We start from the raw sequence: 55,298 nt of genomic DNA on the forward strand, positions 1-55,298 counted from the left end.
CGTGGCCGGCCGGCGGATGCTGTACGCCTTCCTCGACGCCCACCACGTGGCCTACGACCGCTGCGGCAAGCTGGTGGTGGCCACCGCGCCCGAGGAGGTGGAGCGGCTGGACGCCATCCTCGAGCAGGCGCGGACCAACGAGGTGGAGGGGATGGCGCGGCTCTCGAAGGCCGAGGCCCTGGCCCTGGAGCCCGAACTGGCCTGCGAGGCGGCGCTTCTGTCGCCGGAAAGCGGGGTGTTCGACAGCCACGGCTACATGCTGGCCCTGCAGGGCGAGATCGAGGCGGCCGGCGGAGCGGTGGCGCTCTCGACGCCGTTCGAGGCGGCGAGGCCCCTCGAGGGCGGCGGCTTCGAGGTGCGGGCCGGCGGCGCCGAGCCGACCAGGCTGACCTGTCGATACCTGGTGACCGCGCCGGGGCTCTCGGCCCAGGGCGTGGCGGCGCACATCGAGGGCTTTCCCGCCGAGGTGATCCCCGAGGCGCACTTCGGCAAGGGCATGTACTTCCGGCTGCAGGGCAAGGCGCCGTTCGCCCGCCTGATCTATCCGCCGCCGATCCCCGGCGCGCTCGGCACCCACTACCGGCGGGACCTGGGCGGCCAGGCGGTGTTCGGGCCGGACCTGACGTTCGTGGACGCGCCGGACTACACGGTGGACCCCGCGGCGGCCGAGGGCTTCTACCGCTACATCCGCAAGTTCTGGCCGGCCCTGCCCGACGGGGCGCTGAGCCCCGACTACGCCGGCGTGCGGCCCAAGCTGCACGGCCCCGGCGAGCCGCAACCGGACTTCCGCATCGACGGGCAGGACGTCCACGGCCTTCCGGGGCTGGTGACCCTGTTCGGCATCGAGAGCCCGGGCCTGACCTCCTCGCTGGCGATCGGCGAGGAGGCCGCGGCGAGGCTGGGGCTCTCGGCCGCCCCCTCCGGCTCTACCGCTTAGGCGTGACCTTCAGGACCCGGCCGTCCTCGTTGTCGGTGGCGACGTAGAGGGCGCCGTCGGGGCCGACGACGACGTCGCGGAGGCGCTCGCCCACCTCGGTCAGCAGGCGCTCCTCGCCGACCACGCGGTCGCCGTCGAGGGTGAGGCGGGCCAGGTACTTGGGCCCGAGGCCGCCGACGAACAGGCTGCCCTTCCAGGCCGGCGCGGCGTCGTGGGTGTAGAAGGCCATGCCCGAGGGGGCGATCACCGGATCCCAGTAGTAGATCGGCTGCTCGATCCCCTCCTTGCGGGTGATCCCGCCGGTGATGGCCCCGCCGCCGTACTCGATGCCGTAGGCCACGTCGGGCCAGCCGTAGTTCTTGCCGGGGCGGACGATGTTCAACTCGTCGCCGCCGCGGGTGCCGTGCTCGACCTCCCACAGCTCGCCGGTCTGCGGGTGGAGGGCGGCGGCCTGGATGTTGCGGTGGCCCGAGGAGTAGATCTCGGGCCGCACGCCCTCGCGGCCGACGAAGGGATTGTCCTTCGGGACCGAGCCGTCGGCGTTGATCCGCACGACCTTGCCGATGGTGGTGTCGAGGCGCTGGGCGTTCGGGCGGCTCTCGTTGATCTGCCGGTCGCCGGTGGTGACGTAGAGCGTCCCGTCGCGGGCGAACACCAGGCGCGAGCCGAAGTGGCCGCGCGAGGCGATGGACGGGGTCTGCCGCCAGATCACCTCGGTCCCTTCGAGGCGGGGCGGCTGGCCGGCGGCGGTCACGAGCCGGCCGCGGGCGACGGCGGTGTTGTTGCGGCCGTCGGCCTGGCGCTCGGAGAAGGCCATGTAGACGAGGCCGTTGCGGGCGAAGTCCGGATCGACGGCCAGGCCCAGGAGGCCCCCCTGGCCGTTCGCGTCCACCTGCGGGACCCCCGCCAGCGGATCGGACAGCCGCCCGTCGGCGAACAGGCGCAGGCGGCCCGCCTTCTCGCTGACCAGCAGGGCGCCGTCCGGCAGGAAGGCGAGGCCCCAGGGCTTCTGCAGGCCGGTGACGTAGTCGCTGACCTCGTAGGCGACATTGGCCTTCACCTCGGGCGCGCGGGTCTGGCCGGCGAAGGCCGGCTGCTGGTCCGGCGCGTTGGCGGCCTTGGTCTCGACGGGCGCGTCGCCGCCGGCCTTCGTCGCCGGCTGGGCCTGGCCGTCGGCGCCGCCGCACGCGGCCAGCAGGGCGGCCGCGGCCGCGGCCATCATCAGCGTCTTCATCCGGTCCCTCCTCATAGCTCGCCGACGAGACTCGTCAGCGCATCCTCGGGTTGCGCGCCGTCCAGGTGGATCAGGGCCCAGACGGCGAAAAACAGCAGCGGCCAGCGCTGGGCCTGGCCGCCGTCCCGCATGCGTACGGCGGCCTCCTCGCCGAGGATGCGCCGCACGGCGGGAACCTGGCCGATCCGGCCGGCGATGTCCGGGGCGCGCGGAGCGATCCAGGCGTCCACCGGCACGGTGAAGCCCTGCTTCCGCGCCCACGGCGCGGCGGCGGGGCAGGCGCGCTCCAGCCACTTGCGCAGGATCCACTTGCCGTAGCCGCCGCGCACCTTGAGCCGGTCGGGCAGGCCGAAGGCGAAGGCGGCGACCTCTGGGTCCAGGAACGGCGTGCGCCCCTCCAACCCGTGGGCCATCAGGCAGCGGTCAAGCTTGAGTAGCAGGTCGCCCGGCAGCCAGGTGGCGATGTCTGCCCACTGGGCCTGCTGCAGGGGCGTGAGGCCCGGCGGCGCCTTGGCCGCCCGGCGCCAGGCGGCCAGCGAGGCGGGATCGGCGCCGCGCGGCTCGGCCGGCCGTCCGCCCAGCCAGGCGGGGCGCAGCGCGCGGCGATAGCGGCCGTAGCCGCCGAACAGCTCGTCGCCCCCCTCGCCGGTGAGCACCACGGTCAGGGTCCCCTTGGCGGCCTCGGCGAGCCGGTAGGTCGGCAGGACGGCGTAGTCGGCGGTGGGGTCGTCCAGGGCCCAGGCGACCCTCGGCAGGATGCGCCAGAAGTCCTCCTCCCCGAACGTGGTCTCGCGCCAGTCGAGGTCCAGCGCCCGGGCGACGGCCTCGGCCTGGACGCGCTCGTCCGCCGCGCCAGGAACGTCGAAGCCGCAGGTGAAGGCGGTGACCGGCCGCGCGTTGAGCCGGGCCATCAGCGTCGCGATGGCCGCCGAATCGATCCCTCCCGAGAGGAACAGGCCGTAGGGGACGTCCGAGCGCTGATGGACCGCGACGCTGTCCTCCAGCACCGCGTCGAGCCGATCGAGGAGCGCCTTCTCCCCATGCGGGGCCGCCTCCGCCACCCGCTCTCCGGCGGGCGGTCCCCCTCCCCCGCGAACGGGGAAGGCCAGCCAGGGCCGGCGCCGTCCGCTGACGATGCGGCCGTCGCGAACCTCGAGGATCTCGCCGGGGGCCAGGCGGCGCAGGCCCTGCAGGGCGGTGCGCTCGCCCACGGTGTAGTTGAAGGCCAGCAGCTCGCGGGCGGCGGCCTCGTCGAGCCCGGGCGCCATCAGGCCGGCCTGCAGGAAGGCGCGGGGCTCGGAGGCGAAGGCCAGACCGGTCCCCCTCTCCGTGGCGTGCTCCATGATGTAGAGCGGCTTGATGCCGAAGGGATCGCGGACCAGCCAGGCGCGGCCGTCGCCGCCCACCAGGCAGAAGGCGTACATGCCCCGCAGCCGGTCGAAGGCGGCCTCGCCTTCGCGCGCGTAGAGATGCAGCAGGGGCTCGAAGTCCGAGCCGGTGGCGAGCGCCCCCTCAAGGCCGAAGTCGCGGGCGAGTTCGACGTAATTGTAGATCTCGCCGTTGCCGACGACCGTCCCGCCCGCGGCGTGCAGCGGCTGCCAGCCGCCTTCGAGGTCGATGATCGACAGCCGCGCATGGGCCAGGGCCGCGCCGGCCAGGGTCGCGCCGGGCAGGGCCTCCTCGCGCACGCCGTCGGGGCCGCGGTGGGCGAGGGCGCGGATCATCGGCCCGGCCGCGGCCGGATCGCCGCCGAGCTGGCCGGCTATACCGCACATCAGCCTTCCCCGAAGTCGGCGAAGAGGGCCTTCCAGCGGGCGACCACGGCGGCCTCCGAGAAGCTGGCGGCGACGCGCTTCTCGCCCGCGCGCGTCATGCGCGAGGCCAGGACCGGCTCGGCCAGCACCCGGCGCACGGCCTCGGCCAGGGCGTCCGGATCGTCCACGGGGACCAGCAGGCCGTCCTTGCCGTGCCGGATCAGGGCCTTGGGCCCCTGGCTCTCGGCGGCGACGACCGGCAGGCCGTGGGCCCATGCCTGGATCACCACATTGCCCAGCGGCTCGTAGCGCGAGGGGAAGACGCAGACGTCCGCCGCCCGGTAGAGCGCCGAGGCGTCGGCGCGCCAGCCGAGGAACCGGACGCGGTCCTGCACGCCGAGGGCCGTGGCCAGGCCCTGCAGCCTGGTCTCCAGGGGGCCGGCGCCGGCGATCCACAGCCAGGCGTCCGGCAGCTTGGCCAGCGCCTGCAGCGAGACGTCATGGGCCTTGGACTCGTGCAGCCGGCCCATGCCGAGCAGCAGCGGCGCGTCGGCCGGCGTGCCCAGGGCGGCGCGGTCCAGCGCCGGGACGTCGGGCGGGGCGGCGGCGAAGTTGGGGATCCAGCTCACCTTCCCGGCGGGCCAGCCCTGGGCCACGATCCAGTCGGCGATGTCCTCGGTGTTGGCCACCAGGTGGTCGAAGCCCCGGTAATACTTGAGGCTGTAGTAGCCGCCGAGCCGGCCGATCCGCGCCCAGGGCCCGCGGGGCGTATGGCGCGCGGCGCGGTTCATCCAGGCCAGCGCCACCTTCGCCCCCTGCACCTTGGCGAAGCCGGCGGCGGCGGTGCGGGTGACGATGTCGATGGGCCCGCCGAAGGGCAGGGTGCGCACCGGCACGCCGGCGGCCTTCAGGCGGGCCTCGCGGCCGGGATGGCGGCGGATGGCCGCGGCCTGCGGGACCCCCGCCCGGCCCAGCGCCTCCACCAGGTCGACGAAGTAGGTCTCGGCCCCGCCGTCGCCGGCCGTTCCCAGGAGATGGAGGACGCTCATCGCGCGCCGACCCTAGCCGTTGAACGGCCTTCGCCCAAGCGCTTGAAGCCGCCGAAACGAACCCCTATAAGCCCCACCTCGCGCGAGCGACCGTGGCTGGGTAGCTCAGCTGGTTAGAGCGGTGGATTCATAACCCACAGGTCGGCGGTTCGAGCCCGCCCCCAGCTACCACGGTCCGCCCGCCGCCTCTTCCGACAAGGCGAGGCTGCAGGGCGAGGCGCGTTTTTCACCGGAAATGGAATTTCTGCGCGGCAGGTTGACCGTGCGCAATGTCGTGGGCGGTGGAAGGCCTAGACGAGGACCCATCGGACGCCGTCGTGGCGTCCAGGGGATAGACCAATGAAAGCCTTCGCTCTCTTCGCCACCGCCGCAGCCCTGGCCCTGACCGCGGGGACGGCCACCGGGGCCTGGGCCGCCGATGCGGCCCAGCCGGCCGCCGTGGCCGACATCGTTCGCCCGGCCACCGACCTGCCGCCGCCCATCACCCGCCGCGCGCCGGCGGTGGTGAAGGTGAACCTCGTGACCCAGGAAGTGGTCGGCAAGATCGCCGACGGGGCGACGTTCAAGTACTGGACCTTCAACAGCAAGCTGCCCGGCCCGATGGTGCGGGTCCGCGTCGGGGACACGGTGGAGGTCACCCTCCACAATCCGGCGGACAGCATGAACATGCACAACGTGGACTTCCACGCGGTGACCGGCCCCGGGGGCGGGGCGGCGGCGACGCTGGCCAACCCGGGCGAGACCAAGACCTTCAGCTTCAAGGCGCTGCAGCCCGGCCTCTACATCTACCACTGCGCCGCCCCGATGGTGGCCCAGCACATCGCCAACGGCATGTACGGCGCCATCCTGGTGGAGCCCGAGGAAGGCCTGCCGAAGGTGGACCGCGAGTTCTACGTGGTGCAGGGCGAGATCTACACCGAGGAGGACCACGACGCGCAGGGCGAGCTGACCGAGAGCATCGGCAAGCTGCTGGACGAGGACGCCGAGTTCTACGTCTTCAACGGCGCCTTCAAGGCCCTGACCGGCGAGAAGCAGCTGGAGGCCAAGGTCGGCGAGACCGTCCGCATCTACTTCGGCGTCGGCGGGCCCAACAAGACCTCGAGCTTCCACGTGATCGGCGAGATCTTCGACAACGTCTACAACCTGGGCTCGCTGACCAGCCCGCCGGTGAAGGACGTGCAGACCGTCACCGTCGCCCCCGGCGGCGCCACGGTGGTGGACTTCAAGCTGGAGGTCCCCGGCAACTACGTCCTGGTCGACCACGCGCTGAGCCGGGTGGAGCGGGGCGGGGCGGGCATCCTGCACGTCACCGGCCCGGAGAACCCGGAGATCTTCAAGGCCGAGGCCAACCCCAACCAGGATCACGGCCACTAGCCGTCCGCCCATCCGCAAAAGAGGAAGGCCCGCCGTTTCCGGCGGGCCTTTTTTCATGGCTGAAGAGCGGGGCGGCGGCTCAGCCGCACTTGGAGTAGCCGCAGTCGAAGCAGGTGTCGCAGCCCTCCTTGCGCACCAGGCCGGTCCCGCCGCAGCGGGGGCAGACGGCGCGGGGCGCGGCGGCGGCCTCGGCGGTCGCGGGGGGCGCCGCCGGCGGCGCCTCGACCGGATCGCAGACCGGGCCGGCGCGGCCAAGGTGCCGCTCGAGGATCCCGCCGATCGCCGCCGGCAGAGAGGGCACGTAGCGGCCGGCGAGCCAGGCGCCGCCCTGGGGATCGAACACCGCCTTCAGCTCCTCGGCCACGAACGAGACGTCGCCGCCGCGCCGGAAGACCGCCGAGATCATGCGGGTCAGGGCCAGGGTCCAGGCGTAGTGCTCCATGTTCTTGGAGTTCACGAAGATCTCGAACGGCCGCCGCTCGTCGCCTTCCCCCTCGTCGTTGATGGTGACGTAGACGGCGTGGGCGCTGTGCGGCCAGCGCACCTTGTAGGTCGCCCCCTCCAGCGACTCGGGGCGGGGCGGCAGGGGGGCGGGCGTCGGCGCCGGCGGCTCCGGCTTGGCCGGCGCCACCGACAGGACCGAGCCGGTCACCGCGTTCGGCCGGTAGGTGGTCAGCCCCTTGCAGCCGCGCCGCCAGCCGTCGAGGTAGACGTCGGAGAACGCGTCGAAGGCGATGTCCTCGGGGCAGTTGACGGTCTTGGAGATCGAGCTGTCGACCACCTCCTGGGCGGCGGCCTGGATGCGCAGGTGGTCGGCGGGGGTGAGCGTCTGGGCGGTGACGAAGATGTCGGCCGGCGGCTCGGCCTGTCCGTGCAGGCGCTTCCACACCGCCAAGGCGTAGTCCTCCACCGCCTCCTCGCGGGAGGAGCCGTCGGGCTGGCGGACCTTGCGGGTGTAGGCGAAGGCGAACACCGGCTCGATGCCCGACGAGACGTTGCCGGCCAGCAGCGAGGTGGTGCCGGTGGGCGCGATCGAGGTGAGGCAGCCGTTGCGCAGGCCGTGGCGGGCGATCAGCTCGCGGGTCTCGGGATCGAGGCCCTTCAGGTTGGGCGTCTCGAGCATGACCGGGTCGTAGAGGGGGAAGGCGCCCTTCTCGGCCGCCAGCTCGGCCGAGGCGCGGTAGGCCTCGCGCTTGATGACCTCGAGCCAGCGGCGGGTGAGCTCGGCCGACCGCTCGCCGCCGTAGGGCACGCCGCAGAAGATCAGGGCGTCGGCGAGGCCGGTGACGCCGAGGCCGATGCGGCGCTTGGCCTTGGCCTCGGCCTCCTGGGCCGGCAGCGGATAGCGCGAAACGTCGATCACGTTGTCGAGGAACCGCACCGCGGTGCGGGTGAGGGCGGCGAGCCGGTCCTCGTCCAACTCGGCGCCCGGCTCGAACGGGGCGGGGACCAGCCGGGCCAGGTTGATCGAGCCCAGCAGGCAGGCGCCGTAGGGCGGCAGCATCTGCTCGCCGCAGGGGTTGGAGGCGGTGATGGTCTCGCAGTGGGCGAGGTTGTTCCGGGCGTTGACCCGGTCGATGAAGATCACGCCGGGCTCGGCGCAGTCGTAGGTGCCCTGCATCAGCCGCCGCCAGAGGTCGGCGGCGCGGACCGTGCGGTGGACCACGCCATCGAACACCAGGGGCCACTCGCCGTCGCGCTCCAGCGTCTCGAGGAAGGCGTCGGTGACCAGGACCGAGAGGTTGAAGTTGCGCAGCCGCGCCCCGTCGCGCTTGGCGTCGATGAAGGCCTCGATGTCGGGGTGGTCGATGCGCAGGCAGCCCATCATCGCCCCGCGCCGCTGGCCGGCCGAGAGGATGGTGCGGCACATCGAATCCCACACGTCCATGAAGCTCAGAGGGCCGGAGGCGTCGGCGCCGACGCCGCGCACCGGGGCGCCCGAGGGGCGGATGGTGGAGAAGTCCATGCCCACCCCGCCGCCCTGCTGCATGGTGACCGCGGCCTCCTGCACGTGGCGGAAGATCCCCTCCAGGTCGTCCGGGATGGCGCCCATGACGAAGCAGTTGAAGAGGGTGACCGTGCGGGCCGTGCCGGCGCCCGCCAGGATGCGGCCGGCGGGCAGGAACTGGAAGTCGCCCAGGGCGTCCTCGAACCGCTCGCGCCAGGCGCGCCGCAGCTTGGGCGATTCGGCCCGCGCGATGGCCTCGGCCACGCGGGCCCAGGTGGCCTCCACGCTGCCGTCGCCCGCGCCGTCGGGCTGGGCGAAGCGGTACTTGCCGGACCAGATCTCGGCCGCGAGCGGATTGTCGAACGCCATGTGCTGTCTCCTTGGTGGGACAGGCGAGGCTGGGCGATTCCCGCGCAGGCGAATTTGTCGGGCCGCAAAGATCGGGCGGGACTCGGCGGACTAGATGAGGGCCGAATGGAGTTCTGTCCCATGCCCGCCGCCCAGCTTCCGCGGATGGAGATGTCCCGCGCCGAGAGGCTCGAGGACGAGACCCTGATCCGCCTGATCATGCAGTACCACGACGCCCACGTCCGCGACCTGGCGTCGGCGGCCCATACTGCCGAGATCGTCGCCGCCCGCCACGGGCCCGAATCGGGTTTCCCGCCCGCCCTGCCGGACGAGCTCGCGCGGCTGCGCGAGACGCTGCAGGCGCACCAGCTGCGCGAGGAGGCGGTGCTGTTCCCGGTGATCCTGGAGGGCCGGGGCGAGACGCTGCGCTACCCGATCAAGGCGCTGGGCTCCGAGCACGACGACATGCAGGACGGGCTGGAGCGGCTGGTCCGGCTGACCGGCGACTACGCCGCCCCCGCGGGCGCCTGCGCCACCTGGCGGGCGCTGTACGACCTGCTGCGCAAGTTCGACGGCGAGTTCCGCGAGCACGTGCGGCTGGAAGAGCGGGTGCTTTTCCCGCGTTTCCAGTAAGCGGCGCTTCAGAAAAACCGCCCGAGATTGTTCTGGCGCAAAGTGGAAAGAGGGGCGGCGGTCTAACCTTCAAAAGTCAGGCGAAAGCAACGCCTAAAACAAATCGCATCGAGAAGGTAAGACAATGCTCAAGACGATCCTGGCCGCCGGCGCCGTCGCCGGCCTCGTGGCTGTCGCCGGTCAGGCCGGGGCGGCCGAGATCCAGGTGAAGATGCTGAACAAGGGTGCGCAGGGGGCGATGGTCTTCGAGCCCGCCCAGGCGACCCTGAAGCCCGGCGACACCGTCCGGTTCCTGCCCACCGACAAGGGCCACAACGTCGAGACCATCAAGGAGATGCTGCCACCCGGGGCCGAGCTGGTGAAGAGCCCGCTCAGCCAGGAGATCGTGGTCAAGTTCGCCAAGCCCGGCGTCTACGGCTTCAAGTGCACGCCCCACTGGGGCTTCGGCATGGCCTTCGTCGCCAAGGTGGGCCAGCCGGTGAACCTGGCGACCGCCGAGGCCGCGATCGCCAAGACCCCGCCGATGGCCAAGAAGCGGCTGACGGCCAGCTTCGCGGCGCTCAAGTAGAGGGGCAAGTAGAAGGGGCCCAAGAGGGGGCGCGGACGTCAGCCCGCGCCCTGCTCGGCCAGGTCCAGGAGGACGTGCAGCTTGCGCACCACGATGTGGCGGCGCGAGCTGGCGGTGATCTCCCGGTCGTCCCAGGCCGAGAGCGTGCGGCTGACGGTGTGGAGCGTCGAGCCGGCCATCTCGGCGAGCTCCTGGCGAGTGATCGGGAAGTCGATCTCGACGCCTTCGGGCGTGCGCCGGCCCGCCTGGCGGACCAGGCGCACCAGGGCGCGGGCGATCCGCTGCTCCACCTTCTCCCCGGCCAGCTCGCCGACCCGGCTCTGCAGCTCGAACAGGCGCTCGCCCGCCGAGGCGGCCGAGCGCATCGCCACCTGCGGGAAGCGGGTCATCAGCTGGCGCATGACCGCCACCGGCCAGTAGATCTCGACGCTGTCGAGCACGGCCACCGCATCGGCCGGGAAGGGCTTGTCCATCAGCGCGGCCACCGTGCCGTACATCTCGCCGGGGCCGATGAAGCGGATCACCGACTGGGCCCCGTCGGGCCGGGTCTGGACGATCTTCACCCGCCCGTGGAGCAGGGTGTGGCAGGTGGCGCCGGGATCGCCCTGGGCGAACACCATCTTGCCCTGCGGCAGCCGGCGCACGAGGCCCGCCTGGAGCACCTCTCGGCGCCCGTCGGGGTCCAGCACGTCGAACATGTCGGCCCCCTCGAGAAGGGACGGATCGAGCTCGACGGTCATCATGGCGGTTCCGCTGTCATGGATGGGCCGGGCCCGATTACCGAAGCGGAGAACGGGCGTCGACCTGGGGTAAATACTTAGGGGGCGATGCGGGTTTCCGGGGCGCGCCTCGCGAACTGCCCAGTATTTCCACGTAAATAACCACGATGACTGTGGGGCTACTGCGACGTTTTGGACTTTGGTTGCGCAAGATCAACGTCGGAGGATTTCGTCTCGGGCATGTCCGCCCCATCGGCCGACTTGGGGGCGTCCCCCGGCCTATGGGGAAAAAGCGAGATGAACACGCGAAGACTATGGTTCGTCCTCGCCATCGTCATGGCGGTGTCCTTCACCGTCCTGGGGCTGATGGGACGAGAGATCTATCGACAGGCGCCGCCGATACCCGAGCGCGTCGTCGATGCGTCCGGCGCGGTGCTGATGACCCGCGAGGACATCCAGACGGGCCAGCTGGCCTGGCAGTCCATGGGCGGCCAGCAGAACGGCTCGATCTGGGGCCACGGCGGCTATGTGGCGCCGGACTGGTCGGCCGACCAGCTGCACCGCGAGGCCACGACCCTGCTGGACATCTGGGGCCGCCGGGACCACGGCGCGCCCTATGCGGCGCTGAGCGGCGAGGCGCAGGCCTCGCTGAAGGCGCGGCTGAAGGCGGCGTTCCGCACCAACACCTACGACCCCGAGACGAAGACCATCACGGTCTCGCTCGACCGGGCCGAGGCCATGCGCCAGGTGAAGGCGCACTACGTCTCGCTCTACAGCGACAGCGCCGAGCTGGAATCGCTGCGCGAGCAGTACGCGATCAAGAACGCGGCCGTGCCCGACCTCGGGCGGCGCGAGGCGATCGCCGACTACTACTGGTGGAGCGCGTGGGCCGCCGGCACGAACCGGCCGGACGACACCGTCACCTACACCTCGAACTGGCCGCATGAAGAGCTGATCGACAACGTGCCGTCCTCGGCCAACGTCGTCTGGTCGGTGGCCAGCGTCCTGCTGCTGATCTTCGGCGTCGGCGCGCTGGTGTTCTGGCACGCCCGCACCAAGCAGGAAGACCACCTGAAGCCGCCCGCCAGCGACCCGCTGGCGAGCCTGAAGCCGACGCCCTCGATGAAGGCGACCGGCAAGTACTTCCTGACCGTGATCGGCCTCTTCCTGCTGCAGGTGGGCCTGGGCGCCGTGACCGCGCACTACGCGGTCGAGGGCCACGAGTTCTACGGGATCCAGATCTCGGACATCATCCCCTATGCGGTCACCCGCACCTGGCACACCCAGCTCGCGGTGTTCTGGATAGCGACCGCGTGGCTGGCCACCGGCCTCTACGTCGCCCCGCTGATCTCCGGCCACGAGCCGAAGTTCCAGCGCCTGGGCGTCAACGTGCTGTGGGCCGCGCTGGTGTTCGTGGTGCTGGGCTCGATGGCCGGCGAGTGGCTGGGCGTCCAGCAGGTGTTCGACCTCAACACCAACTGGTGGTTCGGCCACCAGGGGTGGGAGTACATCGACCTCGGCCGCTTCTGGCAGATCCTGCTGTTCGTGGGCCTGATGCTGTGGCTGGTGCTCGTCAGCCGCGCCCTGTGGCCGGCCCTGAAGCGGCCGTCCGAGAGCAAGCCGGTCCTGGCCGTGCTGTTCATGTCGACCATCGCCATCGGCCTCTTCTACGCCGCCAGCTTCATGTGGGGTAAGCACACCCACGTCAGCATGGTGGAGTACTGGCGCTGGTGGGTGGTCCACCTGTGGGTCGAGGGCTTCTTCGAGGTCTTCGCCACCGCCGTCATCAGCCTGCTGCTGGTCAACCTGGGCCTGGTCCGCGCCAAGACCGCGAACGTGGCGGTGCTGTTCGGCACCATCGTGTTCCTGTTCGGCGGCGTGCTGGGCACCGCCCACCACTGGTACTTCTCGGGCACCCCGGTGTCGGTGATCGCGATCGGCTCGGTGTTCTCGGCCCTGGAGGTCGTGCCGCTGGCCCTGATCGGGGCGGAAGCCTTCGAGAACTGGCGCCACACCAAGGCCGCGCCCTGGGTCTCCACCTACAAGTGGCCGATCCTGTTCTTCGTGGCCGTGGCGTTCTGGAACCTGCTGGGGGCCGGCGTCTTCGGGTTCATGATCAACCCGCCGATCAGCCTCTACTACATCCAGGGGCTCAACACGACGGCCACCCACGCCCACTCGGCCCTGTTCGGGGTCTACGGGATGCTGGGCATCGGCCTTCTGCTCTTCTGCTTCCGCGGGCTCGCCCGGCGCGAGGCCTGGAGCGACAAGCTGCTGGGCTGGACCTTCTGGCTCCTGAACGGCGGCCTGGCGATGATGGTCTTCATGTCGCTGCTGCCCGTGGGCGTGGTGCAGGCCTTCGCCAGCATCGAGCACGGCTACTGGTACGCCCGCTCGCCCGAGGTGATCCACTCGCCGCTGGTCGAGACGCTGGTGTGGATGCGGGTGCCCGGGGACATCGTCTTCAGCCTCGGCGCCTTCACCCTGGCGGCCTTCGCGGCCCGGCTGCTGATCGGCGGCCGGCGTCCGCGGCAGGCGGTGCAGGAGGAGCCCGCACCGCTGCCGATCGCGGCGGAATAGGAGACCTGGGAGGGGCCGTCCCACCCCGACAAACGGCTTCTTCCGGCGGAGGGCCGGGCGGCGACGCCCGGCCCTTCTTCTTTGGCCCTTCTTCTTTGGCCCTTCTTCTTTGGCCCTTCTTCTTTGGCCCTTCTTCTTTGGCCCTTCTTCTTTGGCCCTTCTTCTTTGGCCCTTCCTTTTTGGCCCTTCCTTTTTGGCCCTTCCTTTTTGGCCCTTCTTCTTTGGGCCGTCTTCTTTGGGCCCCTCCTCTTTGCGCCCGCACAAGGACGCCGCCCTGCGCCCGGGCGATCCTCCCGGCCTTGCAACGGAGGTCGTCATGAACCGGCGCACGGATCGGCTGGGCGAGGCCCGGGCCTTCCTGGACGCGGACCGCAGGGGTCCGGCCACGGACGTCCAGAAGGTCGAGGAGGCCAGGCGCGGCAGGCGTCCCACGCGGGACGAGCTGGCCATGCTGGACGCGGGCCTGCTGGCCCGGAACTGACTACTTCGAGGGGCGGGTCAGGACGTAGGCGAGCACCGCCGCGAGGGCCGCGCCCAGGGCGAGGCTGGCCGCAAGGCTCTGGACGCTCGCGGCGAAGGCCGCCCAGCTGCCCGTGACGCCCACCGCGGCCGCGGCCTTGGCCGGCCGGGGAATGGCCCGCCGGGTCTCCCAGTCGACGAGCACGGGCCCGAGCTTCGGATGCCGCCGCAGACGCTCGGCCCACTCGGGCGCGCCGCGGCTGAAGGCCCACAGCGCCACCAGCAGGAAGGGAACGGTGGGCAGGCCGGGCAGGGCCACGCCCGCCAGCGCCAGGGCCGTCGCCGCCCCGCCCACGCCGCGGTAGGCCCACCGGGCGACGGGGCCGGGCGGTCCGCGGGGGACGGGACGAGGCGGGCGCATCTTCAGGCTCCGAGTGGCCGATTCTTCAGCAGCATCGACGAGTAGGCCACGGCGAACCCGGCGAAGGCCAGCGACCACAGGCCGACCGACGCGATGAGGAGCGGCGCCTGGAGCGCGGGAAGGAAGCCCGCCGCCACTCTCAGCGCGGCCGCGGCCAGGACGGCCAGGTAGATCCCGACGGTCGGCGCATCGGCGGCCAGCGGACGGCCGGAGTGGCCGCGGGTGGCGCGGGTCATCACCGCCAGGGTCATGACGCCGATCGCGCCGGCGGTCAGGGCGTGGACGCCGGCGGTGCGCGGGACCTCGCTGGTCAGGACGGCGCCGCCCAGCAGGGCCAGGCCCACGGCCAGCCAGCCGTAGCCCAGGTGCAGGATCCACAGCAGCGGCTCGCGGGCGGCGAGCCAGCCGCGCCAGCGGGCGAGGCGGACGAGGTTCACGAGGCCGGCGGCCAGCAGCAGGGCGCCGGTGAGCGTCCATTCCGGCGCGAAGGCCCAGCCGGCCGCCGCCGCCGCCGTCGTCCCCAGGGCCGCGCGGTCGACGAGGCCGAAGGGGGCGGGACCGGCCTCGATCCGGCGGGTCTTCAGCCAGTTGCGCGTGAAGCTCGGGGTGATGCGGCCGCCGATCAGCGCCAGCAGCACCATGGCGGCGGCCAGGGCCAGCCGCTCGCCCACATAGGAGTAGCCGAAGGCGGCGTTCAGGTGGAAGGCGACGTTGGCCAGCGCCAGGGCGCTGACGAGGCCGGCGACCGGCAGGTTGCGCCAGTTCTTCCCGGCCAGGATCTCGCGCCAGATCACGCCCGCGAAGGCGAGCAGGAAGGCGCTGTCGATCACCGCCGCCCAGGGGCCGATGGCGAACTCCATCAGCATGGCGATCCGGCCTGCGAACCACAGCGCCGCCAGCGCGCCCAGCGGCGCGCCGATCACCGGCATGCGGCCGGTCCAGTTGGGCACGGCGGTCGTCAGGAACCCGGCGACGATGGCGGCCATGAAGCCGAAGAACATCTCGTGGACGTGCCAGTCGCGGTGGGCGGCGAGCTCCGAGCCCGAGAGGTACATCCAGACCCACAGCGGCGCGGCGAGCGCGGCCCACAGGGCGCCGAAGAAGAAGAACGGCCGGAAGCCGAAACTCAGGAGCGGCGGGCCGGCATAGGCCCTGCGTGCGGCGGCGGTGGCCATTCCACGGATCCTTTCGCTGGAAAACACCGGGCGCCTCGGCGCGGGCGCCGGGCGCGGCCCTTCCTATTAAACGCCGCGCCTGTCCGTCTCGTTGTCGGGGATCAAGCTGCGGGCGCCGGACCGGCCGGGACTCGCCGCCGCGTTGGGCGAACGGGGGTTGCTCTTCGGCGGGCTTTTTCCGTGTGCGGCCTGCATGCGATGGCGTCTTTTCGGCCACGGGACGGCAAAAACTTGCGCGGCGGGTTGCCCCAGCGGCGCCGTCGGGGGATGCGGGCGTCGCTTATCGGCGGTAAGGGATCGACATGTTGGGGAACAGGGCGGCTGTCGCGGCGTGCATCGTCGCGCTCGGAATGCTTGGCGCGTCGGCGTCGTCGGAGGCGGCGTCGTCCGGCGCCTCGGGAGCCACGCTCATCGCGGGCGCCACGGTGTTCGACGGCACGGGGGCGGCCCCGCGGACGGCGGACGTGCTGATCCGCGACGGCCGGATCGCCGAGGTCGGGCCGAAGCTGAAGCGTCCGCGCGGCGTGCGGATCGTCGAGGCGCGCGGCAAGGCGCTGCTCCCCGGCTTCATTGACGTCCACACCCACTGGACCCCGAACGGGGCGCCGGCCGCCCTGCCGCAGATCGCCACCGCCTACGTGACCTCGGGGGTCACGACCGTGGCCGACTACCACCAGGCGCCCGAGGCCTGGGCGCCGCGCCGCGCGTGGCTGTCCGAGCTGGCCGCGCCGCACGTGCGCATGACCGCGCGCATCAGCACCCCCGGCGGCCACGGCGCGGACTGGGCCGACACCAACACCACCCGCTGGATCACCACGCCCGAGTCGGCGCGCGCCGCGATCCGCGAGGTCGTTCCCTACAAGCCGGACCTCATCAAGGCGTTCATCGACGGCTGGCGCTACGGGACCTCGCCCGACAACACCAGCATGAACGAGGACGCGCTGACCGCGCTGGCGGACGAGGCGCACAAGGCCGGCGTGCCGGTGACCACCCACACCGTCACCGTTGACCGGGGCAAGGTCGCCGCCCGGGCCAAGGTGGACATCATCGCCCACAGCCTGCAGGACCGCGAGGTCGACGCCGAGGCGGTGGCGGCGATCAAGGCCAGCGGCCTGATCTATGCGCCGACCCTGGCCGTCTACGAGCCGGTGAAGCCCGGCCAGGCGCCGCCCAAGGACATGGACTCCCCGCGGGTGAAGCAGTCGTTCCGCAAGTTCGACTACGCCCTGCGCAACGTGAAGGTCCTGCACGACGCCGGCGTGCCGGTGGCGCTCGGCACCGACGCCGGGATGACGGGCACGCCGCACGGCGTCTCGACGCTGCACGAGATGGAGCTGCTGGTGAGGGCCGGCCTGACGCCCTCGGAGGCGCTGGTCGCCGGCACCGCCAACGCCGCGCGGGCTCTCGGCCTGGACGACCGCGGCGTGATCGCGCCCGGCAAGCGGGCCGACCTGGTGCTGATTGACGGCCAGCCGTGGCGCGACGTCTCGGAGACCCGGAAGACCTACGCCGTGTTCATCGACGGGCGGCAGGTGGTCGGGCCGGGGATCGCCCTGCCGGCCGGCAACGCCCGGACCGCCCTGGCGCCCGCGCCGGCCAAGGCCCTGATCGACGACTTCGAGCGCGCCGACGGCCGCACCAGCCTGGACACCCTGCGCACCGACGGAATGGACGGGGGCATGGACCGCACGGTCCAGGTCAGCCAGACCATCGACCGGCCCCAGGGCGGCAAGGCGCTGGCCCTGGCGGCGAAGATGTCGATCGAGGCGGCGCCCAACGCCAGCGTGATCCTGCCGCTGACCCGCGGCTCGGTCCGGCCTGTGGACGCCACCGGCTTCAAGGGCGTGCGCTTCGACGCGCGCGGCGACGGCGGCGTCTACCAGCTGAACATCAACACCCTGGACGGCCGCTGGCGCGCGGAGGTGGAGGCCGGCCCCGGCTGGCGGACCATCGAGGTGCCGTTCGCGGACCTGAAGCGGGCGCCCGGCCGCGGCGGTTCGGACGCGCCGTGGACGGGGGCGGACCTCCTGGAGGTCGAGCTCGGCGGCTCGCGCCCGGCGGGCGCCAAGCTGTGGCTCGAGGTCGACAACGTGAGCTTCTACTGACCGGCCGAAGGGGGGCGGTCAGCAGCGGGACAACAAAGAGAGAGAAGGGGATAGACGGATGCAGATGAAGTCATGGCGCAGCATGATGCTGGGCACGACCGTGCTGTGCGCGCTCGGCGCCGGCCCGGCGCTGGCCCAGACGGCCGACGACGCCACGGTCGAGGAACTGGTGGTCGTGGGCTCGCAGATCGAGGGCTCCAAGATCACCGCCCCGGTGCCGGTGACGGTGGTGGGCGAGGACCAGATCCGGGCCATCGGCGCGACCAGCGGCGACGACCTCTTCCGGTCGATCCCGCAGATGGGCGACGTCAACTTCAACTCGGCCTACCTGCCGAACTCGTCCAACTCGGCGCGCGGCGACGTGGGCTCGGTCAACCTGCGCAGCCTGGGCGTGGGCAACACCCTGGTGCTGCTGAACGGCCGCCGCGTGGTGGCCCACCCGACCAGCCGGGCCGACGAGAACCTGGTGCCGGTGCTGACCTACAACACCAACGCCATTCCGGTGGGCGGGCTGAAGCGGCTGGAAGTGCTGCGTGACGGCGCCGCCGCCCTCTACGGCTCGGACGCCGTGGCCGGCGTGGTCAACACCGTGCTGCAGGACGACTTCGACGGCCTGCAGATCGACGCGCAGTACGGCGAGGCCGAGGGCACCAACCTCAGCGAGACCGAGTTCAACGTGCTCGCCGGCAAGAACTGGGACCGGGGCAACCTGACCCTGTTCCTGAACTACACCGACCGTTCGTCCCTGCGCGCCTGGGACCAGGAATACACCGCCTCGTCCGACCGCCGCCCGCTGTTCGTGGGCACCCGGTTCGAGGGCGCGGGCAGCCTGGACAGCCGCATCACCCAGACGCCCTGGGGCTCGCTGCAGACCCTGGGTAACGTCGGCGTCCGCCAGAACGGGACGCTGGTCACCTCGAGCGCCGGCGCCTTCCACACCCAGCCCACCGGCTGGGACGGCTGCCGCGTCAGCCTGGGATCCTACTGCATCGACGACGCCGCCCCCGCGACCAGCGGCGCGGACCGCGACCTGCGCTACAACCAGGCCACCTACAACACCTCGGTGATCCCCGAGGTCGAGCGCTTCAACAGCTTCGTGGCGGGCAACTGGGACCTGACCGACGACATCGAGCTGTTCGGCGAGATGGGCTACTACAACGCCGTCAGCCACAGCGTTCAGGGCCCGACCACGACGCTGACGTCGCTGCCGATCACCGTGCCGGCGTCGAACTACTACAATCCCTTCGGCCCGAGCGTGTTCGCCAACGGCCAGGCCAACCCGAACCGCCTGGCGGGCATCAACGCCCCGGCGGCGGGCCTGCCGGTCGTGATCCGCAGCTACGCCTTCGTGGACGTGGGGCCGAACGAGGTCGACGTGAACCTCACCCAGACCCGCTCGCTGCTGGGCCTGCGCGGCGAGAAGCTCGGCTTCCGCTGGGAAGGCGCGTTCGTCTATTCGCGCGCCAAGGCCAAGGACGTGTCGGACGGCATCAGCGCCACCCTGCTCCAGCAGCAGCTCGCGCTCTCGACGCCGGACGCCTACAACCCGTTTAACGGCGGCGACCCGGCCAATCCGAGCATCGGCGACGCCACGCCGTCGTCGCAGGCGGCGATCGACGCTATCTCGATCCGCACGAAGCGGGTTTCCACCAGCTCGCTGGCCCTGGCCGACTTCAAGGTCTCCAAGCCCGACCTGTTCGCCCTGCCGGGCGGCGACGTGGGCTTCGCGGCCGGCGTCGAATGGCGGCGTGAGACCCAGAAGGACGACCGCGACGACCGCCTCGACGGCACCATCGTCTTCACCGACATGGTCACCGGGGCGGTGTATGGCAACGACCTGATCGGCTCGTCGCCCTCGCCCGACACCAAGGGCTCGCGCAAGGTGACCTCGGCGTTCGCCGAGCTGGCCATCCCGGTCGTCTCGCCGGACATGGAGATCCCCTTCGTCCACGCCATCGAGGTGCAGCTCGCCGGCCGCTTCGAGGACTTCTCGGACGTCGGCAGCGTGGCCAAGCCGAAGATCGCGGCGGCCTGGGACATCTTCGACGGCCTGCGGATCCGCGGCTCGTGGGCCGAGGGCTTCAAGGCCCCGAACCTGGAGCAGATCAACGCGACGCTGGTGACCCGCTCGAACACCCGCACCGACTGGGTCCGCTGCGAGGCCGACCTGCGGGCCGGCCGCATCAACGCGTTCTCGGACTGCTCGCGCTCGCAATCCACGACCGCGCGCCGCTCGGGCAACCAGGACCTGAAGCCGGAGGAGAGCGAGAACTTCGGCCTGGGCGTGGTGTTCCAGCCGCGCTTCCTGCCGCCGGAACTCGGAAACGTGACGGTGACCGCCGACTACTGGCGCATCAAGCAGAAGGGCATCGTCGGCCTGTTCGGCGAGGGCAACGCCCTGATCGCCGACTACCTGGCGCGGGTGAACGGGGGCTCGAACCCCGCCGTCGTTCGGGCCGACCCGACGGCGGACGACATCGCCGCCTTCGAGGGCACCGGGCTCGCGCCGGTGGGCTCGGTGCTGTACGTGAGCGACCAGTACCAGAACCTGCTGCCGCAGGAGGCCCGCGGCCTCGACATCGGCGTGATCTGGAACCTGCCGACCGACCGGTTCGGCGACTTCGACTTCGCGTTCAACGCCGCCCACCTGATCAAGTTCTACCGCCAGCCCTCGCCGGCCATCGCCGAGCTGCTCGAGGCGCGGGCCGCGGGCGAGATCAATGCGGGGACGACGATCACCGGCGGCGGCGACCTGATCCGTCAGGACGGCCGTCCGGAGTGGAAGTGGTCGGCCTCGGCGACCTGGCGCTACAACCAGTTCACCGTGGGCGCCTTCACCCAGTACATCGGCGATGTCGAGGACCTGGACCTGACGGACTCCACCGGCAGCAACTGGGTGATCGACTCCCAGATCACGGCGAACCTGTACGCCCAGTACGAGTTCACCGACGGCTGGACCAGCGACACTCGCCTGCGCGTGGGCGTGCGGAACCTCACCGACGAGAAGCCGCCGCTGGCCGAGTCCGGCTACTTCGCCGAGCTGTACCAGCCCTACAGCCGCTACTGGTACGTGAGCGTGCGCAAGTCCTTCTAGGACGGGCGCCGTCCCGGCCGGGTCCCGCGAGGGTCCGGCCGGGCTCGCGGACAGAAAAACGCCCCGGGGAGTGGGGTCCCCGGGGCGTTTCCTTTTGGGCCTTGGCCTTGCGGCCGCGGCTTAGCGGATCAGGCCCGCGCCGAACAGCTTGGCCACCGAGCCCAGCGCCGCGCCCGACTGGTCGCGCTCGCGGATCGAGCCGCCGAAGGTGTAGCGGACGCCGACGCGGAAGGTGTCGGACTCCAGGTCCAGGTCGTTCGAGTCGAAGCGGTCGTAGCCGACCAGCACCGACACCGGCGAGCCGGTGAACTTGTATTCGGCCTCGGCGCCCAAGTTCCAGCCGTCGAAGTCGCCGAAGCGGCTGTCGGCGGTGACGAAGCCGGCCGACGCCTGCAGCTTGAAGTCGTCGGTCACGTACTGGCGCAGCTCGCCCCGGACGGCCCACAGGTCGGCGTCGCCGAGGTCGTCCGAATTGCCGTAGCCGGCCTGGCCGTAGAGGGTGGTGGTCGGGGCCAGGTTGAACTGGCCGTCGACGCCGACGCCCCACAGGGTGACGTCATCGTTGGTCTCGACGCCCGCGAAGCCGCCCAGCAGGCCGCCCGCGACCTGGGTGTTCAGGTGGCCGGTGGCGCCGAACGCGGTGTCGCCTTCGTAGTCGGTGATCGAGCCGTCGATGGCCGCGCCCAGCGAGCCGGCGTCGAAGCGGACCGAGCCTTCGGCCTGCCAGACGTCGCCTTCGGCGTCGCCCAGGACGGTGTCGGCCTCGACGCGGGAATAGTTCGCGCCCACGTGACCGATGGTCTGGGCGTTGGCGGCCACAGCCGACCCGAGGAAGGCCACGACGGCGGCCGCGGCGAACAGGTTCTTCTTCATTGTGATCCCACTCCTAACTTGGGGAGCGGGCACCTAGTGAGCGCCGGGGGAGCGCTCAAGGCGAAGCTGGGCCGTACGACAGCCTTTGCCGCAAGCCTGTGCCATTCGTGCAACAACATGCCCCCTGGCCGCCGTCACGCCGGTGACGTGTTCCGATTTCAAGGGGTGTTACCGAAAATTCATGTTCGGAGAACGCCTCGTCAGACGGTCGCCTCGCCCCACTCGTTCCAGCCCAGGATGCGCGGGGTCTTCGGCAGGTACATGCTGTCGCTGCGCCGGACCTTGAACCCCGCCGCCGCGATGGCCGAGGTCACCGGGCGAGTGATGTGGCAGCCGCCGGCGATCCGCTTCCAGACCGGGTTCACCCGCCGCTGCCAGGCCGCGACGCCCGGGTCGGGCGCCAGGCCGTGCTCGCAGTAGAGGAGGCGGCCGCCGGGCTTCAGGACCCTGCGGGCCTCGGCCAGGGCCTGGGTCGGGGTGTGCACCGAGCAGAGCGTGAACGTGCAGACCACGCAGTCGAAGCTCCTGTCGGGGAACGGCAAGGCCTCGGCGGTCCCGTCCTGCACGTCCACCTTCAGGCGCGGATCGTGCGGGGCGGCCTGGGCGGCGGCGCGCAGCTCGGGGGCGGGATCGACGCCCGTGACGCTCTCGACCTTGCCCGGATCGTAGAAGGCGAGGTTGAGCCCCATGCCGATGCCGAGCTCCAGCACCTTGCCGCTGGCCTGCGGCACGATCTTCTCGCGCTGCTTCATCATCGGCGGCGCCGAGCAGGCGCACTGCAGGAGCTTGGGCAGGATGACCCGGTCGTAGAACGAGGCCATGGCGTCCTCCCTTGTCGTCGTCTCAGGTCAGCTTCTAGGCCAGCTTCACCGTACGGCCTGTCCGCGCCGCCTCATAGATGGCTTGCATGATCCGTCCGAGATCGGCGTCAGCGAAGCTCGTACACCTTGGGGGCGGGGCCGAGCGCGACCGGTCCGAGAGTGGTCTGACCGGCCTGGAAGTAGATGACCGCCCGCGCCACCTCGCCCGCGCCCTCGCGCGCCTCGGCGACGGCGGCGGCCGCGGCGGCCTGCTCCTGGGCGATCACGCCGGTCTCGCCCATGGCGTCCAGCGCCCGCGGCGCCTGGCGCAGGGTCACGTCGAGGCTGCCGGTGACCCGGCCGTCGGCGCCGACGCCGAGCGAGCCCGAACTGGCCCCCAGCACCGCCTCGCCGGCGGTCACCCCGGCCTCGCGCAGGTTCATCCGCCCGCCGGCCCCGGTCCAGCGGCGGACCGCGTCCGGCCAGTCGCGGCCCTGGAAGGCGGAGATCTTCGTCAGCGTGGTGTTCCAGACGATGGACACCGGCCGCTCGCCGGCGATCCGGCCCAGCAGGCCCGCGAGCCGCGCCCGCCCCTCGTCGACGCGGACGGAGACCAGCCCCTCGTCGAGCTCGTCGTTGCCGCGCAGGTGGAACTCCACGCGCTTGGCGGCCTGCAGGCCGAACGGCTGGGCGCCGGCGGCCGGCTGGAAGGCGAGGTCCACGCCCTCGAACGAGAACCTGGGCGGCGTCTCGGAGAGGTGGGTGAGGCTGGCGCGGATCACCTTGCCCGTCACCTGCACCGGACCGCCCACCGGCCGCACGAAGGTCGCGCCCTGCGGGGCGGCGATCACCCAGCTGGTGGGGGAGGAGACGCGGGCCTGGCCCTCCAGCACCGGCGCCTCCAGGCCCCAGCCGGACGGCTCGCGCACCCGCGCCTCGGTCAGGGTGATGTTGAAGCGGAAGGGATAGCCGCCGACCGAGCGCTCCTTCCAGCTGACCTGGTAGCCCGCCCGGCGCAGGGTCTCGACGCCCGCGTCCATCCGCGCCTGCGCCTCGCCGCGGGCCCAGAACCAGGCGGCGGTCCAGGCGATCGCCACGAGCCCGGCGAGGACGAACGGCAGGAAAAGGCCAAGGCGGCTCCGTTTGCGGGGCGGGGTCGGATCGGGCACAGACATTCTTCGGGTGTGAGGCTTTGCGGGTCGGGATGACGGACGAACGTTGGGTCTTCGGCTACGGGTCGCTCATGTGGCGGCCGGGGTTTCCCTTCGCGGAGCGGCAGGCGGCCACCTTACACGGCCGCCGGCGCGCCTTCTGCATCTATTCCGTCCATCACCGCGGCACCTACGAGCGGCCGGGGCTGGTGCTGGGCCTGGCCCCCGGCGGGGCGACCCGCGGCGTGGCCTACCGGGTGGCCGACGGCGACTGGCCGGAGGTCTACGCCTACCTCAAGGACCGCGAGCAGCCCACCGAGACCTACATCGAGGCGAGCCGCGCGGTGCGCCTGGCCGACGGCCGCCGGGCGGCCTCCCTGGTGTTCCTGTCCGACGTGCGCCACCCGCAGTGGGCCGGCGCCCTGTCGCTGGAGCGGCAGGCCGAGCTGATCGCCGGGGCGCGCGGACTGTCGGGCCGCAACGTCGACTACCTGCGCGACCTCGTGGAGCACCTGCGCGAGCTTGGGGTCCGCGACCAGGGCATGGAGCAGCTGCTGGGGCTGGTGGAGGCGCGGGAGCTGGCGGCGGGATAGCCGCCTCTAGAGGCTCATCAGCTCGCGGGAGCGGGTCTCGATGCGCTCTTCGAGGATGCGCATGAACTCGGCGCGCTTCAGGCCCGGGGGAATGGGCTCCAGGTACTCGAAGACGATGACGCCGGGGACGCGCTTGAAGCCGTGGGCGGGCCAGTGGACGCCGGCGTTGGTGGCCACCGGATAGACCGGCACGTCCAGCTCGCGGTAGAGCGCGGCGATCCCGGGCTTGTAGTCGGGCGGGGCGCCGGGCGCCTTGCGGGTGCCTTCCGGGAAGATGACCACCTGCTGGCCGCGGGTGAAGCGCTCCTTACCCTCGCGGATCACCTGGCGCATGGTCTTCGAAGCGCCCTCGCGGTCGATGACGATGGCGCCGGACTTGGCGGCGTACCAGCCGAACCACGGGATCCAGGCCAGCTCCTTCTTCATCACGAAGGCGGTGCGGGGCAGCCAGGTGAACTGGGCGAAGACGTCCAGCATGCACTGGTGCTTGGGCGCGACGAGCGCAGGGCCCGACGGGATGAACTCGCGTCCGCGCACCTCCACCCGGATACCGCAGATCGGCAGCATGCCGACGACGCCCCGGCCCCAGAAATGGAACAGGGCGAAGGTCCAGCGGCGCGGGCCGAGCAGGATGGGCGTGGCCAGCACCGCCACCACCGCCGTCCAGAGATAGAAGAGCGCCACATAGGCGAGGGAGCGGACCGCGGTCACGGCGTGGCCTTCTGCTGCGCCGTCTCGAGCGGCGCTTCGCGGGGCCCGAGCCCCAGCACCGCCTCGCGGCCGAGGATCGCCAGATACTTGCAATACTCGACCACCATCAAGCGGGCGGCCCTCGGCTGTCGCCACCAGTGGCTGGACTTCAGGGCCGGCGTCGGCACGGCGTAGGTCGAAAGCCGCACGCCGGTTCCGTGGAACACCGCCCGCAGCTCGAGCATGGCGCGGGGCATGTGGTAGTCGGCGGTGACGATGGTCAGGCTGCGGTAGCGCATCGCCTCGGTCCACTCGGCGGTCTCGCGGGCGTTGCCGACGGTGTCGGCGGCGGTGAACCCCAGGTCCACGCAGCAGTCGTAGAGCCGGCGCACGGCGCGGGAGAGGTTGCGGATGTCTTCGCGGCTGGCCTCGGGATTGACGCCGGAGACGAGGACCCGCCGGCCGTAGCCGTCCTCTAGGAGGCCGATGGCGGCGGCGATCCGTTCCTTGGAGCCCGCGCCGGTGAGGGCGACGATGCCGTCGGCCGGCGGCGGCAGCCGGGCGGGCGTCGACTGCTGCACCCGGTGCGCGTAGGCGAACAGCCCCGCGAACCAGATCAGCGCCAGCACCAGGAAGGCTGCGACCGACTTCATCCCCTAGAGGTCGCGGATCAGGCGCGTCGCGGTCAAGCGCGCGGCGACCGCCGCCACCCCGGCGGCGAGCAGCGGGCAGGGCAGGACGGCGAGGAGGTCGATCCAGGCGATCGGCAGGGCGGGGGTGATCCCCTCGCCGCCGCCCACGAGGCGCAGCAGGGCGCCCAGCAGGGCCGCGCCGGCCGCGCCGACCGCGCCGGCCACGGCGGCGACGCCGGCGAACCGGAGCTGGAAGAGGCGGGCGATGTAGCCGTCCTCGGCGCCGGCCAGGTGCAGCACCTCGACCACGTCGCGCCGGGCGGCGAGGCCGGCCCGCGTCGCGAAGGCGACCACCGCGCCCGCCGCGACGGCGATCAGCAGGAAGATCCCGGCGCCCGTCCAGCGGACCACTCCGGCCGCGCGGCGGATGTCGTCGAGCCAGACCGAGTGGTCGTCCACCACGGCGTCGAGGCCCTGGGCCTTCAGGGCGCCCGTGAGCTGTTCGCCCGTGGCCGGGGTCTCGCGGTCGAGGGTCACGGCCACCAGGCGCGGCACCGGCAGGTCGTCGAGGTCGCTGACGTCGCCCAGCCAGGGACGGACAAGCTCGTAGGCCTTCTCGCGTTCGAGGGCGCGGGCCTCGGCCACGCCCGGCACGCCGGCCAGGGCCTCGGCGGCGCGGGCGGCGGCGGCGTCGGGCGTCTCGCCGCCGCTGGCCCGGACGATGACGGTGGCCTCGCCGGTGAGCTGGGCGGCCCAGCCGCCGGCGGCGCGGTCGCCGGCGATGACGAACAGCGTCGTCAGGCAGGCCAGGAAGCAGAGCACGGCGATGACGAAGATCAGCGCCGGGTCGCGGGCGTCGCTGCGCGGCAGGAACGGCGCCGGACGCCAGGCGGCGACGTCGAGCGGCGGCTCGGCGGCGCGGACCTTGCGGGTCTGCGTCCTGGTCTGCGCCTGGGGCGTGCGGCTCATGCGGCGGGGCCCTGCGGCGCCAGGGCGGCCAGCCGTCCGCCCTCCAGGTGCAGCACCGGCTTGTTCGCGCGGGCCACCATGTCCTGGTCGTGGGTGGCGATGACGACCGTGGTCCCCAGGCGGTTCAGCTCGACGAACAGGCGGTAGATGCGCAGCGCCATCTCATGGTCCACGTTGCCCGACGGCTCGTCGGCCAGCAGGATCTCGGGACGGTTCACGACGGCGCGGGCGATGGCCAGCCGCTGCTTCTCGCCGCCGGCGAGGGTGGGCGGCAGGGCCCCCATGCGCTTGCCCAGCCCGACCCAGGCGAGCAGCTCGGCGACGTCGCCGCGGTACTCGGACGGCCGGTGGCCGGCGATCCGCAGCGGCAGGGCGGCGTTGTCGAACGCCGACAGGTGGTCGAGCAGCAGCAGGTCCTGGAAGACGACGCCGATCCGGCGCCGGAGCCGCGGAAGCTCGCGATGCGCCACATGGCCGGTGTCCTCGCCGAACAGGCGCACGACGCCGGCCGACGGCCGGGCGGCCAGGTAGATGAGCTTGAGCAGCGAGCTCTTGCCGGCGCCCGACGGGCCGGTGATGAAGTGGAACGAGCCGCGCGGCAGGGCGAACGACAGGCCGGACAGCACCTCGGGCCCGCGGCCATAGCGCATGGACACGTCGTCGAAGCGGACGATTTCGTCGGCGGCCTCCTGGACCGCGGCGGCGTTTGGTTTTCTGGACATGCGGGCCGAAATCGGCGACCTCGGAGTGAGGGTGCTGGAGCGTCCGATTCGGCGTCATGATACTGACCTGTCCAGAGTGCGCCACCAGCTATTTCGTGGACGAGGCGCGGGTGCCGCCGGAAGGCCGGACGGTGAAGTGCTCGTCGTGCGGCAAGCGCTGGCGCGCCTTCCGCGACATGGCCGAGGCCCACCCGGCGCCTGAACCGGCGCCCGCTTCCGACGTCGAGGATTACGAACCCGACCCGCCCGAGCAGATCGTGGCGGTGGGGCCCGACGGGCGCGAGGAGGAGATCGCCCCGCCCGCGGCCGGCGCGGCCGAGGCCCACGTTCAGGCCGCGGACGCGGCCGCCGAACCCGACGCGGAGGAGACCGTTCGCCGCCCCCGCCGCACGCCGCCCCGTCCGACGGCCAGGGCCGGGCGCGCGGGCGCGGGCGCCGCGCTCGCCTGGGCCGGCGTGGCCGCGACCGTGGCGGCGGTGACCGCCGTCGTGATGTTCCGGGCCGAGGTGGCCCGCGTCTGGCCGGCCAGCGCGGGGCTCTTCGCCGCGGTGGGGCTGCCCGCCGACCGCCTGGGCCTGGTGTTCGACGACGTGAAGTCCCAGGCCGCGCTGCAGGGCGGCCGGCCGGTGCTGTCGGTGACGGGGGCGATCCGCAACACCCGCTCTGAGACGGTGACCGCCCCCGCGCTGAAGGTCAGCCTGCTGGACCGGGCCGGCAAGCCGGTGGCCGCGCGCATCGCCCGGCCGCTCAACGCCGACATCCCGCCGGGCGCCAAGCGCTACTTCGCCATCGCCATCCCCGATCCGCCCGCGGGCTCGGCCACCCTGGACATCGCCTTCGAGGCGGAAGGCGCCGCGGCCGCCCCGTCCGCCGCCCAGCCGGTCGAGGCCGTCCTCGGACCCGAGCCCATAGAGGCGCAGCCGCTGCCGGCCGGCCATGGCTGACGCCGAGCCCGTCGTCCTGCTGTCCGAGGTGGAGATCGCCGAGCGGGTGAACGCCCTGGCGCATGCGATCGCGCCGCGCATCGACGACGAGACGGTGGCGGTCTGCCTGCTGACCGGAGGCCTCTGGTTCTGCTCGGACCTGACCCGGGCGCTGGGAAGGCTCGGCCGGTTCGTGCGCTTCGACGCCCTGTGGCTGGCCTCGTACCGCGACGAGCGGATCTCCAGCGGCCGCTGCGAGGTGCGGGCCGACCTTCAGCGGCCGATCGCCGGCCGCAAGGCGCTGGTGGTGGACGACGTGTTCGACACCGGCCTGTCGCTGTCGGAGGCGGCCCGGCTGGTGAGGGACTCCGGCGCGACCGAGGTGCTGACCGCGGTGTTCGCGCGCAAGCCCTGGCCCACGCCCCGCGCCATCGAGCCCGACTTCGTCGCCTGGGAGGCGCCGGCCCGGTTCCTGGTCGGCTACGGCATGGACGCCGCCGGCCAGATGCGGGGCCTGCCGTACATCGGGGCGATGGACTAGGGACCATGCCCGCGCTCACGATCCGCGAGGACGACCTCAGCCACGAGCAGACCCGAGCGCTGCTGGCGCTGCACCTGGCGGGGATGCACGAGACCTCGCCGCCGGAGAACGTCTTCGCCCTGGACCTGTCGGGCCTTCAGCAGCCGGGGATCACCGTCTGGAGCGCCTGGGCGGGCGAGGCGATCGCCGGGATCGGGGCGCTGAAGGCGCTGGACGACCGCACGGGCGAGATCAAGTCGATGCGGACCCATCCCGACCACCTGCGCAAGGGCGTGGGCGCGGCGATCCTGGACCACATCGTCGCCGAGGCGCGCCGGCGCGGGCTGACGCGGCTGAGCCTGGAGACCGGCCGCGGGCCCGCCTTCGAGCCGGCGCTGGGCATGTACCGGACGCGCGGCTTCGCGCCGGGCGAGGCGTTCGCCGACTACCGGCCGAACGCCTTCAGCCAGTTCATGCACCTCGACCTTTGAAAGGGGACCTGTGACGGCGCCTCACAGCCAGGGCGCGGGCCGCTCGCGCGCCAGCATGTCGTCATAGGTCGGCCGCGGGCGGACCACGGCGAACTCGGCGCCCTTCACCAGCACTTCGGGGACCAGCAGGCGCGAGTTGTACTCGCTGGCCATCGCCGCCCCGTAGGCCCCGGCGGTCATGAACGCCACGAGGTCGCCCGGCTCCAGCGGCGGCAGGGCCCGGTCGCGGGTGAAGGTGTCGCCGGTCTCGCAGACCGGGCCCACCACGTCGTAGGGACGCGCCTCGCCCTCGCGCGGCCGCACCGCCCGGATGTCGTGGTAGGCGTCGTACATGGCCGGCCGGATCAGGTCGTTCATGGCCGCGTCGAGCACCAGGAAGCGCCGCCCCTCGGGCCGCTCGTGGACGTGGGTCACGCCGGCGATCAGCACGCCGGCGTTGGCGGCGATCATCCGCCCGGGCTCGAAGGCGAGGCCGACGTCCAGACCGCCCACCGTCTCGGCGATCATGGCGGCGTAGTCGTCGGGGGACGGCGGTTCGGGCTGGTTGAAGTAGGGCACGCCGAGGCCGCCGCCGAGGTCCAGGCGCTCGACCCGCAGGCCCTCGCGCTGGAGGCGCTCGACGAGGCCGCGCATCTTGGCGAAGGCCTCGGCCATGGGCGCAAGGTCGGTGATCTGGCTGCCGATGTGGCAGGCCACGCCCACGGGGCGGACGCCGGCCAGGTTCGAGGCCTTGGCGTAGAGGCGCTCGGCCTCGGAGAACGAGACGCCGAACTTGTTCTCGGACTTGCCGGTTGAGATCTTCTCGTGCCCGCCGGCCTGCACGTCGGGGTTCACCCGGATGGCGATCTGCGCCCGCACGCCCAGGCGCTGGGCGACCCGGTCGACGAGGTCGAGCTCGGGCTCGGATTCGACGTTGATCTCGGCCACCCCGGCCTGCAGCGCGAAGGCCACCTCGGCCTCGGTCTTGCCGACGCCGGAGAAGACGATGCGCTCGGGCGGCACGCCCGCGGCGAGCGCCCGCCGCACCTCGCCCTCGGAGACGACGTCCGCCCCGGCGCCCAGGCGCGCGAGGGTGCGCAGCACGGCGACGTTGGAGTTGGCCTTCACGGCGAAGGCGATCAGCGGATCCTTCACCCCGTGCGCCACGAGGGCGTCGCGCAGCACGGTGTAGTGCCGCTCTAGCGTGGCGGACGAATAGACGTAGACCGGCGTGCCGACCGCCTGCGCAATGCGCGCCAGCGGCACGTCCTCGCAGAAGAGCTCGCCCCCGCGGAGCTCGAAATGGTTCATCGGCGCGGGTTGGCGTACGGGTCGGGCAGGGCGCCCTGGGGCGCGGTGCGGCCGGGGTTCGGCGAGGTGCCCTCGATCGGCAGGGTGCGCGGCGGCGCCGGGTCGGTCGAGCGGTCGCGCGGATCGACGGTGTCCACGGGACGGGCGGGGTCGCGCTTGCGCTGGGCGTTGTCGGCGTCGCGGGTGGTGTTGCGCTCGGCGCCGAACAGCGGGCCGGGGCGCTCCAGCTGGCCCATCTTGCCGCAGCCGGCGAGGCCGGCGGCCAGGATCAGGACGAGCGCCGCGGCGCCGGTTTGGATTTTGCGGCTCATGCCAGGAGGTCCTTCCAACGCTTGATCTGGGCCCGCACCTGGTCGGGCGCGGTTCCGCCGTAGCTGCGGCGGCTGCGCGCCGAGGCCTCGGGCGTCAGCACATCGTAGACCGAAGCCGTGATCCTGGGGTCCAGCTTCTGCAGCTCGTCCAGAGAAAGTTGCGAAAGCTCCTGGCCCAGCTCCTCGGCCCGCTTCACGGCCGCGCCGGTCACGTGGTGGGCGTCGCGGAAGGGCAGGTTCAGCTCGCGCACCAGCCAGTCGGCGAGGTCGGTGGCGGTCGAGAAGCCCGAGCCGGCCGCCCGGGCCATCGCCGCCACGTTCGGCTGCAGGTCGGCGACCATGCCGGCCATGGCGCGCAGCGACAGCTCGAGCGCGTCGAAGGCCTCGAAGGTGGGGACCTTGTCCTCCTGCATGTCCTTCGAATAGGTCAGCGGCAGCCCCTTCATCACCACCGCCAGCTGCTGGAAGCTGGCGAGCAGCCGGCCGGCCTTGGCCCGGACCAGTTCGGCGGCGTCGGGGTTCTTCTTCTGCGGCATGATCGACGAGCCGGTCGTGAAGGCGTCGGACAGCCTCACGAAGCCGAACTGCGGCGTCATCCAGATCACGATCTCCTCGGCCAGCCGCGACAGGTGGATGGCGCAGATCGAGCCGGCGGCCAGGCTCTCCAGGGCGAAGTCGCGGTCGGAGACGCTGTCCAGGGAGTTGGCCGTGGGCCGGTCGAAGCCCAGCGCGGCGGCCGTCATCTGGCGGTCGATCGGGAAGGGCGAACCGGCCAGGGCGGCGGCGCCCAGCGGGCTCTCGTTCATCCGCGCCCGGGCGTCGGCGAAGCGCGCGGCGTCGCGGCCGAACATCTCCACATAGGCCATCAGGTGGTGGCCGACGGTCACCGGCTGGGCCGGCTGCAGGTGGGTGAAGCCGGGCATGATCGCGTCGGCGTGGGCCTCGGCCTTGGCGAGCAGGGCGCCCTGCAGAGCCCTGAGCTGCCCGATCGTCCGGTCGCAGGCGTCGCGGACCCACATGCGGAAGTCGAGCGCCACCTGGTCGTTGCGCGAGCGGGCGGTGTGCAGCCGGCCGGCGGCGGGCCCGATCAGCTCGCGCAGCCGGGCCTCCACGTTCATGTGGATGTCCTCGAACTCGTCGCGGAAGGGGAAGGTCCCCTCGGCCATCTCGCGCTCGATGGCGGCCAGGCCCTCCTGGATCTGCGCCTCGTCCTCGCTTGAAATGACTCCCGCCTTGAGCAACATCGCCGCGTGCGCGCGGGACCCCGCCAGGTCCTGCGCCGCAAGGCGCTTGTCGAACCCGATGGAGACGTTGATCGCCTGCATCAATTCGGCGGGCTTGTCCGTAAACCGACCGCCCCACATGGCTTGTCCCGTGGGCGCCTGTCCCGTAGGCGTCTGGCCCGCCGGAGCGGTCCCGCCGGGCGCATCAGAGGAGTTGTCGGTCATATGAGCGAAGGTCCAGCGGCCAGCACCAAACCCAGGAGCGTCCTGACGTGGGCCCTCTGGGGCGCAGCCCTCCTGGGCGTCGCGGCGGTTCTCTACATCATCGCTCAGGCTTCCACCAAGCCGGCGGCGACGACGGCGGGCGCGCCGGCGGCCAAGACCCTGATGAGCAAGTGGACTCCGCCCGAGGCGCCGACCGCGCCGCCGGACTACGCGTTCTATGACGAGGCGGGCAAGCCGGTGCGCATCGCCGACTTCAAGGGCAAGGTCGTGGTGATGAACATCTGGGCGACTTGGTGCGCCCCCTGCAAGGTCGAGATGCCGACGCTGGCCAAGCTGCAGGCGGCCTACGCGGGCCAGCCCGTCGAGGTGGTGGCGGTCAGCATCGATTCCGCCGGCGAGGCGGCGGCGGCCAAGCTGTTCATCGCCAGCAACGACCCGCTGAAGTTCTACCACGACCGCGAGATGAAGCTGCCGTTCCGCCTGCAGCCGCCCGCCCAGGGCGCGCCGACGACGGTGATCTACGGCAAGGACGGCATGGAGATGGGCCGCGTGGCCGGAGAGGCCGACTGGGCCGGCGCCGAGGCCCGCGCCCTGGTGGACAAGGCCCTGGCCGCGGACTGAGAGCTCGGGGCGGGCCTCAGGCCGCCTCGGATTCCTTGACCCGTTCGGGCGCGACCGTACGCAGCAGGCTGACCAGCGAGCTGCGGGCCTCGGGCGCGAGCCGCTCGTAGGCCGCCAGCAGCTCGAGCGCGCCCGGCGTGCGCATGCGGGTCAGGAGGTCGAGGTCCGTGGCGGTCTCGCGGTCGGGCCCGTCGAACACGTCCATCAGGTCGGTGACGCGGCAGCGCAGGGCGCGCGCGATCTGGACCAGCCGCGAGAAGGAGATCCGGTTGGCGCCGTTCTCGTACTTCTGGATCTGCTGGAAGCTGACCCCGCACTGCTCGGCCAGCGCCTCCTGCGACATGCCGATCGTCCGCCGCCGGATGCGGACCGCGGCTCCGAGAGCAATGTCCATCGGGTCGGGCGCCTTGGTGGACGTCTCGGACATGAATTCTCCCTCCATAGCCCCGGACAACGTACAAGCGGCTCCCCCCGAACCGCGTTATCCAGACTTTCCAATAAAGGCCCTTGTTGCAGCCCTGCAAAGCTTTTTCCGAGCCGCAGGGCGGCGGATGCAACCTCGGCCGTGGCTCGGGTGTTGCACAGCCATGCCGGGGCCAGCGGACGTGTGGTGGGACGACCTGCGGCAGGAGGCCGAGCTTCCGCCGGCCCCGCCGCCTGCCCGGCGCAAGGCCCCGCTGGTGGCCGGCGCGCTGGCGGCCGTGGCGCTTTCGGGCGGGCTGGCCTGGTGGTTCGCCTCGCCCTCCGAACCGTCCTTCCAGAACCAGATCGAGGTCCGGCCGCCGCCGGCGCCCATCCGCCTCGCCGGCCCGACCGCCGACGCCGAGCAGGTGCGGCGCGCCTACGAGGAGTTCGGCCTCGTCTACGCCAACAGCGGCCCCGAGGGCCTCGCCCGCTTCGCCGAGAGCTGCGCGCAGTCGCTGCGGGGCGATCCGCGCATCCTGGACTTCTGCCTGGCCTTCGACCTGTTCACCGGCGCGGTGCGGGACGAGCCGGCGGGCAAGAGCGGCGCGCGCCGGCTGGCGATGGTGCAGGCGGCCCTGCCGGACGCCGACCCGGACGCACGCATCGCCGAGGTGCAGCGCCTGATGCGGGACGTGACGGGGATCGCGCCAGCGGCCGAGACGACGCCGGCGGCGCAGGCGGCGGGACCACCCGCGCCCGCCGCGCCTTCCGATGCGTCCGCGCCGCCGCGCCCGGCGCCCGCGCGCAAGGCCGCCTCGCCCTGCCGGGGCCTGCCCACCGCCGACCGCCTCGTCTGCCAGAGCCCGACGCTGAAGGTCCAGGACCGGCGGATGAAGGCGGCCTACGAGCGCGCGCTCGCCGCGGGCGCCGATCCGCTGGCCATCGACCGCGGCCAGGCCGAGTGGCGGGCGCAGCGCGAGGCCGCCGGCAGCCGCGCCGAACTCGCCGACCTCTACGCGCGCCGCGTGCGCGAGCTGAACGCCGCGGCCGAAGCCGCGCGGACCACGCCGCCCACCTGACCGGCCGGTTAAGCTCTTGGTGACCGAAGCACCCCCGAGTCTGCCGGGTCGGGGCAGCAGTCTTCGGGACCCATGCGAGTAATCCGTTCACATCCTCCTTTCGACCATGGCGCGGCGCTGCGCGTGCCGCCGCCGCACGACCGCAAGAGCTGGGCCGTGCTGTGGAGCTGGCTGGGCGACGAGGCCCAGGCCGTCGCCGAGGCCGCCGCCGTCCAGGTCCGCACCCCCGAGGGACCGGTCGTCGCCCACTGTGGCGACTGGATCGTCCTGTCCCATTCCGGCTCGTTCCACGTGGCCCACGCCCTGCGGGCCTGCGACGCCTGACCCGGGCGCGGGCGGGCCCTTGAACGGGCGCCCGCCGGCCCTAGATGCCCTTCCCGTCCAACAGAAAAGGGGAGGCACGATGAAGACGGTGTCCGTTACGCCCGCCGACCTCGGCTGGGCCGTCCGATCCGACGGGATCGACAACGAGATGATCTTCCGCAGCGGGGCCAGGGCCGAGGCCGCGGGCCGCCGCGTGGCCCAGGCGCTCGCCGCCGCGGGCTTTCCGGTGAAGCTGCACGTCCACGCGCGGGACGGCAGCCTGGCGGGGCGCTTCGTGTGCCCGCCGCTCTCCGGGGCGGAGCCGGAGCCGACCCCGGCTTGACCCGGGTCAAGGCGGCCGGCCGGGGAGCGGGACACGCTCGCCCGCGGAGGCCGCCATGACCGCCCTCGCCGCACGCCCGCCATGCCCCAGCGCCCGCCGGCTCCCGCGCGAGGCGCGCCTTGGCCGCTGAGCTCTCCGGCGCCGAGCTCTCCCGCCTGGTGTGGGAGGCCAAGTACCGGGCCCCCGGAGAGGCCGCGGTCGCCGACACCTGGGCCCGCATCGCCGCCGCGACCGCCGCAGTGGAGCGCGAACCGGGGCTCTGGCGAGGACGGTTTCGGGCCTTGCTGGAGGACTTCCGCTTCCTCCCCGGCGGGCGGATCCAGGCGGGGGCGGGCGATCCCGCCGCGGTGCTGTTCAACTGCTTCGTCCTGCCCGCATTCGGGCCTGGACCCGGGGCCGAGGCCGACCGGGCGCTGGACGCCCTGCGGGAGGCGGTGGCGACCCTCCGGGCGGGCGGCGGCGTCGGCTGCGACGTCTCGGGGGCGCCGCCGGCCGGCGCGGCCGCGGAGCGGGGGCCGCCGGCGCCGGGGCCCGTCGGCTACCTGCACCTGTGGGACGCCGCGTGCCGCGTGTTCCTGGCCGGCGCGACGCGTCAGGGCGCGCTGATGGGCGCGCTCCGCTGCGACCACCCGGACGTGGAGGCCTTCGCCGCGGCCAAGACCGCGCCCGGCGCGCTCAGCCGGTTCAACCTCTCTGTGGCGGTGACCGAGGCCTTCATGGCGGCGGTCGCGGCGGACGCCGACTGGCCGCTGAGGTTCCCCGTGGAGACGGGCCCCGTGGTGCGCACGGTCCGCGCCCGGGGCCTCTGGACCCGCATCCTGCGCTGCGCCTACGAGACCGGCGATCCGGGGGTGCTGTTTATCGACCGGATCAACGCGGAGAACCCGCTGGCCTGGCGCGAGCGGCTGGCGGCGACCAACCCCTGCGGCGAGGTCCCGCTGCCCGACTACGGCGCCTGCGACCTGGGCTCGCTGAACCTGACGCGCTTCGTCGCCGCGCCCTTCACGCCCGAGGCGCGCCTGGACCTGGCCGGCCTGGCAGAGGCGGCGGCGGCGGCGGTGCGCCTGCTGGACGACGTCATCGACATCTCGGCCTTCCCGCTCGCCGCCCAGGCCGACGAGGCGCGGGCCACGCGCCGGATCGGCCTCGGGATCACCGGCCTGGCCGACGCCCTGGTGATGCTGGGGCTGCGGTACGGCGAGGCGGCGTCGCTGCGGGCGGCCGGTGAAGCGATGCGCACGATCCGCGACGCGGCCTACGGCGCCTCGGCCGGGCTGGCGCGGGAGAAGGGCGCCTTCCCCGCCTGCGAGGCGGAGCGGCTGCTGGCCGGGCCGTTCGCGCGGCGCCTGCCGGAACCGCTGCGCGCGGCCATCGCGCGGCACGGGCTGCGCAATAGCCACCTGCTCGCCGTCGCGCCCGCCGGATCGATCAGCCTGCTGGCGGGCGGGATCTCGCCCGGGCTGGAGCCGATCTTCGCCGCCGTGCAGGAACGGACCCTGCGCACGAGCCCCGGGGAGACCCGCGCCGTCCGCTGGACGGCCGCCTCGGTGGCGCTGTGGCGGCGCGCGACGGGCGAGGCCGCCGGCCTTCCGCCGGCGTTCGCGGCGGCCCACGACATCCCCGCGGACGCGCACCTCGACATGCAGGCGGCGCTGCAGCCTTACGTGGACCAGGCGATCTCGAAGACCGTCAACGTCCCGGTCGAGACCCCCTTCGAGGACTTCGCGCGGATCTACGCCGGGGCGCACGCGCGGGGGCTGAAGGGCTGCACCGCCTTCCGGCCGGCGCGCGCGCAGGTGATCGCCGCGGCGCCCGGCGGGTGTCCGGGCTAGGCCTGGGCGGCGCCCTTCACGAGGTGGACGGTCGAGGCCTGGGGCCCCTTCACGCCTTCGCTCTCGGCGAAGCGGACCCGGTCGCCGACGGCGAGGTGCTCGAAGCCGCCGTTCACCAGGGCGTTGCGGTGGAAGTAGATCTCGCGGCCGTCGTCGCTCTCGAGGAAGCCGTAGCCCTCGTCGGTGAACAGCCGGGCGATCCGGCCCTGCGGCGGCTCCTCGTGAACCTTCACGTCGCCGCGCTGGCGGCGGTAGCGGTCCTGCAGCCGCCGGCGGGCGGCGGCGAAGGCGTCGCGCACCGCGACGAAGGCGTCCTCGTGTGCGTGGTCCTGGGGCGGGTTGCGGTCGATCATCACGTCGGCCTCGCCGGGCGCGGTGATCTGCAGGCGCACGGCGTAGAGGTCGCCGTGCCGGCGGCGGTGGGCCCGGCCGATCACGGCCACGCGGCACGAGGTGATCCGGTCGTGGAAGCGTTCGAGCTTCTCGGCCTCGCGCTCGATCCGGCGCTTCAGCGCCTCGCTGGGCTCAAGGCCCCCTTCGAAGGTGATCTGCAGCGGCAGTTGCATGGGGGTCAGCGCCTCACGGGTTGAAACGGGTCTCGTCGAGCCACGCGCCGAGCGTGCTGTCGGGCGCCTTGGTCAGGTCCTTGCGGATCGCGCCGGCCAGGCGCGCGCGTCCCTCCAGCCGCGCCCGCAGGGGACCGATGAGCCGGGCGGGGGCGGCGATCACCACGCCCTCCAGGCCGCGGAGGCGGCAGACCTCGGCGGCCCGGTCGGCGACCTCGCCGATGAAAGCCTCCTTGGCGGGCCGGACGTAATCCTCCCGCCCCACGGCGGCGCGGGCCGGCGTCATGCTGGAGAAGGATCGGGCGGGGGGCGAGGCGCGAAGCTCCTCGCGCAGGGTCTTCAGGCGCGCGGCGCCGTCGATCTCCTCGAAGGTGACGTAGCGCGGCGGATCGTTGCGGCGCTCCACCAGCCGCGCCCGGCCGCCATCGGTGATGAGGAAGAGCGCCTTGCCGGGGCTGACCATCTCGCGGGCCTCCATGGGACCAGGAAAGGCTAGGCCGTCGCCTCCGAAGGACATTGACCCCGATCAAGGTGGGCGCGCGGCGCTGCGCGAGCCTGTCGGCAGGAGAAGCTGATGACCCGCCACGCCGGCAACCGCGCCCCCGCTCGCGTCCCCAATCTGGCTGGGCGCCGCCCGATCGAGCTGCGCATCCGCGACATCGGCCAGCTCTTCCACAGCCTGGACCCGTTGCCCTACCGCGAGCGCGACCTGGACGAGCGGGTCGAGGCGTACGTCGTCGGCTGGGCCGGCGAGATGCCGCGCGCGCCGATGGAGATCATCGTCCACCTGCCGGCCGCCGAGGCCGAACGGGCCGAGGCGGCGCACGTCGGCGAGGCCATGCGCAACTACTTCGCCTACCGCGCCGAGATGATCGGCTGGGAGCTGCGGGACCTCTTCCGCGTCGGGCGGAGCTCGCTGGCCATCGGCCTGACGGTGCTCGTGGTGTGCGTGGCCGCCGGCCGGGCGCTAGGCGAGCTGATGGGGCCCGGCTACCTAGGGCGGGTGTTCGACGAGGGCCTGATCATCCTGGGGTGGGTGGCCAACTGGCGGCCGGTGGAGATCTTCCTCTACGACTGGCAGCCGCTGGCCAGGCGCCGGAAGCTGTACCGGGCGCTGGCGGCGGCCGAGGTCCGGCTCTCGGCGACGCCCTGACGGACCGCCTTGCGCCGGAGCCCCGCGGAGCGCAGCCTCGACCGGTCTCAAGCGGGGCGGCGGCGGGAGGTTCGGACCATGGGGTTCCGCAACCGGGTCGAGGCGGGCCAGGCGCTGTCTCGGGCTCTTCCTCAGGCGCTGGCCGGCTGTCGCGGACAGGACGTGGTGGTGCTCGCGCTGCCGCGCGGGGGCGTCCCCGTCGCCGCGGAGATCGCCCGCGCGCTGAAGGCGCCGCTGGACCTGGTGCTCGTGCGCAAGATCGGCGCGCCCTTCCAGGAGGAGCTGGCCATGGGCGCGGTGGCCGACGCGGGCGAGCCCGAGACGGTCCGCAACGAGGACGTCATCGCCGCCGTGGGCGTGGACGAGGCCGGCTTCGAGGCGGCCCGGGCGCGGGAGCTGGACGAGATGGAGCGCCGGCGGCGGCGCTACCTGAAGGACCGGCCGCGGGCCGAGGTGGTCGGCAAGGTGGCGATCGTCGTGGACGACGGGGTGGCGACGGGCGCCACGACGCGGGCGGCGCTGCGGGCCGTGCGGCGGCGGGGTCCGGCGAAGCTGATCCTGGCGACCCCGGTGGCGCCTGCCGAGCGGCTGCCCGAGCTGCGCGCCGAGGCCGACGAGGTGGTCTGCCTGGAAGACCTGCGCTGGGGCGCGATCGGCCTCTGCTACGACGACTTCCGCCAGGTGGAGGACGAGACGGTGGTGGAACTCCTCGCGGAATTCCCGCCGTCCCGGCCGCCGGCCTAGCTGGGAAGGCCTGCCGAGCCGTCGTCGGGTTCGACGGCGCCCGGCGGCAGGACGATGCGGTTGGTGACCGAGGCGACGCCCGGCAGGGTCCAGGCCAGGCGCTCGGCGGCGTCGCGGTCGAACCAGCCCGTCGCCGTGCCCGACAGCGTCAGGGCACCGTCCGCCTCCTCGATGACGATGCCGCCGGCGTCTACGTCGTGCGTCTCGAGCAGGATCCGCAGCTGGGTCCGCAGGTCGCCCACCGGCGCGGCCACATGCAGGTGGTTGCGCACGTCCAGCACCTCGGGGAGGCGCAGCAGCTCCTGCTCGATCACCGTGCGCCGCATCTCGTCCTGCACCGCGCCGGTGAGGGTCACGACGCCGCCGGCCACGCTCGCGGCCACCGGCGCGCCGTCGCTCAGCCGCTCGACGGCCTGCGCCACGGCCTCCTGAAGGGCCTTGTCGTCCATGGGATGCCTCGCAAACTGGAAGCCCCAGGCTGCGCCGCCGGGCGCTGGACGCATTGCGCCGCGTCAAACCCCCGGCCGCGGCGATACCGGAAGGTGCAGGCGTGCCTGCCGACACAGAGACCCGCGCCGACCCCGGCCTGGCCGCGAAGGTCGACTTCCTGAGCCGTCCGGCCGCCTATGCCGAGGGACCGGCGCAGGTGAGCCGGCGCGAGACCCACATGTCCTGGGTCTTCTTCCTGGACGGGACGGTCTACAAGCTGAAGAAGCCGGTCCGCTTCCCCTACCTCGACTTCTCCACCCTCGCGCGGCGCGAGGCGGCCTGCCGCGCCGAGGTCGCGCTGAACCAGCGCCTGGCGCCGGGGATCTACCGCGGCGTCGTCCCGCTGGTGCTGCGGGACGGCCGCCTGGCGCTGGGGGGCGAGGGGCCGGTGGTCGACTGGCTGGTGCGGATGGACAGGTTCGACCAGGCCCGCACGCTGGAGGCGCGGTTGCTGGCGGATGGGATCGCGGACGGCGAGGCCGACGCCCTGGCCGACGCGCTGGCCAGGTTCTACCGCACCACGCGCCGGATCCCGACGCAGCCTGCGGCCTATCTGAAGCGCATCGGGGACGCGCTGGCCTATCACCGCCGGGTGCTGCTGGAGCCCCGGCTGGGACTGCCGGCGGGACAGGTGCGCCATGTGCTGGCGGTGCAGCACCGGTTCCTGCGGGTGCGGGGCGGCCTGCTCGCCGCGCGCGCCGGGCGGGGCCGCATCCTGGACGCCCACGGCGACCTGCGGCCCGAGCACATCTGGCTGGGGCCGCCGATCAAGATCATCGACCGGCTGGAGTTCAGCGCCGAGCTGCGCGCGGTGGACCCGCTGGACGAGCTGGCCTTCCTGGACCTGGAGATGGAGCGCCTGGGCGCGGCGGCGGCGGGCGCCCGGGTCCGCCGGCGGGCGGTCGCGCGGCTGGGCGAGCGGGCGGCGCCCGAGCTGCACCTGTTCTACCGCTGCCACCGGGCCACGCTGCGCGCGCGGCTGGCCATCGCCCATCTGCTGGAGCCGAACCCGCGCACCCCCGAGAAATGGCCGCGGCAGGCGAGGGCCTACCTGGCGCTCGCGGCCCGCGACGCCCGCCAGTTGGAGCGGCGGCTCAGAACACCATCAGGTCGGTAAGCGCCTCATCGCAGGCCAGCCGCCGGATCGCCTCGGCCAGCAGCGGCGCGCTGGCGAGCGCCTCGACCTTGGCCTGCAGCGGCGATCCGGCGATGCGGGACGGCGGCGCGGCGTCGGCGACCACGATGCGCTCCACCGCCGGGTCGGCCAGGACCTCGGCGGCGCCCGGCATGAAGAGGCCGTGGGCGGCCAGCGCCACGACGCGCCGGGCGCCCGCGGCCCGGGCCGAGCGGGCGGCGCGGGCGATGGTGCCGCCGGTGCTGATCAGGTCGTCCACGACGAAGACGGCGGCGTCCCGGACGTCGCCCACCAGCAGGTCGCCGGTGACCACGCCGCCGCTGCGGTGCTTGTCGGCGAATGCCTTGCCGACCGGGCGGCCGAGGCGGGCCTCCAGCGCCTGGCGGAACAGCTCGGCGCGCTTGGCCCCGCCCGGGTCGGGCGAGAGCACGCAGACCGGGCCGTCGGCGAGGCCGGCCGCCAGATCCAGGAACAGCGGCGCGGCCGACAGCGCGATCGCCCGCCGGCGGAAGGCGTTCTCGAACGCGGCCGGGTTGTGGACCTCCAGCGCGACGACCGCATCGGTCCCCACCGCCTCGAACAGCGACGCCACATAGCGGACGGTGACGGGGTCGAACGGCTTGGTGCGCACGTCCTTGCGCGCATAGCAGAGGTAGGGCGCGACGGCGGTCACCCGCGCCGCGCCCGCGTCCTTCAGAGCGCCGATGAAGAACAGCAGGCGGCAGAGCTTGTCGTTGGCGCTCTGGTCCGGGCCGCCGTGCAGGCTCTGGATCACGTAGCAGTCGGCGCCGGCGACGGACTCCAGCGGCCGGGCCTTGTGTTCGCCGTCCTCGAATTCGCGCTCCTCGTGCGGCGTGAGGGGCCGGCCCGCGGCGCTGGCGATCGCCGCGCCGAGCTCGGCCGTGGCGTTCAGCGCGAACAGGCGCACGGTCGACGGAAGGCCGCTCATGGCCTGAGCTCTTCAGCGCGTGAGAACCGCACGTCGGCCTCGCCCAGCCGCCGCCGCGCCTCGGCCTCGGAGCCGTCCACGTCGAGGGCCCGGCAGGCGTCCTCGACGACGACCGCCTCGAACCCGGCGGCCCGGGCGTCCTCGGTCGACCAGAGGACGCAGAAATCGAAGGCGAGGCCGGCGAGGAAGACCCGCGTCACGCCGCGGTCCTTCAGGTAGCCGGCGAGGCCCGTGACGGTGCGGCGGTCGTTCTCGCGGAAGGCGGAATAGGAGTCGACGCGCGGGTCGGCGCCCTTGCGCAGGATCATGTCGGCGCGCACGGCGTCGAGGCCGGAATGGAAGGCCGCCCCGGGGGTACCCTGGACGCAGTGATCGGGCCAGAGCACCTGCAGCCCGTAGTCGAGCTGGGCGGTCTCCATTGGCCGGCGGCCGGGGTGCGCCGAGGCGAACGAGCCGTGGCCGGGCGGATGCCAGTCCTGGGTCAGCACCACGGTCGCGAAGCCGCCCATCAGGCGGTTGATCGGGGCGACCACCTCGTCTCCGCGCGGCACGGCCAGGGCACCGCCGGGACAGAAGTCGTTCTGCACGTCGATCACGATCAGGGCGTCGGTGGGGGCGATGGGGATCATGACGGCTGGACCTGCTTGGCGAGCCGGCGGTCCACTTCGGCGGCGAGGCGCGTCAGGGGCTCGGCGATCCGCACCGGATAGTCGTGGGGCTCCAGCGCCCGGAGGGGCTCGGGCAGGGCGGCGAGCTCGCGGGCGGCGCGGGCGCGGATCTCGGGCAGCGAGGGCGGCGGCCCCGTCCGCCGTCCCTGACGCATGACAGGCTGCAGCAGGGGCTCGCCCAGCGGGCGGTCGTGCAGGGTGGAGACGACGTCGCCGCGCATCCGGCCGCGCGCGTCGACGCTGCGCCAGACCTGCTTGCGGCCGGGCCAGGTGGCCTTGCCGGTCGAGAGCTTGCGGCGCGGGACGCCGGCGTATTCCTGGAGCTTGTAGGCGCAGTCGAGGCCGGGCGCGTCGGACGAGGTGGTCAGGCTGGTGCCCACCCCGAAGCCGTCGATCGGGGCCCCCGCGCGGACGAGCGCCTGCAGGTCGCCCTCGTCCAGGCCGCCGCTGGCGAAGATGGTGATGTCGGAGAGGCCGCCCGCGTCGAGGATCCCCCGGACGCTGCGCGACAGCGCCAGCAGGTCGCCGCTGTCCAGCCGCACGCCCCGGACCTTCACGCCGGCGGCGGCGAGGCGCGGGGCCAGCGCCACGACCTTCCGCGCGGCCGCTTCGGTGTCGTAGGTGTCGATCAGCAGGGTGAGGCCCTCCGGACGCGAGCGGGCGAAGGCCTCGAAGGCCGCCGTCTCGTCCTCGAACGCCTGGACGAACGAATGGGCCATGGTGCCGAAGAGGGGGATGTCCCACAGCATCCCCGCCAGCGTCGTGGCGGTGCCGGTGAAGCCGGCGAGGTAGCTGGCGCGGGCGGCGAAGAGGCCGGCCTCCGAGCCATGGGCGCGCCGCAGGCCGAAGTCCACCAGCGTGCGGCCGGGCGCGGCCAGCACCATCCGCGCCGCCTTGGAGGCGACCAGCGACTGGAAGTGCAGGATGTTGATCAGCCGGGTCTCGACCAGTTGGGCGACCGGCAGGGGCGCGACCACCCGCAGGATCGGCTCGTCGCGGAAGAACACCGCGCCTTCCGGCATGGCGTCCACGTCGCCGCTGAAGCGCAGCTCGGCGAACCAGTCCAGCACCCGGCGGCTGAAGCGGCCCGATCGCTCCAGCCAGTCGAGCTCGGCGGGCGAGGGGGCCAGGGCCTCCAGGAAGCCGAGGGCCTGCTCCAGTCCCGCGGCCATCAGGAAGCCCCGGGAGGGCGGCAGCCGGCGGACAAAGAACTCGAACACCGCCGGCTCGGTGAACCCGTGGTCGAGATAGGCCTCCAGCATGTTGAGCTGGTAGAGGTCGGTGAGCAGCGGGCTGGCGGCCGGGTCGGGCCGGACGGGCGGCGGGTCGGTCATGGGCGTCCCCTCGGACCGGCGCGGCGCGTCAGGGCGCCTCGATCTCGTTGATGACGTCGTCCACGCCGAGGATGCGCCAGGCTTCCTCCTCGGCCGCGTCGCGGGCGTCCTTCGAACGGACCTTGCCGGTCAGCCGCACGGCGTCGCCGAACACGCCGACCTTCACCTGGGTGTCGTCGAACAGGGGGTGGCCGTCGAGGGCGGCGCGCACCGCCTCCTCCAGCTCGTCGGGACCGTCCTCCTCGGGCGGCTCGACCGCCAGGCCGTCGACCACGTCGCGGACGCCCGCGACCCGCCAGGCGATGGCGCCCGCCAGGCGCTTGCGCACCAGGCTGGGGACCGCGCCGTCCAGGGTCACGACGCCGTCCTGCACGGCGACGCCCAGGCCGGCGTCCGGCGCGCCCGGCACGACCGCAAGGTCCGAGAAGCGCGGATCGAGGCGCAGCAGCTCGAGCACCCGGTCGCGGATCTCGTCGTCCGACATCGGCAGCGCCGGACGCACGTGCAGCCGGTCGATCAGCCCCGGCGCGTTCGAGGCGATGGCCGCCAGCCGCAACGTCTTCTTCTTGGCGGCGACGGTGCGGGCCTCGCCCTCCACGACGAGGACGCCGTCGGGCTCGAACGCCAGGCGGTCCAGGCGCAGGTCGGCCGGCGGGACGGCGCGGCGAAGCGTGGCGCGGGTGATCTCGATGCGCCGGGCGAGTTCAGGCGGGCTGGCGGTCTCGGTGCTGGTCAAGGCGGGCCTCCTGCGTTTCAGGCCGAACTCTGTCTCCGCACGACGAGCCATGAAACGCGCGAGACGGCGGACCGGCCTTGACGCCGATCAAGCGCCGGCGGCCGTCAGAGACTCGTCACGGACCCGTAGCTTGGCCGTTACAGGCCGCTGCTACCCGCCCCGCATTGGCCGAACGTCGGTCGAGGGGCGATCATGAAGAACAGACTTTGGGCCGGCGCTGGCGCGCTGGCGCTTGCGCAGGCCATCGCGTGGCAGGCGCATGCCGAGGAGACGGCGGCCGCGCCGTCGGCGGTCGAGGAGATCGTGGTGCTGGGCCGGGGCGAAGCCCGCCAGGTGCAGACGGTGAGCGGCGAGGAGCTGTCGCTGGAGGCGCCGGGGGCCAGTCCGCTGAAGCTGGTGGACAAGCTGCCGAACGTGAACCTGCAGGCGGCCGATCCCTTCGGCTCGTACGAGTGGGCGGCGCGGATCTCGATCCGCAGCTTCAACCAGAGCCAGCTGGGCTTCACGCTGGACGACGTGCCGCTGGGCGACATGACCTACGGCAACCACAACGGCCTGCACATCAGCCGCGCGATCGCCGGCGAGAACGTGGGCGGGGTGGAGCTGGCCCAGGGCGCGGGCGCGCTCGACACGGCCTCGGCGAACAACCTGGGCGGCTCGCTGAAGTACGTCTCGCGCGCCCCGTCGGCCGAGTTCGGCGGCCAGGTCGCGGGCACGGCGGGCAGCGACTCCACCTACCGCGGCTTCGTACGGCTGGAGACCGGCGAGACGCCGACCGGCCTGCGTAGCTACGTCAGCTATTCCTACAACACCGCCGACAAGTGGAAGGGCGACGGCAAGCAGAAGCACCAGCAGGTGAACTTCAAGGCCGTCCAGCCGGTGGGCGAGGGCTCGCTGAGCGGCTGGCTGAACTGGTCGAAGCGTCGCGAGAACGACTACCAGGACATGTCGCTGGCCATGCTGGAGCGGCTGGGCCGGAACTGGGACAACATCTCGGGCGACTGGGACCTGATCGTGCGGATCGCCGAGATCGCCAACAACCGCGGCGACACGGGCGTGACGCCCCAGCGACCGCAGCTGGGGGTGACCTATCCGGCGCCGGTCATCTCGGTGGATGACGCCTACTACAACGCCGCGGGCCTGCGGGACGACCTGGTGGGCGCGGTGACCCTGGACCTGCCGGCCGGCGAGGCGTTCAAGGTGCGCGCGACGGTCTACGGCCACAACGACGAGGGGCAGGGCCTCTGGGGCACGCCGTACGTCCCCTCGCCCAACTACGCCGCCGCCGCGGCCACGACGGACAACGCGCCGATCTCGATCCGCACGACCGAGTACGACCTGCAGCGCTACGGCTTCGTGGGCTCGGCGACGCTGGCGCTCGGCGCCCACTCGGTCAACGCCGGGGTCTGGTACGAGGACAACGAGTTCAACCAGGCGCGCCGCTACTACGGCCTGAACCTGGCCGCGCCGCAGCGCAGCTTCCTGGACATGCAGTCGAACCCGTTCCGGACCGACTGGGAGTACGACTTCTCGACCACCACCTGGCAGTTCCACCTGCAGGACTCCTGGCGGGTGACCGAGCAGCTGACGGTCAACGCCGGCTTCAAGGCCCTGTCGGTGGAGAACGAGGGCCGCACCGTCTTCGCCCGCACGGCCTCGCTGGAGAAGAACGGGACCATCAAGGCCGAGAAGGGCTTCCTGCCGCAGGCCGGCGTCCGCTACGAGCTGACCCCGGACAGCGAGCTGTTCGCCGCCTATTCGCGCAACATGCGGGCGTTCCCGAGCTCGGGCACCTCGGGGCCGTTCTCCTCGACCCAGGCGGGCTTCGAGGCGATCCGCGAGGACCTGAAGCCCGAGATCTCCGACACCTTCGAGGCGGGCTGGCGCTTCCGCACGGCCGGCTTCCAGGGCGTGCTGGCCGCCTACCACGTGAAGTTCAAGGACCGGCTGTTCGCCGTGCCCGTGGGCTCGGGCATCGTCGGCAATCCCTCGGCGCTGTCGAACGTCGGCGGCGTCACGGCCAAGGGCTTCGAGGCGGTCGGCTCCTGGGCGTTCGCGCGCGACTGGTCGCTGTTCGGCTCGTACGCCTACAACGACAGCACCTATGACGACGACACCGTGGACGGGAACGGGGCGGTGGTCGCCCGCACGGCCGGCAAGACCACGGTCGACACGCCCAAGCACCTGCTGAAGGGCGAGCTGGCCTACGACGACGGCGCGGTCTTCGGGCGGGTCTCGGTCTCGCACCTGTCGAAGCGCTACTTCACCTACGAGAACGACCAGAGCGTTCCGTCGCAGACGGTGGCGGAGCTGGCCGTGGGCTACCGCTTCTCGGGCTCGCCGCTGCTGGAGGGCCTGGAGGCGCAGGTGAACGTCACGAACCTGTTCGACGAGGACTACATCTCGACGATCAACTCCAACGGCTTCCCGCTGCGCGGCGACAGCCAGACCCTGCTGCCGGGCGCGCCGCGCCAGGTGTTCGTGACCCTGCGCAAGACGTTCTGACTTCCCCCCAAGCGACTGCGGAGGGCCCCGCCCCCACTCCGGGGCCCTCCGGTTTTTTCGCACGCGGCTCTTCCCGTACGGGCCCGCGCAAGCTCTGCAACACAGCTGTCATGCTTCTGTCGGGCCGTTGTCATCGGCCCCTCCTAGAACCCCGCCTGGGCAGGCGGGCGGCTCGGGTCCGGGGGAACGGATCCAGCATCACAGGTCTCGCGTGCGCCGCCAGAACCACGGTGGAGAACACGATGACCGGCGTCACCAAGCTGAAAACCCTTCTTGTCATGTCGCTCAGCGCGCTCGCCCTGGGGGCCTGCGGCGGCGGCGGCGCCGACAACGTCGCCTCGCCCGGCGAAGGCGCCTTCCCGCCCGGCAGCGGCGGCGGCACGGGCGGCGGCACGACCAACCCGCCCCCCGGCCAGGCGGCGGCGGACTGCCCGACCGGTTTCGCCAACGTCGGCACCGTGGCGAACGGCACGCTGCGCGCCTGCCAGCTGCCGTCCAAGATCGTCGGCAACCTGGTGGTCCCGGCCCGGGCCGGCACGGTCTACGCCATCAGCGGGCGGGTGGACGTGGGCGACGACCGCGGCGCCGATCCGAACAATCCGGTCGCGGGCGCCCAGCAGGGCATCCTGACCATCGAGCCGGGCGTCACGCTCTTCGGCTCGGGCGGCCTCGACTACATCAACGTCCAGCGCGGCAACCAGATCTTCGCCGAAGGCACCGCCTCGAACCCGATCATCTTCACCAGCCGCTCGAACATCGACGGCAACTCGGGCGCCGACCTGATCGGCCAGTGGGGCGGCATCGTGATCGCCGGCCGCGCGCCGATCGCCTCGTGCCCGGCCGGCACGACCCCGCCGAACATCAACTGCGTGGCCACCTTCGAGGGCGGCGTCTCGCTCTACGGCGGCGCCAGCCCGACCGACAACTCGGGCCGCCTGCGCTACGTCCAGGTCCGCTACCCCGGCTTCGAGATCCAGCCGAACCGAGAGCTGAACGGCATCACCCTGCTGGGCGTCGGCTCGGGCACCACCATCGACCACGTCCAGGTGCACAACAGCTCGGACGACGGCATCGAGTTCTTCGGCGGCACGGTGAACCTGAAGCACGTGGTGATCACCGGCGCCGACGACGACAGCCTGGACACCGACGAGGGCTGGCGCGGCGGCGTGCAGTACCTGATCGTCCGCCAGCGGGCGAACGGCGGCGACCGCGGCTTCGAACAGAGCTCGGCCGGCGTGCAGGCCTCGCTGAACTCGCAGCCGAAGTTCGCCAACTACACCGTGATCGGCTCGGGCCGGACCGGGGCGGGCGACCTGCAGGTGCTGAACACCGGCACGGGCGGGCGCTTCATCAACGGCGTGCACGCCTCGGCCAACAGCGCCGTGGCCTGTGTGGACGTGGACGACACCTCGACCCAGGCGGCGGCGCCGCGGTGGGACTCGGTGGTGCTGGCCTGCGCCACCGCCTTCCGGAACGACAGCGGCGTCGACGGCGCGGCCGCGGCGGCGCTGTTCGACGCCGGCGCCAACAACAGCTCGACCCACGTCTCGACGCTGAACGGCTTCGTCAACGGCGCGAACGAGGCCGCCCGGACCGCCACCGATCCGAAGGCGATCTACGCGTTCTTCGACACCACCAACTACATCGGCGCCGTTCGGGACGCGAACGACACCTGGTGGCAGGGCTGGACCTGCGGCCTGGCCGCCGGCAGCAGCTGCTGATCACGCGGGGCGGGGCCTCGCGGCCCCGCCTCCTCCGCGTCCGACGAACTCCAGAGGCGATCCTGACATGACCAAGCTCCACCGCCCGCTCGCCGGGCTGCTGCTCTGCACCACCGCGCTGATGGCGCCCGGCCTGGTCCAGGCCCAGACCTCCGGCCAGGAGGTCGAGGAGATCGTGGTCCGGGGCAAGTACATCCCCGAGGTCATGCGCGAGACCTCCGAGGTGGCCTCGATCGTCACCCCCGAGGACCTGGTCCGGCAGGGCGACGACACGGCGGCCGCGGCCCTGACGCGCCTCGCCGGCCTGAGCGTCGTAAGCGGCCGGTTCGTCTACGTGCGGGGCCTCGGCGAGCGCTACTCCTCGGCCCTGCTGAACGGCTCGCCGCTGCCCAGCCCCGAGCCGCTGCAGCGGGTCGTCCCGCTGGACCTCTTCCCGTCGAACGTGCTGGCGGGCGTCAACGTCCAGAAGACCTATTCCCCGAACCTGCCGGGCGAGTTCGGCGGCGGCCTGATCGACCTTCGCACCATCGACACGCCCGACGATCCGTTCGTCTCCCTGGGCTTCAGCGTCGGGATGAACGACGAGACCACGCTGAAGCGCGGGCTCACCTACTACGGCGGCGACAGCGACCGGCTGGGGATCGACGACGGCACGCGCGAGCTGCCCGCCGCCATCCGCCGCGGCATCGAGACCGGAAAGCGGATCGACGCGGCCAACTTCGGCTCGGACGAGCTGACGCGGATGGGCCGCAGCTTCCAGAACGCCAACATCAACCTGCTGCAGTCGACCAACGACGTGCCCTTCAACGGCAGCGTCGACTTCGCCGCCGGCACGTCCTTCGCCATGGACTGGGGCACGCTGGGCGTGGTGACGGTGCTGGGCTACGACTCCGGCTGGTCCACCCGCGACGCCATCCAGCAGGAGGGCGTGGTCAACCTGGACGGCCTGGCGGTGCAGGAGGACCTGCGCTCGTTCTCGACCCAGAACGACGTCGTCATCAACGGCCTGACCAGCGTCGCGCTGGAGCTCGACCACCACACCTTCAAGTGGACCAACTTCTACGTCCGCAACGTGACCAAGGAGACCCGCTCGGTCGAAGGCGAGAGCGCCCGGGCCTCGAACTACATCCGCGACGACTGGACGAGCTGGTACCAGCGCGAGCTGATCGACACCCAGCTGACCGGCGCGCACCGCTTCGGCGACCTGGAGATCGACTGGCGCGGCTCGTACGCCCGCACCGAGCGCGAGGTGCCCTACGAGCGACAGGTCCGCTATCGCCGGGTGGACGACGTGTTCCTGCACAACCCGCAGTCCGACGCCAACTTCATCCGGTTCAGCGAGCTGGAGGACAAGGCCGCCGGCGCCGGGGTGGACGTGCGCTACCGCCTGGCGAACGACTACGTCGCCGACCTGACCCTCTCGGCGGGCTACGCGTGGTACGACAACGAGCGGTTCTCGGACAGCCGGGCCTTCCGGTTCACGATGAACTCGACGCCCTCCGTCGCCTTCCAGATGCAGCGCGTCGACTTCCTCTACTCGGACTTCAACATCGGCCCCGACGGGCTGATCCTGCGCGAGGTGACAGGCTCGGACGGCGCGGCCGCCTACGAGGCCAGCCTCACGACCCATGCCGGCTACGTGCAGGCCGAGGGCGAGATCTTCCCGGCGGTCCGCGCCACGGTCGGCGCCCGCTACGAGAGCGGCAAGCAGTTCGTCCGCGCGATCGACCTCTTCGCGACGACGCAGGACGCGGGGCACGAGCTGGAGAACGACTACCTGCTGCCCGCCGCGACGGTGACCTGGAACTTCGCCGAGGACCAGCAGCTGCGCTTCGGCGCCTCGAAGACCATCGCCCGGCCGCAGTTCCGCGAGCAGGCGCCGCAGCTCTACCTCGACCCCGAGTCGGACCGCACCTTCATCGGCAACCCGTTCCTTGAGGACAGCGAGCTGATCAACCTGGACGCCCGCTACGAGCGCTACTTCGACCGCGGCCAGTTCGCGACGGCGGGGGTCTTCTACAAACAGATCGACCGGCCGATCGAATCCGTCGTGAACGAGTCCGGCTCGGGCCTGCAGCAGAGCTTCCTGAACGCGCCGGAGGCGGTGCTCTACGGCTTCGAGGCCGAGTTCAAGAAGTTCTTCGAGCCGCAGATCGACATCGCGGGCCTGGCCGGCCTGCGCTGGCTGGTGTCGGCCAACTACACCTACACCAAGGCCGAGGTGAAGGTGGACGAGGGCGACGTGGTCTATCCGCGGACCAATCTCGGCCAGCCCGCGCCCGCGGCCAACTTCGTGATCGACGGCAGCCCGCTGCAGGGCCAGTCCAAGCACCTGGCCAACGTGCAGGTCGGCTTCGAGACCGAGGACGGCATGACCCAGGCGACCCTGCTCGCCAATTACGCCAGCAAGCGGGTCACCGCCCGCGGCCAGGCGGGCGCGCCGGACTTCGTGCAGGAGCCGGGCGTGATGCTCGACTTCACCTTCCGCCACCGCTTCGAGCTGTGGGCGCAGGAGTTCACCTTCGGCGTCGAGGCGCGCAACCTGCTGGGCGAGGAGTTCGACGAATACCAGAAGCGCAACGGCGACGAGATCAAGCTCAACAACTACGAGCTGGGCCGCAGCGTCTCGGTGAGCCTCTCGGCCCGCTTCTGAAGGTGAGCGCGGGCGGTTGCGGCGCCTCGCCGCGGCCGCCCGGGCGACCCCGAGGCGCGCTGTCACCTTAGCTTCATCCAAGCGTCACGGGAACGTCGGCGTCGTCGGCCAAGAGTCCCGCCGTCCCGCCCCGGAATGGGCGGTCACGGGGGATGCGTTGAAGCCCACACTCCAGGCCCTGGGCGCGGTTCGGCCGCGCACCGTCCTGACAGCGGTCGAGATCGCGCTGGCGGCCGGCCTGGCCGTGCAGGCCGCGCGCCTCACCTGGGCGCTGGCGACGCCCACCGGTCCGCTGGGACCGCCCGTCGCCTCGAAGCCCGCGACCACGTCCCGAGGAGACCTTCGGGCGGACCTTTCGATCCTGGCGCAGTTCGACCCCTTCTTCCGGCTCCCGGCGGGCGCCGCGCCCGCGGACGGGGCCCCCGCCGCGTCCGGCGGCCTCACCCTCTACGGCGTGCGCGCGCTGGCGGGCGGCCGCGGCTCGGCCATCCTGGGCTCGGAGGGACAGCAGCGGGCCTACGAGGTCGGCCAGGAGGTCGAGCCGGGGCTGGTGCTCACCGCCGTCGCCGCCGACCACGTGATCCTCAGTCGCGGCGGGAGCCGGCAGCGGGTGGGCTTCCCCAGGCCCGCGCCCGGCGCGGCGGTCCTGCCGATGCAGGCGCCCGTCGTGGCCCCGGCCACCCTCGACGGCGGGGCGGTGAACGTCGAGCGGCTGCTGGAGCAGACCACGCTTCTGCCGCGCCTGCGGGACGGCCAGCCGGCCGGCTACCAGGTGATCCCCCGCGGACCGGGCGATGCGCTGCGCGCCGCCGGCCTGCAGCGCGGCGATGTCCTGCTGGCCGTCGACGGCGTGGTGCTCACGCCCGAGCGGGTCAGCCAGCTCCGTGAGGAGCTCTCCCAAGGCTCCGGCGCCGAGCTGCGCTTCGAACGGAACGGCCAGATCATGACCACCCGCATCCGGACCACCGCCCCGTGAGCGCCCATCCCGTGAGACGACTCCTCGCCGCCGGACTGCTCGCCAGCGCGATGACCGCGACCCTGCCGCCGCCGGCGCTCGCCCAGGCCCAGGCGCAAACCCAGGGCCAGACCCAGGCGCTGAACCTGCAGGACGCCGACATCCGGGTGTTCATCCAGGACGTGGCGCGCGCCACCGGCCGGACCTTCATCATCGACCCTCGGGTGCAGGGAAAGGTCTCGGTGGCGAGCCAGGAGCCGCTGTCCCGGGCCGAGCTGTTCGACGTGCTGATGTCGACGCTGCGGGCCAATGGCCTGGTGGCGATCCCGGCGGGGTCGGGCGCCTACCGCATCGCGCCGGAAGAGGGCGCCGCCGCCCAGCCCGCGACGCTCGGCGCCGAGGCGGGCTACGGCTTTGCGACCCAGGTGTTCCGGCTGCGCAACCTGGACGCGGCGTCGGCGGCCGAGACCCTGAAGCCGCTGGTCGGCCGGCAGGGCGCGATCCAGGCCATCCCCCGCGGCAACATGCTGGTGGTGGCCGACTACGGCGACAACCTGCGCCGGATCCGCAGCCTGCTGTCGCAGATCGACCAGGACCGCGGGATCACCGAAACGGTGACGCTGAAATCCAGTTCGGCCCGCGAGATCGCCGGGGTGCTGAACGATCTCCTGAAGGCGCCGGGGGCGGATCCGGCGGCGCGCAACGGCGTCGTCTCGATCATCGTCGTGGACAGCAGCAACTCGATCATCCTGCGCGGCGAGCCGGACGCAGTGCGCCCGCTGCTGGCCCTGGTGGCCGACCTCGACCGGCGGGCCGAGAGCGCCGGCGACGTGCGCGTGGTGCAGCTCCAGCACGCCAACGCCGAGCAGCTCGTGCCCGTGCTGCAGCAGCTGGTCGGACAGACGCCCAGCCCGTCCGCCGGGCCCGCTGCGACCCGCCGCGGCGAGGCGCCGGCGTCCCCTGAGCCCGCGGCGACCCCCACGGCCGCCGGCCAGGCCCGGGCCAACATCGCGCGCTATCCCGGCGCCAACGCCATCGTCATCGCCGCCGACCCCGAGACCCAGCGGATGCTGGCCGAGGTGATCCGCCAGCTGGACGTGCGCCGTCGGCAGGTGCTGGTGGAGGCCATCGTCGTCGAGGTGTCGGACGAGGCGGCCAAGCGGCTGGGCGTGCAGTTCGCCCTGGCCGGGATCAACGGCTCGGCGATCCCGTTCACGGCCACCAGCTATTCCAACAGCGCCCCGAACCTGCCGGCGGTCATCGGGGCGGTGGCGGCCGAGAAGAATCTGCCGGACGACGATGCGACCAAGGCCCTGCTGCGGGACGCGGCCGTCCGCTCGCTGCTGGCGGCCAACGGCGCGCTGATCGGCGGCGGCGGCCAGATCGGCGACGACGCCCTGTTCGGCCTGGTGATCAACGCCGTGAAGTCCGACACGGCCTCGAACCTGCTCTCGACGCCGTCGGTGATGACCCTCGACAACCAGCCGGCGACGATTCTGGTGGGCCAGGAGGTGCCGATCACCACGGGCGAGAGCCTGGGCGCCAACAACGAGAACCCGTTCCGCACCATCGCCCGCCAGAACGTCGGCGTGCAGCTCGAGGTGACGCCCCAGATCAACGCGGGCGGGACGATCACCCTGTTCCTGCGCCAGGAGGTTTCGGCGGTGGCCGGGCCGATCAGCGCCAACTTCACCGAGCTGGTGCTGAACAAGCGCGAGATCGAGACCACCGTGAACGTCGACGACGGCGAGATCATCGTCCTGGGCGGCCTGCTCAGCCAGGACGAGCGCGCCTCGGTGGAGAAGACGCCGGTGCTGGGCGACATCCCCGGCCTGGGGGCGCTGTTCCGCGGCACCAACAAGGCGAAGACCAAGACCAACCTGATGGTCTTCATCCGGCCGAAGATCGTGGGCGACGCGGCGGGCGCGCGGGCCGTCACCGGGCCCAAGTACGAGTACATCCGCGGCCAGCAGACGGCCGCCGACCCGCGCCGCCAGAGCGAGCTGGAGGCCCTGGTGCGGGAGTACCTGCGGGCCGAGCCGCCGACCTCGGCGCCCCTGCCGGCGGGGCCGAAATGACCGCCGTCCCGCGCCTGGCTTACGCCTTCGCCAAGACGCACGGCGTGCTGCTGCTCGACCTGGGCGAGACGGCCGTGGTGGGCCTGCGCGAAGGGGCCGATCCGCTCGCGCTGGTGGAGGCCCGGCGGGCCCTGCGCGCGCCGCTGCGGGTCGAGCCGATGGGGCGGGCCGAGTTCGAGCGGCGGCTCTCGGAAGCCTATGCGGGCGAAGGTCTGGCCGCGCCGGCCGACGACTTCGACCTGCCGGGCGGGCTGGACAGCCTGGCCGACGAGATCCCCGCCGCCGCCGACCTGCTGGACGCGCAGGACGATGCGCCCGTGATCCGGCTGATCAACGGCCTGATCGCCGAGGCGGTCCGCCAGGGCGCCTCGGACGTCCACATCGAGCCCTTCGAGGCCGCGCTGGTCGTGCGGCTGCGGGTGGATGGCGTGCTGAAGGAGGTGCTGAGCCTCTCCCCCCGGATCGCGCCCCTGCTGGTCAGCCGGGTGAAGGTGATGGCCAGGCTCGACATCGCCGAGAAGCGAGTCCCGCAGGACGGCCGCATCTCGCTGGCGCTGGGGGGCCGCTCGCTGGACGTGCGGGTCTCGACCCTGCCGGCGCGGGCGGGCGAGCGGGTGGTGATGCGCATCCTCGACCAGGACCAGGCGCGGCTGGGCCTGGAGGACCTGGGCATGTCGCCGCGGGCGCTGGAGGTGTTCCGCGCCGCGCTCGCCGAGCCCAACGGCGTGATCCTGGTCACCGGCCCGACCGGCTCGGGCAAGACCACGACGCTCTATGCCGGCCTGACGCTGCTGAACGACGCCACCCGCAACATCCTCACCATCGAGGACCCGGTGGAGTACGCGATCCAGGGCCTCGGCCAGACGCAGGTGAACGCCAAGGTCGGCATGACCTTCGCCGCCGGCCTGCGGGCCATCCTGCGGCAGGACCCGGACGTGGTCATGGTGGGCGAGATCCGCGACGTGGAGACGGCCCAGATCGCGGTGCAGGCCAGCCTCACCGGCCACCTGGTGCTGTCCACCGTCCACACCAACGACGCCGCGGGGGCGATCACCCGCCTGCGGGACGTGGGGGTCGAGCCGTTCCTGCTGGCCTCCACCGTCCGCGCCATCGTCGCCCAGCGGCTGGTGCGCCGGCTCTGCCCCGACTGCCGCCGGCCGCATGCGGCCGACGCGGTGACCGCCCGGCGGGTCGGGGTGGCGCGCGGCCATGTGCTGT

51 protein-coding genes and 1 tRNA gene (2 of these 52 only partly in view) are annotated in these 55,298 nt (G+C 72.6%); 27 read left to right on the forward strand and 25 right to left on the reverse strand.

The window, feature by feature from the left end:
• On the forward strand, positions 1-937 hold the 3' portion of the coding sequence (locus PHZ_RS03290) for an NAD(P)/FAD-dependent oxidoreductase (RefSeq protein ID WP_012521172.1). Its footprint begins 203 nt before the window's first position; only the last 937 of its 1,140 coding nucleotides appear in the window; its start codon lies beyond the left edge, outside the window; its stop codon occupies positions 935-937.
• Here PHZ_RS03290 and PHZ_RS03295 read toward each other — a convergent pair.
• From PHZ_RS03295 to PHZ_RS03305, 3 genes are read right to left on the reverse strand one after another with little or no spacing between them, the layout of a single operon-like run.
• The gene (locus PHZ_RS03295) at positions 927-2,171 is read right to left on the reverse strand and encodes a PQQ-dependent sugar dehydrogenase (RefSeq protein WP_012521173.1); all 1,245 of its coding nucleotides are present in this window, start codon (positions 2,169-2,171) and stop codon (positions 927-929) included. The two genes, PHZ_RS03290 and PHZ_RS03295, sit on opposite strands and share 11 nt — an antisense overlap.
• 11 nt (positions 2,172-2,182) lie before the next feature.
• On the reverse strand, positions 2,183-3,946 hold the full coding sequence (gene asnB / locus PHZ_RS03300; protein WP_012521174.1) for an asparagine synthase (glutamine-hydrolyzing): 1,764 nt from the start codon (positions 3,944-3,946) through the stop codon (positions 2,183-2,185).
• Positions 3,946-4,974: a glycosyltransferase gene (locus PHZ_RS03305; RefSeq protein WP_012521175.1), complete on the reverse strand. Its 1,029-nt coding sequence runs from the start codon at positions 4,972-4,974 to the stop codon at positions 3,946-3,948. Before PHZ_RS03305 ends, asnB begins: the two co-directional genes overlap by 1 nt.
• 94 nt (positions 4,975-5,068) lie before the next feature.
• Here PHZ_RS03305 and PHZ_RS03310 point away from each other — a divergent pair.
• Positions 5,069-5,145: transfer RNA gene (locus PHZ_RS03310), tRNA-Met, on the forward strand.
• Positions 5,146-5,313: 168 nt separating this feature from the next.
• Positions 5,314-6,348 (forward strand): copper-containing nitrite reductase, encoded by a 1,035-nt coding sequence (gene nirK, locus PHZ_RS03315; RefSeq protein WP_012521176.1) that lies wholly within the window; start codon positions 5,314-5,316, stop codon positions 6,346-6,348.
• 79 nt (positions 6,349-6,427) lie between these two features.
• Here the strand turns inward: nirK and PHZ_RS03320 are convergent, their stop codons facing one another.
• Positions 6,428-8,665 carry an adenosylcobalamin-dependent ribonucleoside-diphosphate reductase gene (locus PHZ_RS03320; RefSeq protein WP_012521177.1) on the reverse strand — a complete coding sequence of 746 codons (2,238 nt, stop codon included), beginning with the start codon at positions 8,663-8,665 and terminating at the stop codon, positions 6,428-6,430.
• 105 nt (positions 8,666-8,770) lie between these two features.
• On the opposite strand from PHZ_RS03320, the gene PHZ_RS21460 reads away from it, so the two are divergent.
• The gene (locus PHZ_RS21460) at positions 8,771-9,277 is read left to right on the forward strand and encodes a hemerythrin domain-containing protein (protein WP_049758121.1); all 507 of its coding nucleotides are present in this window, start codon (positions 8,771-8,773) and stop codon (positions 9,275-9,277) included.
• Between the two features lie 124 nt (positions 9,278-9,401).
• The gene (locus PHZ_RS03330; RefSeq protein ID WP_012521179.1) at positions 9,402-9,845 is read left to right on the forward strand and encodes a pseudoazurin; all 444 of its coding nucleotides are present in this window, start codon (positions 9,402-9,404) and stop codon (positions 9,843-9,845) included.
• 38 nt (positions 9,846-9,883) lie between these two features.
• On the opposite strand, the gene PHZ_RS03335 is transcribed toward PHZ_RS03330, so the two are convergent.
• On the reverse strand, positions 9,884-10,588 hold the full coding sequence (locus PHZ_RS03335) for a Crp/Fnr family transcriptional regulator (protein ID WP_236611864.1): 705 nt from the start codon (positions 10,586-10,588) through the stop codon (positions 9,884-9,886).
• Between the two features lie 273 nt (positions 10,589-10,861).
• On the opposite strand from PHZ_RS03335, the gene PHZ_RS03340 reads away from it, so the two are divergent.
• Both PHZ_RS03340 and PHZ_RS22975 read left to right on the forward strand, forming a co-directional pair.
• Positions 10,862-13,144 (forward strand): nitric-oxide reductase large subunit, encoded by a 2,283-nt coding sequence (locus PHZ_RS03340; protein WP_012521181.1) that lies wholly within the window; start codon positions 10,862-10,864, stop codon positions 13,142-13,144.
• Between the two features lie 316 nt (positions 13,145-13,460).
• Entirely contained in the window at positions 13,461-13,625 is a 165-nt protein-coding gene (locus PHZ_RS22975) for a hypothetical protein (RefSeq protein ID WP_183280873.1), read from the forward strand.
• Here the strand turns inward: PHZ_RS22975 and PHZ_RS03345 are convergent, their stop codons facing one another.
• The gene (locus PHZ_RS03345) at positions 13,626-14,024 is read right to left on the reverse strand and encodes a YbaN family protein (protein ID WP_012521182.1); all 399 of its coding nucleotides are present in this window, start codon (positions 14,022-14,024) and stop codon (positions 13,626-13,628) included. It lies immediately after the preceding gene.
• 2 nt (positions 14,025-14,026) lie between these two features.
• Complete coding sequence (locus tag PHZ_RS03350; RefSeq protein ID WP_012521183.1) at positions 14,027-15,199, reverse strand: NnrS family protein; 1,173 nt, start codon at positions 15,197-15,199, stop codon at positions 14,027-14,029.
• A 350-nt stretch (positions 15,200-15,549) separates the two neighbouring features.
• On the opposite strand from PHZ_RS03350, the gene PHZ_RS03355 reads away from it, so the two are divergent.
• The gene (locus PHZ_RS03355; RefSeq protein ID WP_012521184.1) at positions 15,550-17,304 is read left to right on the forward strand and encodes an amidohydrolase family protein; all 1,755 of its coding nucleotides are present in this window, start codon (positions 15,550-15,552) and stop codon (positions 17,302-17,304) included.
• A gap of 58 nt (positions 17,305-17,362) precedes the next feature.
• A complete protein-coding gene (locus tag PHZ_RS03360; protein WP_012521185.1) occupies positions 17,363-20,398 on the forward strand; it encodes a TonB-dependent receptor plug domain-containing protein in 3,036 nt (1,011 codons plus the stop codon).
• Between the two features lie 120 nt (positions 20,399-20,518).
• On the opposite strand, the gene PHZ_RS03365 is transcribed toward PHZ_RS03360, so the two are convergent.
• The 3 genes from PHZ_RS03365 to PHZ_RS03375 form a co-directional block, all read right to left on the reverse strand.
• The gene (locus PHZ_RS03365) at positions 20,519-21,271 is read right to left on the reverse strand and encodes an outer membrane protein (protein WP_041373088.1); all 753 of its coding nucleotides are present in this window, start codon (positions 21,269-21,271) and stop codon (positions 20,519-20,521) included.
• Positions 21,272-21,471: 200 nt separating this feature from the next.
• Positions 21,472-22,092: a class I SAM-dependent methyltransferase gene (locus PHZ_RS03370; RefSeq protein WP_012521186.1), complete on the reverse strand. Its 621-nt coding sequence runs from the start codon at positions 22,090-22,092 to the stop codon at positions 21,472-21,474.
• 107 nt (positions 22,093-22,199) lie between these two features.
• A complete protein-coding gene (locus PHZ_RS03375) occupies positions 22,200-23,240 on the reverse strand; it encodes a DUF2125 domain-containing protein (protein WP_049758122.1) in 1,041 nt (346 codons plus the stop codon).
• 35 nt (positions 23,241-23,275) lie between these two features.
• Between PHZ_RS03375 and PHZ_RS03380 the strand changes: the two genes are divergently transcribed.
• Positions 23,276-23,815: a gamma-glutamylcyclotransferase gene (locus tag PHZ_RS03380; RefSeq protein ID WP_012521188.1), complete on the forward strand. Its 540-nt coding sequence runs from the start codon at positions 23,276-23,278 to the stop codon at positions 23,813-23,815.
• A gap of 6 nt (positions 23,816-23,821) precedes the next feature.
• Here the strand turns inward: PHZ_RS03380 and PHZ_RS03385 are convergent, their stop codons facing one another.
• From PHZ_RS03385 to PHZ_RS03400, 4 genes are read right to left on the reverse strand one after another with little or no spacing between them, the layout of a single operon-like run.
• A complete protein-coding gene (locus PHZ_RS03385) occupies positions 23,822-24,526 on the reverse strand; it encodes a lysophospholipid acyltransferase family protein (protein WP_012521189.1) in 705 nt (234 codons plus the stop codon).
• On the reverse strand, positions 24,523-25,158 hold the full coding sequence (locus PHZ_RS03390) for a YdcF family protein (RefSeq protein ID WP_012521190.1): 636 nt from the start codon (positions 25,156-25,158) through the stop codon (positions 24,523-24,525). The genes PHZ_RS03385 and PHZ_RS03390 overlap by 4 nt, the downstream gene beginning before the upstream one ends.
• 3 nt (positions 25,159-25,161) lie before the next feature.
• A complete protein-coding gene (locus PHZ_RS03395) occupies positions 25,162-26,106 on the reverse strand; it encodes a cell division protein FtsX (protein ID WP_012521191.1) in 945 nt (314 codons plus the stop codon).
• The gene (locus PHZ_RS03400; protein ID WP_148216777.1) at positions 26,103-26,828 is read right to left on the reverse strand and encodes a cell division ATP-binding protein FtsE; all 726 of its coding nucleotides are present in this window, start codon (positions 26,826-26,828) and stop codon (positions 26,103-26,105) included. The genes PHZ_RS03395 and PHZ_RS03400 overlap by 4 nt, the downstream gene beginning before the upstream one ends.
• Positions 26,829-26,884: 56 nt before the next feature.
• Between PHZ_RS03400 and PHZ_RS03405 the strand changes: the two genes are divergently transcribed.
• The 3 genes from PHZ_RS03405 to PHZ_RS03415 are packed head-to-tail and all read left to right on the forward strand — an operon-like array spanning position 26,885 to position 28,762.
• Complete coding sequence (locus PHZ_RS03405; protein ID WP_012521193.1) at positions 26,885-27,772, forward strand: DUF3426 domain-containing protein; 888 nt, start codon at positions 26,885-26,887, stop codon at positions 27,770-27,772.
• A complete protein-coding gene (locus PHZ_RS03410; RefSeq protein WP_012521194.1) occupies positions 27,765-28,292 on the forward strand; it encodes a phosphoribosyltransferase in 528 nt (175 codons plus the stop codon). Before PHZ_RS03405 ends, PHZ_RS03410 begins: the two co-directional genes overlap by 8 nt.
• Positions 28,293-28,297: 5 nt before the next feature.
• Complete coding sequence (locus PHZ_RS03415; protein ID WP_012521195.1) at positions 28,298-28,762, forward strand: GNAT family N-acetyltransferase; 465 nt, start codon at positions 28,298-28,300, stop codon at positions 28,760-28,762.
• A gap of 21 nt (positions 28,763-28,783) precedes the next feature.
• Here PHZ_RS03415 and lysA read toward each other — a convergent pair whose 3' ends face one another.
• The 3 genes from lysA to argH are packed head-to-tail and all read right to left on the reverse strand — an operon-like array spanning position 28,784 to position 31,811.
• Complete coding sequence (lysA, locus tag PHZ_RS03420) at positions 28,784-30,052, reverse strand: diaminopimelate decarboxylase (protein WP_012521196.1); 1,269 nt, start codon at positions 30,050-30,052, stop codon at positions 28,784-28,786.
• Entirely contained in the window at positions 30,049-30,363 is a 315-nt protein-coding gene (locus tag PHZ_RS03425) for a hypothetical protein (protein ID WP_041373090.1), read from the reverse strand. The genes lysA and PHZ_RS03425 overlap by 4 nt, the downstream gene beginning before the upstream one ends.
• Positions 30,360-31,811: an argininosuccinate lyase gene (gene argH, locus PHZ_RS03430; RefSeq protein ID WP_187149096.1), complete on the reverse strand. Its 1,452-nt coding sequence runs from the start codon at positions 31,809-31,811 to the stop codon at positions 30,360-30,362. The genes PHZ_RS03425 and argH overlap by 4 nt, the downstream gene beginning before the upstream one ends.
• Between argH and PHZ_RS03435 the strand changes: the two genes are divergently transcribed.
• On the forward strand, positions 31,812-32,432 hold the full coding sequence (locus PHZ_RS03435) for a TlpA family protein disulfide reductase (protein ID WP_012521198.1): 621 nt from the start codon (positions 31,812-31,814) through the stop codon (positions 32,430-32,432).
• A gap of 16 nt (positions 32,433-32,448) precedes the next feature.
• Here PHZ_RS03435 and PHZ_RS03440 read toward each other — a convergent pair whose 3' ends face one another.
• Positions 32,449-32,859: a helix-turn-helix domain-containing protein gene (locus PHZ_RS03440; RefSeq protein WP_012521199.1), complete on the reverse strand. Its 411-nt coding sequence runs from the start codon at positions 32,857-32,859 to the stop codon at positions 32,449-32,451.
• Positions 32,860-33,019: 160 nt separating this feature from the next.
• On the opposite strand from PHZ_RS03440, the gene PHZ_RS03445 reads away from it, so the two are divergent.
• The 4 genes from PHZ_RS03445 (at position 33,020) to PHZ_RS03460 (ending at position 36,394) form a co-directional block, all read left to right on the forward strand.
• On the forward strand, positions 33,020-33,916 hold the full coding sequence (locus tag PHZ_RS03445) for a lysozyme inhibitor LprI family protein (protein ID WP_041373095.1): 897 nt from the start codon (positions 33,020-33,022) through the stop codon (positions 33,914-33,916).
• A gap of 123 nt (positions 33,917-34,039) precedes the next feature.
• The gene (locus tag PHZ_RS03450) at positions 34,040-34,240 is read left to right on the forward strand and encodes a hypothetical protein (RefSeq protein WP_041373096.1); all 201 of its coding nucleotides are present in this window, start codon (positions 34,040-34,042) and stop codon (positions 34,238-34,240) included.
• A gap of 79 nt (positions 34,241-34,319) precedes the next feature.
• On the forward strand, positions 34,320-34,562 hold the full coding sequence (locus PHZ_RS03455; protein ID WP_041373097.1) for a DUF2188 domain-containing protein: 243 nt from the start codon (positions 34,320-34,322) through the stop codon (positions 34,560-34,562).
• Between the two features lie 119 nt (positions 34,563-34,681).
• Complete coding sequence (locus tag PHZ_RS03460; protein ID WP_012521201.1) at positions 34,682-36,394, forward strand: adenosylcobalamin-dependent ribonucleoside-diphosphate reductase; 1,713 nt, start codon at positions 34,682-34,684, stop codon at positions 36,392-36,394.
• Here PHZ_RS03460 and PHZ_RS03465 read toward each other — a convergent pair.
• Both PHZ_RS03465 and PHZ_RS03470 read right to left on the reverse strand, forming a co-directional pair.
• Positions 36,391-36,960 (reverse strand): HPF/RaiA family ribosome-associated protein, encoded by a 570-nt coding sequence (locus PHZ_RS03465; RefSeq protein ID WP_012521202.1) that lies wholly within the window; start codon positions 36,958-36,960, stop codon positions 36,391-36,393. The genes PHZ_RS03460 and PHZ_RS03465 overlap by 4 nt on opposite strands.
• Before the next feature lie 13 nt (positions 36,961-36,973).
• Positions 36,974-37,438: a host attachment protein gene (locus tag PHZ_RS03470; RefSeq protein WP_236611865.1), complete on the reverse strand. Its 465-nt coding sequence runs from the start codon at positions 37,436-37,438 to the stop codon at positions 36,974-36,976.
• A 96-nt stretch (positions 37,439-37,534) separates the two neighbouring features.
• Here PHZ_RS03470 and PHZ_RS03475 point away from each other — a divergent pair, with 96 nt between their 5' ends.
• Both PHZ_RS03475 and PHZ_RS03480 read left to right on the forward strand, forming a co-directional pair.
• Positions 37,535-38,113 carry a hypothetical protein gene (locus PHZ_RS03475; protein WP_012521204.1) on the forward strand — a complete coding sequence of 193 codons (579 nt, stop codon included), beginning with the start codon at positions 37,535-37,537 and terminating at the stop codon, positions 38,111-38,113.
• A gap of 78 nt (positions 38,114-38,191) precedes the next feature.
• The gene (locus PHZ_RS03480) at positions 38,192-38,857 is read left to right on the forward strand and encodes a phosphoribosyltransferase (RefSeq protein ID WP_012521205.1); all 666 of its coding nucleotides are present in this window, start codon (positions 38,192-38,194) and stop codon (positions 38,855-38,857) included.
• Here PHZ_RS03480 and PHZ_RS03485 read toward each other — a convergent pair.
• On the reverse strand, positions 38,854-39,306 hold the full coding sequence (locus tag PHZ_RS03485) for a BON domain-containing protein (protein WP_041373098.1): 453 nt from the start codon (positions 39,304-39,306) through the stop codon (positions 38,854-38,856). The two genes, PHZ_RS03480 and PHZ_RS03485, sit on opposite strands and share 4 nt — an antisense overlap.
• Positions 39,307-39,407: 101 nt before the next feature.
• Here PHZ_RS03485 and PHZ_RS03490 point away from each other — a divergent pair, with 101 nt between their 5' ends.
• Positions 39,408-40,463, forward strand: coding sequence for a hypothetical protein (locus PHZ_RS03490; protein ID WP_041373099.1), 1,056 nt, complete (start codon positions 39,408-39,410; stop codon positions 40,461-40,463).
• Here PHZ_RS03490 and PHZ_RS03495 read toward each other — a convergent pair.
• From PHZ_RS03495 to PHZ_RS03510, 4 genes are read right to left on the reverse strand one after another with little or no spacing between them, the layout of a single operon-like run.
• Positions 40,441-41,430 carry a ribose-phosphate diphosphokinase gene (locus PHZ_RS03495; RefSeq protein WP_012521208.1) on the reverse strand — a complete coding sequence of 330 codons (990 nt, stop codon included), beginning with the start codon at positions 41,428-41,430 and terminating at the stop codon, positions 40,441-40,443. The genes PHZ_RS03490 and PHZ_RS03495 overlap by 23 nt on opposite strands.
• Positions 41,427-42,059, reverse strand: coding sequence for a bifunctional nicotinamidase/pyrazinamidase (pncA, locus tag PHZ_RS03500; protein WP_012521209.1), 633 nt, complete (start codon positions 42,057-42,059; stop codon positions 41,427-41,429). Before pncA ends, PHZ_RS03495 begins: the two co-directional genes overlap by 4 nt.
• Positions 42,056-43,432, reverse strand: a complete 1,377-nt coding sequence (locus PHZ_RS03505) for a nicotinate phosphoribosyltransferase (RefSeq protein WP_012521210.1) — start codon at positions 43,430-43,432, stop codon at positions 42,056-42,058. Before PHZ_RS03505 ends, pncA begins: the two co-directional genes overlap by 4 nt.
• Positions 43,433-43,460: 28 nt before the next feature.
• Positions 43,461-44,168 (reverse strand): BON domain-containing protein, encoded by a 708-nt coding sequence (locus PHZ_RS03510; RefSeq protein WP_041373100.1) that lies wholly within the window; start codon positions 44,166-44,168, stop codon positions 43,461-43,463.
• A gap of 192 nt (positions 44,169-44,360) precedes the next feature.
• Here PHZ_RS03510 and PHZ_RS03515 point away from each other — a divergent pair, with 192 nt between their 5' ends.
• The 6 genes from PHZ_RS03515 to gspE all read left to right on the forward strand — a co-directional run.
• A complete protein-coding gene (locus PHZ_RS03515; protein WP_012521212.1) occupies positions 44,361-46,673 on the forward strand; it encodes a TonB-dependent receptor in 2,313 nt (770 codons plus the stop codon).
• Between the two features lie 242 nt (positions 46,674-46,915).
• The gene (locus PHZ_RS03520) at positions 46,916-48,394 is read left to right on the forward strand and encodes a hypothetical protein (RefSeq protein WP_012521213.1); all 1,479 of its coding nucleotides are present in this window, start codon (positions 46,916-46,918) and stop codon (positions 48,392-48,394) included.
• Between the two features lie 67 nt (positions 48,395-48,461).
• Complete coding sequence (locus PHZ_RS03525; RefSeq protein WP_012521214.1) at positions 48,462-51,047, forward strand: TonB-dependent receptor domain-containing protein; 2,586 nt, start codon at positions 48,462-48,464, stop codon at positions 51,045-51,047.
• A 157-nt stretch (positions 51,048-51,204) separates the two neighbouring features.
• Positions 51,205-52,023, forward strand: a complete 819-nt coding sequence (locus PHZ_RS03530) for a type II secretion system protein N (RefSeq protein ID WP_049758123.1) — start codon at positions 51,205-51,207, stop codon at positions 52,021-52,023.
• 11 nt (positions 52,024-52,034) lie between these two features.
• Complete coding sequence (gspD, locus tag PHZ_RS03535; protein WP_041373852.1) at positions 52,035-54,080, forward strand: type II secretion system secretin GspD; 2,046 nt, start codon at positions 52,035-52,037, stop codon at positions 54,078-54,080.
• On the forward strand, positions 54,077-55,298 hold the 5' portion of the coding sequence (gene gspE / locus PHZ_RS03540; RefSeq protein ID WP_012521217.1) for a type II secretion system ATPase GspE. 260 nt of this gene lie beyond the right edge of the window; 1,222 of the gene's 1,482 nt are visible here — the first part of the coding sequence; it begins with the start codon at positions 54,077-54,079; the stop codon falls past the right edge of the window. The genes gspD and gspE overlap by 4 nt, the downstream gene beginning before the upstream one ends.

The organism is Phenylobacterium zucineum HLK1 (assembly GCF_000017265.1).
Taxonomy (GTDB): domain Bacteria; phylum Pseudomonadota; class Alphaproteobacteria; order Caulobacterales; family Caulobacteraceae; genus Phenylobacterium; species Phenylobacterium zucineum.

Bases quoted from the DNA above. Each gene is read 5' to 3' on its own strand.
- PHZ_RS03480 (WP_012521205.1), top strand. From the start codon at position 38,192: ATGGGGTTCCGCAACCGGGTCGAGGCGGGCCAGGCGCTGTCTCGGGCT.
- PHZ_RS03410 (WP_012521194.1), top strand. From the start codon at position 27,765: ATGGCTGACGCCGAGCCCGTCGTCCTGCTGTCCGAGGTGGAGATCGCC.
- PHZ_RS03395 (WP_012521191.1), bottom strand. From the start codon at position 26,106: ATGAGCCGCACGCCCCAGGCGCAGACCAGGACGCAGACCCGCAAGGTC.
- PHZ_RS03475 (WP_012521204.1), top strand. From the start codon at position 37,535: ATGACCCGCCACGCCGGCAACCGCGCCCCCGCTCGCGTCCCCAATCTG.
- PHZ_RS03340 (WP_012521181.1), top strand. From the start codon at position 10,862: ATGAACACGCGAAGACTATGGTTCGTCCTCGCCATCGTCATGGCGGTG.
- PHZ_RS03320 (WP_012521177.1), bottom strand. From the start codon at position 8,665: ATGGCGTTCGACAATCCGCTCGCGGCCGAGATCTGGTCCGGCAAGTAC.
- PHZ_RS22975 (WP_183280873.1), top strand. From the start codon at position 13,461: ATGAACCGGCGCACGGATCGGCTGGGCGAGGCCCGGGCCTTCCTGGAC.
- PHZ_RS03345 (WP_012521182.1), bottom strand. From the start codon at position 14,024: ATGCGCCCGCCTCGTCCCGTCCCCCGCGGACCGCCCGGCCCCGTCGCC.
- PHZ_RS03365 (WP_041373088.1), bottom strand. From the start codon at position 21,271: ATGAAGAAGAACCTGTTCGCCGCGGCCGCCGTCGTGGCCTTCCTCGGG.
- PHZ_RS03415 (WP_012521195.1), top strand. From the start codon at position 28,298: ATGCCCGCGCTCACGATCCGCGAGGACGACCTCAGCCACGAGCAGACC.
- PHZ_RS03355 (WP_012521184.1), top strand. From the start codon at position 15,550: ATGCTTGGCGCGTCGGCGTCGTCGGAGGCGGCGTCGTCCGGCGCCTCG.
- nirK (WP_012521176.1), top strand. From the start codon at position 5,314: ATGAAAGCCTTCGCTCTCTTCGCCACCGCCGCAGCCCTGGCCCTGACC.
- PHZ_RS03520 (WP_012521213.1), top strand. From the start codon at position 46,916: ATGACCGGCGTCACCAAGCTGAAAACCCTTCTTGTCATGTCGCTCAGC.
- PHZ_RS03400 (WP_148216777.1), bottom strand. From the start codon at position 26,828: ATGTCCAGAAAACCAAACGCCGCCGCGGTCCAGGAGGCCGCCGACGAA.
- PHZ_RS03425 (WP_041373090.1), bottom strand. From the start codon at position 30,363: ATGAGCCGCAAAATCCAAACCGGCGCCGCGGCGCTCGTCCTGATCCTG.
- PHZ_RS03330 (WP_012521179.1), top strand. From the start codon at position 9,402: ATGCTCAAGACGATCCTGGCCGCCGGCGCCGTCGCCGGCCTCGTGGCT.
- argH (WP_187149096.1), bottom strand. From the start codon at position 31,811: ATGACCGACAACTCCTCTGATGCGCCCGGCGGGACCGCTCCGGCGGGC.
- PHZ_RS03440 (WP_012521199.1), bottom strand. From the start codon at position 32,859: ATGTCCGAGACGTCCACCAAGGCGCCCGACCCGATGGACATTGCTCTC.
- PHZ_RS03515 (WP_012521212.1), top strand. From the start codon at position 44,361: ATGAAGAACAGACTTTGGGCCGGCGCTGGCGCGCTGGCGCTTGCGCAG.
- PHZ_RS03525 (WP_012521214.1), top strand. From the start codon at position 48,462: ATGACCAAGCTCCACCGCCCGCTCGCCGGGCTGCTGCTCTGCACCACC.
- lysA (WP_012521196.1), bottom strand. From the start codon at position 30,052: ATGAACCATTTCGAGCTCCGCGGGGGCGAGCTCTTCTGCGAGGACGTG.
- PHZ_RS03380 (WP_012521188.1), top strand. From the start codon at position 23,276: ATGACGGACGAACGTTGGGTCTTCGGCTACGGGTCGCTCATGTGGCGG.
- PHZ_RS03350 (WP_012521183.1), bottom strand. From the start codon at position 15,199: ATGGCCACCGCCGCCGCACGCAGGGCCTATGCCGGCCCGCCGCTCCTG.
- PHZ_RS03435 (WP_012521198.1), top strand. From the start codon at position 31,812: ATGAGCGAAGGTCCAGCGGCCAGCACCAAACCCAGGAGCGTCCTGACG.
- PHZ_RS21460 (WP_049758121.1), top strand. From the start codon at position 8,771: ATGGAGTTCTGTCCCATGCCCGCCGCCCAGCTTCCGCGGATGGAGATG.
- PHZ_RS03305 (WP_012521175.1), bottom strand. From the start codon at position 4,974: ATGAGCGTCCTCCATCTCCTGGGAACGGCCGGCGACGGCGGGGCCGAG.
- PHZ_RS03495 (WP_012521208.1), bottom strand. From the start codon at position 41,430: ATGAGCGGCCTTCCGTCGACCGTGCGCCTGTTCGCGCTGAACGCCACG.
- asnB (WP_012521174.1), bottom strand. From the start codon at position 3,946: ATGTGCGGTATAGCCGGCCAGCTCGGCGGCGATCCGGCCGCGGCCGGG.
- PHZ_RS03370 (WP_012521186.1), bottom strand. From the start codon at position 22,092: ATGGCCTCGTTCTACGACCGGGTCATCCTGCCCAAGCTCCTGCAGTGC.
- PHZ_RS03505 (WP_012521210.1), bottom strand. From the start codon at position 43,432: ATGACCGACCCGCCGCCCGTCCGGCCCGACCCGGCCGCCAGCCCGCTG.
- PHZ_RS03455 (WP_041373097.1), top strand. From the start codon at position 34,320: ATGAAGACGGTGTCCGTTACGCCCGCCGACCTCGGCTGGGCCGTCCGA.
- PHZ_RS03405 (WP_012521193.1), top strand. From the start codon at position 26,885: ATGATACTGACCTGTCCAGAGTGCGCCACCAGCTATTTCGTGGACGAG.
- PHZ_RS03390 (WP_012521190.1), bottom strand. From the start codon at position 25,158: ATGAAGTCGGTCGCAGCCTTCCTGGTGCTGGCGCTGATCTGGTTCGCG.
- pncA (WP_012521209.1), bottom strand. From the start codon at position 42,059: ATGATCCCCATCGCCCCCACCGACGCCCTGATCGTGATCGACGTGCAG.
- PHZ_RS03465 (WP_012521202.1), bottom strand. From the start codon at position 36,960: ATGCAACTGCCGCTGCAGATCACCTTCGAAGGGGGCCTTGAGCCCAGC.
- PHZ_RS03295 (WP_012521173.1), bottom strand. From the start codon at position 2,171: ATGAAGACGCTGATGATGGCCGCGGCCGCGGCCGCCCTGCTGGCCGCG.
- PHZ_RS03445 (WP_041373095.1), top strand. From the start codon at position 33,020: ATGCCGGGGCCAGCGGACGTGTGGTGGGACGACCTGCGGCAGGAGGCC.
- PHZ_RS03360 (WP_012521185.1), top strand. From the start codon at position 17,363: ATGCAGATGAAGTCATGGCGCAGCATGATGCTGGGCACGACCGTGCTG.
- PHZ_RS03335 (WP_236611864.1), bottom strand. From the start codon at position 10,588: ATGATGACCGTCGAGCTCGATCCGTCCCTTCTCGAGGGGGCCGACATG.
- PHZ_RS03485 (WP_041373098.1), bottom strand. From the start codon at position 39,306: ATGGACGACAAGGCCCTTCAGGAGGCCGTGGCGCAGGCCGTCGAGCGG.
- PHZ_RS03470 (WP_236611865.1), bottom strand. From the start codon at position 37,438: ATGGAGGCCCGCGAGATGGTCAGCCCCGGCAAGGCGCTCTTCCTCATC.